The following is a 52,053-nucleotide window of genomic DNA, read 5'->3' as shown; positions in this document are numbered from 1 at the left end:
CGGCACCCGGCACCCGGCACCCGGCACCCGGCACCCGGCACCCGGCACCCGGCACCCGGCACCCGGCACCCGGCACCCGGCACCCGGCACCCGGCACCCGGCACCGCGTCGGGCGCGGGTTCCCCGTGGGGAGGGGGTTCATCCGTGCCGGTTTGGAACGTTACGGGATAGTTATCGTTGGTACGCCCACAAAACTCCCGCCTCAGTTGTCACACATAAAGGAGAAAAAGCACATATCCCAGGAGTAGCCCCCTTGAATCGCGTCCCCCGGATGCTGCCGGTCCTGGTCGCATTGGCCGCCATGACGGCCTGTGCGGCGGAGAACGTCCCCGTTGCGCAAACGCAGCAAGCCTCGGTGGTCCGGGCCGCCGGCGCGGCGAGCGTCACGGCCCCGGATGAGCCGGACAAACCGGCAAAGAAGGTCAAGCTCGATATAGCAGACATCACCCCGATGGGGGAGAAGGCGGAGAAGGTAGGCGTCGGCTTCCCGATCATCGTCACGTTCGACCGCGACGTGAAGGACCGGGCGGCCGTGGAGGCGCTGCTGGAGGTGGAGGCGGAGAAGCCGGTCGACGGCGCCTGGCGCTGGGTGTCGGCGCGCAAGGTCATCTACCGGACGAAGACGTACTGGAAGCCTCACCAGAAGGTCCTCTTCACCGCCCGCCTGTCGCAGCTCCCCGGCAACACCGGTGCCAAGGACGTCTCCCGCCGCTTCGCCGTCGGCACGTCGCAGATCTCCGTGGTCAACACCCGTAACCACCAGATGAAGGTCTACCGCGACGGCAAGCTGACCAAGAAGATCCCGATCAGCGCAGGCAGGGGCGGGCTGATCAAGAACGGCGTGGACGTCTACCTCACCACCAGCGGTGTTCACCTCACCATGGGCAAGAAGGCCGTGGAGACCATGACCTCCTCCTGGATGGGCGTGACGGATCCCAAGGATCCGCGCTACTACAAGGAGGAGATCCCGTGGGCGGTCCGCATCTCCGACAGCGGTGAGTACGTCCACCAGAGCGCCGGCTACTACCAGTTCCTCGGCCGCTCCAACCAGAGCCACGGCTGCGTGCGGGCCACCCCCGCCGGAGCCAAGTGGTTCTACGGCATCGCCCAGCGCGGCGACGTCGTCAAGATCACCGGTACGAAGCGCAAGCTGCAGTGGAACAACGGCTGGAGCTACTGGCAGCTGAACTGGACCCAGTGGAAGAAGGGCAGCGCCCTGAAGGGCTGACCCCGTAAAGACATCAGGGCCGCCCTCCCAAGGCCAGGGAGGGCGGCCCTGCGGCCGTCAGGGGGCCGGTCAGAGCTTGTCGATGGGCGCGTACGCCAGCAGCAGCGTCTTCTCCCCGCCGCTGCCAAAGTCGATCTTGACCTTGGTCTTCTCCGCCACCCCGTCCACGGACACCACCGTGCCCAGCCCGAACGCGTCATGCGTCACCCGGTCGCCGGGCGCCAGCGAAGGCACCTTCCGCCCGCCGGTCTTGGCGGGTGGGCGGGCGGCGGGCTCCTTGCGGGTGGCCGCGCTCCACGCGGACTTCTCCGGATCCGTACGCCAGTCGATGAGCTGCCCCGGCACCTCGTTCACGAACCGCGAGGCCGGGTTGAACGCCGGCGCCCCCCAGGAGCTGCGTACGGCCGCCCGCGTGATGTAGAGCCGCTGCTGCGCTCTGGTGATCCCCACGTACGCCAGCCGCCGCTCCTCCTCCAGCTCCTTGGGCTCCCCGAGCGAGCGGATGTGCGGGAACACCCCGTCCTCCATGGCCGTCAGGAAGACGACGGGGAACTCCAGCCCCTTGGCGGTGTGCAGGGTCATCAGCGTGACGACCCCCTGCCCGCCGTCGGCCTCGGGGATCTGGTCGGCGTCGGCCACGAGCGACACCTGCTCCAGGAACTCCACCAGCGTCCCCTCCGGATTGGCCTCCTCGAACTCGGAGGCGACGGAGATGAGCTCGTTGAGGTTTTCCAGGCGCGACTCGTCCTGCGGGTCCTCCGACGCCTCCAGCTCGGCGCGGTAGCCGGTGGCCACCAGCACCTCCTCGGCCAGCGCCGACGGCGGCATGCCCTCGGCCTTGGCGATCAGCTCCTCGAGCATCGCGACGAACTCGCGTACGGCGTTGAGCGAGCGCGTGGCCATCCCGTACGCCTCGTCGGCCCTGCGCAGCGCGTCCCAGAACGGGATGCGCTCGCGCGACGACAGCGCCTCGACCATCGCCTCGGCGCGGTCGCCGATGCCGCGCTTGGGCACGTTGAGGATGCGGCGCAGCGAGACCACGTCGGCCGGGTTGGCCAGCACGCGCAGGTACGCCAGCAGGTCCTTGACCTCCTTGCGCTCGTAGAAGCGCACGCCCCCGACCACCTTGTACGGAAGCCCGGTGCGGATGAAGATCTCCTCGAACACACGGGAGGCCGCGTTGGTCCGGTAGAAGACGGCCACCTCGCCCGGCTTGACGTCTTCCTCGTCGCTGAGCCGGTCGACCTCCTGGGCCACGAACATGGCCTCGTCGTGCTCGTTGTCGGCGACATATCCCACGATCTTGGGCCCGTCGCCCTGGTCGGACCAGAGGTTCTTGGGCTTGCGCGACTCGTTGCGCGCGATGACCGCGTTGGCGGCGGCCAGGATGTTCTGGGTGGAGCGGTAGTTCTGCTCCAGCAGGATGGTGCGCGCGTCCGGATAGTCGCGCTCGAACTCCAGGATGTTGCGGATCGTCGCGCCGCGGAAGGCGTAGATGGACTGGTCGGCGTCGCCCACCACGCACAGCTCGGACATGTCGGAGCCCGTCCGGACCAGCTCGCCGTCGGTCGTGCGCAGCTCGGGATGCCCGACCAGCTCCCTGATCAGGATGTACTGGGCGTGGTTGGTGTCCTGGTATTCGTCGACCAGCACGTGCCTGAACCGCATCCGGTAGTGCTCGGCCACGTCGGGGAAGAGCTGGAACAACGTCACCGTGTTCATGATGATGTCGTCGAAGTCCATCGCGCCGGCCTCGGTCAGCTTGAGCTGATAGGCCTTGTACGCCTGCGCCAGCGTCTTCTCCAGGTGCGAGCCCGCCTTGTCGAGCGCGGTCTCGTAGTCGATCAGCTCGTTCTTGAAGTTGCTGACCTGGGCCGAGAAGGAGCGCGGCGGGTAACGCTTGGGATCGAGCTCCATCTCCCTGCAGACCATGGCCATGAGCCGCTGCGAGTCGGCCTGGTCGTAGATCGAGAAGCTCGACGGGAACCCCAGCCGCTTGGCCTCCCGCCGCAGGATGCGCATGCAGGCGCTGTGGAACGTCATCACCCACATCGCCCTGGACCGCGGGCCGACCAGCTTGTCGATGCGCTCCTTCATCTCGCGGGCGGCCTTGTTGGTGAAGGTGATCGCCAGGATCTCGCCCGGGTGCACCTCACGCTCGGCCAGCAGGTACGCGATGCGATGCGTGAGCACCCGCGTCTTCCCGGAGCCCGCCCCCGCCACGATGAGCAGCGGACTGCCATGATGGATCACGGCCTCGCGCTGCTGAGGGTTGAGGCCGTCGAGCAGAGGGTGGTCAACAGAGACTTGGGTCGGCACCTACCTAGGTTAAGACGCCCCACCGACAATCGGCGCCCGGAATGCCTTCGGCGGAGGGCCGGTTGTCTTTTCGTAGAACTTCAGAAAGGGGAGTCATGCTGCCGGAAGCCGAGATCAACCGGGTCCTCGTGGTGACCGCCCATCCGGACGACGTCGACTTCGGCGCGGCGGGGAGCGTGGCGCTGTTCGTCGACAAGGGCGTCGAGGTCACGTACCTGCTGGTCACGGATGGCGACGCGGGCGGCAACGAACGTACGTTGGACAACTCCGGCATGGCCGAGCTCCGCAGGACCGAACAGCGGGCCGCCGCCAAGGCGGTCGGCGTCACCGACGTGCGGTTCCTCGGCTACAAGGACGGGCTCGTGGTGCCCTCGATCGAGCTGAGGCGCGACATCTCCCGCGTGATCCGTCAGGTCAGGCCGGACCTGGTCATCACCCACCACCCCGATCGCAACTACCACAATGTCGCCCCCAGCCACCCCGACCACCGCGCGGTGGGCGGCTCCGCCCTGGACGCCGTCTACCCGGACGCCCGCAACCCCTACGCCTTCCCCGAACTGGTGCGGGAGGAGGGCCTGGAGGCGTGGACCGTACGTGAGGTCTGGCTGACGGGCGGCTCGACCCCCAACCACTGGGTGGACGTCACCGAGGCCATGGACCGCAAGCTCGCGGCCCTGCAGTCACATGTGAGCCAGGTCGCCCACGTGGAGGGGTTCGTCGACTTCGTCAAGACCCGCTTCGCCGCCTGGGCCGACCAGGCCGGCTTCGCCTCGGGCCACTACGCGGAGGCCTTCCAGGTCGTCCCCACGGGCTGACCCTCCCTAGGGCACCGACCCTGGGGACACGACCCAGAGCGAGGGCTGGCCGGTGACCTCGGAGATCACGTCGAAGTCCCGGTCGTAATGCAGGATCGTCGCCCCGTGCACCTCGGCACAGGCGGCGATCAGCAGGTCGCTCGGTCCGACGGCCCGGTGGTGCGATTTGCGCGCGAGGATCGCCTGGACGTCCAGCGCCCGGGCGGCCGCCTCCTTCTCATGGATCGACAGGAGGCGGAAGCCCTCGCGCAGGTAGTGGGCGTCGCGCTCGTAGCCCGCCGGGTCACGCGCGCTGAAGAGGACCTCAAGCTGCGTGACCTCGCAGATGGCCAGCATCTTGTCGAGCATGAGCGGCTCGAGTGCCCGGTGGACCGCCGGGTGCGGCATGCGCGCCAGTGCGCTCTTGTCGATGAGGTAGACCACGCCGGTGGCTACCACGCATGCTTCATGATCTCCGGATCCAGAAGATCGGAGTAGTCCCGGGTGCGCCAGTATTCGAACGCTTCGCGACGCTTTGCCCTTTCGGCGATCTCCTCCAGGGCCGCGTTCACCGTCTCCTTCATGGTCGAAGTCCCCAACTCGTGCTGGGCGACCTCCAGCAGCTCCTTGTCGATGTCGATTACCGTACGCATGCAACACCACCTCCGTGCCTCCATCGTATATCAGAACTCATGATCTTGATATACGCATTTCCCGACCTCGGGAAGCGCGCGCTGGAGACGTTAAAGCATCGAGGTGGAGCGTGTATGGAACGCTCCAATCGAAGGTGAAGGATCTTCCCCCTTCAGGTCAGGAATCCTCATCCTCGGCTGATCAAAGATCCACCGGAGTGCCGGAAATGCTCACGTTCCGTCACTTTCGCTTGGCGGCGAGGCGAGCGAAGAGATAGCCGAAGGAATTGGTGGCCAGGTGCAGCATGGCCGGGGTCAGGAGGCCGCCGCGGCGCCGGAGCTCGCAGAACAGCACCCCGGCCGCCGCCGTGGACACCACGCTTCCCGCCACCACCCGCGCCGTGTCCAGGCGGGCCGGGGAGTCGGCCGACGTCAGGGCGCCGAGGGCGGGGTTGGCGTGGGCCATGTCGATGGCCGGGAGGATGTGCCAGAGGCCGAACAGGGACGACGAGATCGCCGTGGCGGCCACCGTGCCGTGATCCTTGCGCAGCATCGCGTACAGGGCGCCCCGGAAACCCACCTCCTCCAGCAGGACCGTGCCCAGCGGGACCTGGAGCAGGGCCTCCTCCAGGACGCGGGCGCGCGAGAGCGACAGGGCACGCTCGTCGTGGAAGAGCTGCCTGGTGCGGGGGTTGGCGATGCCGACGGCGTAAACGGCCGCCACCGCCGCCGCCAGCGCGCCTCCCGCCACGGCGCCGCGCCGGCCGTGCTCGAACCCGAGCTCCTTCCACGACAGGCCGGACCTGCGGGCCGCCGCCACCAGGGCGGCGGTCGCGGCGGCCGAGGTCAGGGGGGCCAGGCGGGGGGCCACCTTGTTGTTCAGGAGGTTGGCTGCGGCGAGGATCGCGATCGAGCGGAGCAACACCCTTGCCAGGCTACGTCGCCCACCTCATCTTCGCCCACGCACTACGCACTCCACCCACCCCGCCGGCTCCGCCCACGCTCACGCGCTCGGCTTCGCCTACGCCGCCGGCTCCGCTCACGCTCACGGGGTCGGCTTCGCCCGCGTCGCCGGCCGATTGGCGTCAGGAGGCGGCTGGGCGGCGCCAGCCTGTGGGGAAGCGGCTGCGGCGGCGCTCCTCCGGGGTGAGGCCGCCCCAGATGCCCTCCGACTCGCCCGAACGTAACGCGTACGCGCGGCACTCCTCGATGACCTGGCAGCGCGCGCAGACCGCTTTGGCGCGGGCCTCCTGCAAGGGGGTGGGGGCGAGGGGGAAGAAGAGGTCAGGGTCGCTGGATCTGCACGCACCCCTTCGCAGCCAGCCGATCTCCTCCAATGGCATGGGTCAACGGTAGAGCGTGGGCATGATCAGATACATCATCCTCTGGGTTGACCCGCGTATACATCCTGGGGTCCGATCCGCGCCCCTCGTGTACGCCCCGGTCAGCATGCGTTCACGCCGTCCCGGTAGCCGGTCGCGAACGACGTCTGGCGCTGCTCGGCCGTCCCGTGAGCCGACGGGTTCAGCCAGTCGTCCGTCGGGTCGCCCGCCGCCTCCAGGCTCGTGAGCAGCTCGTCCTCGTCGCCCGGTTGCGTGTCGAGCACGCCCGAGCGCACGAGCGCCGAGAGGGTCCCGCCCGCATAACAGTCGGCCTGGAGCTCCATTTGTACGTTGAGCTGGAAGTTCGTCTGGAGCTGCGCCTGGATCGCGTGCCCGAACTCGTGGGGAATGATCACATAGACCGACCCGTCGCCCATCTCGTTCCAGAGCGACTCCATCCAGGTCTGGTCAAAGGCGATGAAGTGGCCGATGGGGCAGTAGAAGGCGTTGTTCGGGACGGCGGGCTCGTTGCCGCAGCTGGGTCCGGAGTTCCCGGAGTAGGGGACGAAGTCGGAGATAGGCCGATAAGTCCGCCCGCTCTGCTGGAACTGCCGGGTCCAGAACGCCTCCGTCAGCGTACGGGCTGTGCGCACATCGTCCTCGAACGAGTCGGCCCCCTGGGTGTCCATGGACGGCCGCCTGCCCAGACCGCAGGCGCCGACCAGGAGGACCAGGGCGAGGACCAGGATGCGCTTCACGGGCTTCACTCGTCCCAAGTGTGCACGGGTTCGTTGGTGTGCATCCGCTCGACGTACTCGAGCGTCATGGACCGCAACGCCTCGTGCCGGTCCCCGGAGACTTCTTCGTGCGCGCGCACGCGTTCCACCTGCCAGCTCGCCCCCGTACGGCCGGTCAGGCAGCGCCCCTCGATGATGCCGAGCAGCCGGTCGGCCACGGGACCGTCCACGCCCCACCTGGCCAGCCCCTCGCGCGCCATGGGCAGCAGGCGCCGCAGGATCAGCTCGGCCGCTGGCACCTCACCCATGCCCGGCCAGTACAGCCGCGCGTCCAGCCCGTGCCGCGCCGCCGCGCCGAGGTTGTCCTCCGCCGCCTGGAACGACATCTGGCTCCAGATCGGCCGCTCGGTGTACGGCAGCACGCGCATCAACCCGTAGTAGAACGCCGCGTTCGCCGCGATGTCGGCCACGGTGGGCCCGGCGGGCAGCACGCGGTTCTCCACGCGCAGGTGCGGCACCCCGTCCACCACCGCGTACACCGGCCGGTTCCACCGGTAGATCGTGCCGTTGTGCAGGGTCAGCTCGTGCAGGTGGGGGATGCGGCCCTGTTCGAGCTCGGTACGGGGGTCCTCGTCCTCGCACAGGGGCAGCAGGGCCGGGTAATAGCTGACGTTCTCCTCGAACAGGTCGAAGACGCTCGTGATCCACCGCTCCCCGAACCACACCCTCGGCCGCACGCCCTGCGTCTTCAGCTCGGCCGGCCGCGTGTCCGTGGCCTGCTCGAACAGGGTGATCCTGGTCTCCCGGTGCAACTCCTTGCCGAACAGGTACGGGGAGTTGGCCGCCACCGCCACCTGAGGCCCGGCGATGGCCTGGGCCGCGTTCCAGTGCGAGGCGAACGCGTCGGGGCTGACCTGCAGATGCAGTTGCACGCTCGTGCACGCGGCCTCGGGGGCGACGCTGTCCGCGTGGGTGTCCAGGCGCTCGACGCCCTCGATGGCCAGGTGCAGGTCCTCGCCCCGGGCCGCGAAGATCTGCTCGTTGAGCAGGCGGTAGCGGGGGTTCGCGGAGAGCGTGCCCTCGCCGATGTCCTGCTCGCGCAGCGTGGGCAGGATGCCGATCAGTACGAGGTGACCGTCCTGGGAGCGGGCGCGTTCCTCGGCGTGGTTGAGCCGTGTCCTGACGTCGTCCTCCAGGCGGAGCGCGCCGTCGCCGCCCAGCTCCTGCGGCTCGATGTTGATCTCGATGTTGAACTGTCCCAGCTCCGTGGCCCAGTCCGGCTGCTCGATCGCGGCCAGCACCTGGGCGTTGCGCATGGCCGCCTCGCCGTACGCGTCCACGATGTTGAGCTCGATCTCCAGGCCGGCGAGGGGGCGCTCGACCTCAAAGCGGGACTCGCGCAACATCTGGGCGAAGACGTCGAGGCATCGATACACCTTTTCCCGATATTTCCGTCGGTCGTCCCGGCTGAAGACGACGCTTGGCACGTCTCTTCCCATATCAGGAAATGTCGCACGCCAACCCAGGACCAACAAGCCCAGACGATGTGGTCGAGGTGCGGTGGCGAGTTCGGCTGTGACGCCGGGGCGTGTCTGCGCTGATGGCGGTGGGGCTCCTGCGGCGCGGTGGCGAGGTCGGTTATAGGAGCGGTCCGGGGGGTTGGGGCGTAGTTCTGGCTTGGCTGTGAGGGGCGGAGTCGCGCCGAGTGCGGTTCGGGGTACGGCGTGATGGGGGGAGGAGCGGAGGCGCAAGTGAGCCGGACCCAGCCGGACAAGCTGATCAAGGGGTGCAGGGCTGTTCGTGTTTGAGCGTGCATGACATGGGTCTGGTCACGTCATCGCCGGAGTGCGGATTCGACGGCACGTGTGCACGCAGGGGTAGTCCTCGCTCGGCGTATCGCTGTCGCACCGGGTCCGCTCTGCTCGGGTTCCGGCTTGGTCAGTGGGGCTGCGTTGTGCATCTGCCGAGGCTAATCGCGCACATGTTCTACCCGGCAGCGCAAACGCTTGGTATCTTTGTGATCACACAACGTGAAAACCGGGAGAGTGAGTGCCAGTCATGTCGGCGTGCCCGTTCGACCGCGATCCGCAGGTGCCGACCGTGTGGTGCCCTCGTCGGTCGGCTATGGACCACGACGGCATCACGGCGGAGGTCGGCGAGCATGGCTGAGCTGCGCCTGATCGCCCCCGCCTTCGTCGTGTCCGGCCCATCCGGTGTGGCCGTCCGCGACCGGCTCAAGCGCCTCACGCCTGAGGACGACAGAGTGTTGCGGCTGGTCGGCGCGCATCTGGGCACGCTGGCCTCCGCCGATCTGAAAACCAGGTGCGCCGACGGGCTGGGGCACTCCTCTGACACCTGGGCGGCGCGCAAGCGCGAGTTGACCGTGCAGTCGTCGGCGCGCTGGGCCGGGGCCATCACCAAAGCGTCCCACGATCAGTGGGCGCTGGCCCGCCGCTGCCAGACCGACCACATCCGCGACCTCTCCGCCGCCATAGTCACGATCACCCGTCGGCTGTCCCAGCCCGTCGGGAAGAAGGGCACCCGCAAGGAGCCGGGCGGCTACCGCTCGACGCAGGAGTGGTTCGCCAAGTCCCGCCGCCTGCACCTCCTGCAAGACCGGCTCGCCCGCCAGCGGGCCGACCGCCAAGCCGGGCGGGTGCGTGTGGTGCGAGGCGGTAAACAGCTCGCCCGCGCCCGGCACAACCTCGCCCAGGCACAGCTCGCCGAACCGGAGTGGCGGCAGCGGTGGGAGGCCGAGCGCTGGTTCCTGGCCGCCGACGGCGAGTCCGGCAAACGCTTCGGTAACGAGACCATCCGCATCACCCCCGACGGCCAGGTGTCAATCAAGATGCCCGCGCCGCTGGCGCAGCACGCGAACGCGCCGCACGGCCGCTACGTGCTCGCCGCCCGGGTGCGTTTCGCCCATCGCGGCACCGAGTGGGCGGATCGGATCGAGGCCAACCGGGCCGTGGCCTACCGCATCCACCTGGACGCGGCGCGCGGACGCTGGTACATCACCGCCTCCTGGCAGCGACCTGCTTTCCCAGCCATCCCCATGGCTGCCGCGCTCGCCCACGGGGTGATCGGCGTGGACACCAACGCCGACCACCTGGCCGCCTGGCGCCTGGACGCCCACGGCAACCCCATCGGCAACCCCCGCCGCTTCGCCTACGACCTGTCCGGGTCGGCAGACCATCGTGACGCCCAGGTCCGCCACGCCCTGACTCAGCTGCTGCACTGGGCACGCACCTGCGGCGTGAACGCCATCGCCATCGAGGACCTCGACTTCCGCGCGGAGAAAACTCGGGAGAAACACGGCCGCCGCAAACGCTTCCGCAAGCTCATCTCCGACATGCCCACGAGCAAGCTCCGGGCCCGGCTCACCTCGATGGCTGACCAGACGGGTATCGCGATCATCGCCGCCGACCCGGCCTACACCTCCAAGTGGGGCGCCCAGCACTGGCAAAAGCCCCTCACCACCACAGAACGCACGACCACCCGCCACGACGCAGCCGCCGTGGCGATCGGCAGACGCGCCCAAGGGCACCCGATCCGGCGACGGACGGCACCGCCCCCTGCTCACCGGAGCGATGGACAGGGGCATCGGACCGTCCAGGCCGGACCGGACGTCCGCGGGCGTGAGGGACCCCGCCCCCGCATCCCCGGACCACGGACACGATCCGTGCCGCCCGGACGCGGCGCGTACGCGGGCGACCAGAACGCTCAACACCGTTCGGAGCGTTCGGCTGAGCATATACAACTCATGCTCAGTCTCTAGGTACGGTGCTGGGATGCGTGTATTGATTACTGGCGGGGCGGGATATATCGGGAGCACGGTCGCGTCGGCGTGCCTCGATGCCGGGATCGAGCCCGTCATTCTCGACAACCTCATCACGGGCAGGCGCGAGTTCGCGAAGGGGCGGGCGTTCTATGAAGGGGATATCAGCGACGGCCCGCTGATTGACAAGATATTCGCCGAATATCCGGATATTGAGGCCGTAGTCCACTGTGCCGCGCTCATTGTGGTCCCCGACTCCGTCGCCGACCCCATCGGCTACTACCGCGCGAACGTCACCAAGAGCCTCGAGTTCGTCGATCACCTGATCCGCAACGGCTGCACCCGGATGATCTTCAGCTCCTCCGCGTCCATCTACCGCACGGGCGACGACCACACGGTGAACGAGGACTCCCCCCTCGACCCCCAGAGCCCGTACGCGCGGACCAAGGCGGTCTGCGAGGCCATGTTCGCCGACATCGCCGCAGGCCGCCCGATCAGGATCCTCTCCCTGCGCTACTTCAACCCGATCGGCGCCGACCCCGAGATGCGCACCGGTCTGCAACTGCGGCGGCCCAGCCACGCCCTCGGCAAGATGATCGAGGCGTACGAGGACGGCATCCCCTTCCGGATCACCGGCACCGGCTACCCGACCAGGGACGGCACGGGCATCCGCGACTACGTCCACGTCTGGGACCTGGCGACGGCGCACGTGGCGGCGCTGCGGCGGTTCGACGAGCTGGACGTCGACGTGATCAACCTGGGCACCGGCGCCGGCACCACCGTCCGTGAGCTGGCCGAGGCGTTCAACCGCGTCGTCGACCGTCCGATCGAGGTCGTCGAGACCGACCCGCGCCCCGGCGACGTGGCCGGCGCCTACACCCGCAGCGACCGCGCCCGCAGCCTGCTGGACTGGCAGGCCCGCTACTCCGTCGAGGAGGGCATCAGGCATTCGCTCGAATGGGCGGGCCTGCGGGAGTCCCGGCTCGAGTAGACCCCGGTCCTGAGGCGGAGTACAGTTCGTACACGAATAGTTCGTACACGAAAGAAGTGATGGAAGAAGCGGAGGCGGCCCGCGAGGTCGCGCGGCTCTACCCTGCGATCTACCGGCGGTTCAAGGCGTCCAAGCGACCGGTCGCGGCCGGGCTGACCGCCAGGATGCACGCCGTGCTCGGCCACCTGCAGGCCGCCGGGCCGCTCACCCTGAGCGAGCTGGCCGAGCACCTGCAACTGTCCAAGGCCGCGACGACCGAGCTGGTCAACCGGGTCGAGGAACGCGGCCTGGTGGGCAGGATCAGGGACGAGCGCGACCGGCGGCGGGTGTTCGTGTGGGTCACGGACGAAGGGCGGGCGGCCTTCGCGGCGGCCGCGCCGCGGGTGCTCGAGGACGACCTGCTGGCGCGGGCCGTACGTCAGATGACGTCCCAGGAGCGCGAAGGGCTCGTCACGGGGCTCCGGGCGCTCCTCAGGGGCGAAGACCCAGGAGAGGACGAGCCGTGAACTGTCAGAGCTGCGGGATGCCCATGCGGACCGCCGACGACCACGCCCCCGGTCACCCGGACAGCACGTGGTGCCGGATGTGCGCCAAGCCGGACGGGACGCTGCAGGACTTCGACGAGCGGTTCGAGCGCATGGTGCAGTGGCAGACCCAGCGCACCGGCCAGGCCAGGGCCGAGGCCGAGGAGGCCACCAGGGCCTACATGCGCTCGATGCCCGCCTGGCGCGGCCACCCGAGGCTCGCGTCATGAGGATCCTCGGCGTCGACAACATCCTGGTCGGGGTCGCGGACCTGGCGCGGGCCCGGGAGTTCTACGGGGGTGTGCTGGGGTTGGAGGAGAAGTTCGCGACGGGGGAGCTGGCGCTGTTCGCGATCGGGGAGGAGACCCCTGGGCTGCTGGTACGGGTCCAGGAGGGCGGGCCGGGCTCCATGCGCGTATGGCTGGAGGTGCCCGATGCCCGCGCGGCGGCCGATGAGCTGGGGATCGAGCCGTTCGAGGTGTTCACGGGGTGGACGGTCGAGGTCGCCGACCCCTGGGGGAACATCATCGGCCTGACCGACTACACGAAACAGCCTCACTTGGCCCGCGCGGGCTGAGGACCGCCTGTCGGGAGGAGAGCGCCTCGTTCGGGAGGATCCGCAGTTCCTGCAGCATCTCGTCAATGAGCACTTCCGAGCTGGTCACCAGCTTCTCGGGCGGGGCTTCGTCACCTTGTGGCCCCGCCCAGGCACGAACCGGCTCTTCAGCGCCTTCACCGGATCAGAGGTCGGGTGCGGCGGTGACCAGCGCCGTGGCGGCCACCGCCGCCGCCAGAACTCGCCTATGCGCAGGAGAAAGCCTCCTCCCACCCGGCGGGCGGAAGGAGGCGGAGAGGGCTACTCAGTTGGTGAGCGAGTTCAGGGAGTTGTTCGGGATCTCCAGCGGAACGTCGCTGTCCTCACCGAGGTCGTCCACGTCGACCCACAGGTCCTTGGCCGGAGCCTTGATCTTGACCTTGGATCCCCACCCGAGGTACCGGGTCTCGGTCTCGGAGCGGGTCTTGCCCAGGACGCCGAAGTCCAGGCTCCAGCCCGAGGTGAGCGCGGTGACCAGGCCCTTGGAGTTGACCTTCAGCGCGTAGTCAATCTTGATCTTGCCGATCGTGCCGGACAGCTTCTGGCCGTAGGCCTTGGCCAGTTCGCTGTACGTGAGGGCGCCCTTGTACGTGCCGCCCTTGAAGCTCTTGGCACGCGACACCAGCGTCTTCAGCACCTTCGGCTCGAAGATGTCGAGGATCTGGTTGTAGGTGCCGCCGGTCGCCTCGCCACCGCCGTAGCGAACCCACTTCTTGCCCTCGGGCAGGTCCTCGGTGAACAGCCCGCCCTGAACATAGCTGTAGCCGCCGACCGTGATGATGCGCGGCGGGGCGAGCGCGGCCGCAAGGCTCTTGTCCTTGCTGGGCCTGCGGGTCCGGACATCGCTCGCGACGATTCCGGACTTGCCGAACTCGAAAGAGCCGAGCGTCGTGCTGACCCCGATGCTCTTGCCGTCCATGGACATCCGGGTCTTCTCGGAGATCCGTACACCGTGCCCCGCGACGAACTGCTTCTTGAGCGCCTTCACCGGGTCCACCGGCGCGGCCTGCGCGGCAGGTGTGGCGGTAACGAGCGCTGCGGCCGTGGTTAACGCCAAGCCCGCGAGAATTCGCTTCATACGATTTCCCCGTTCGATTCAAAAGGAGAGGGAGCAGAAGCCTGCCAATAGAAGATCACGACCATATATCGACAGCCCGGGCACGCGATGCCAAAACGGTGCATTTTTCGTGCAGGGTCGGTCTGGAGAAGTGAGATGACCGTCACAGAGCGGAAGAACCATGCCCCCATGACCTGTGCAGGTCAAGCTTCGGGCTAGGCTTTACCGGCGGAAACGCCCGGCACGCACGGGTTGCCCGGGGCGTCGAACATCAGTCGGAAAAGCAGGGCGCGAACCCGACAGAGGGCGAGCGACCAAACGGAAGAGGACGGACCCTCGTGGACCTGTTCGAACATCAGGCGAAGGAACTCTTCGCCGACTACGGCATCCCGGTGCCACGCGGCATCGTCGCACACAACGTGGAGGAGGCGCGGTCGGCCGCCGAGGAGCTGACCGGCCGCGTTGTCGTCAAGGCCCAGGTCAAGACCGGTGGCCGAGGCAAAGCCGGAGGCGTCAAGGTGGCCGACGACGCGGCCGACGCCGTGACGAAGGCCGAAGCCATCCTCGGCATGGACATCAAGGGCCACACGGTCCACAAGGTCCTCGTCGAGGAGGCCAGCGCGATCGCGGAGGAGTACTACTTCTCCTTCCTGCTCGACCGCGCGAACCGTACCTTCCTCGCCATCTGCTCCGCCGCGGGCGGTATGGACATCGAAGAGGTCGCCCACACCGCGCCCGAGAAGGTCGCCAAGGTGCCGGTCTCGGCGCTGACCGGCATCGACCGCGCGAAGGCCCGCGAGATCGCGGTGGCCGGCGGCCTGCCGGAGAAGGCGCTCGACGGCGCCGCCGACCTCATCGAGAAGCTCTGGTGCTGCTTCGTCGACGAGGACGCCACGCTCGTCGAGGTCAACCCCATGATCCTGTCGGCCGACGGCCAGGTCAAGGCCCTCGACGGCAAGGTCACGCTCGACGACAACGCCGGCTTCCGCCAGACCGACCACGAGGCGCTCGCCGACAAGGCGGCCGAGGACCCGCTCGAGGCCAAGGCCAAGGAGAAGGACCTCAACTACGTCAAGCTCGACGGTGACGTCGGCATCATCGGCAACGGCGCGGGCCTGGTCATGTCCACGCTCGACGTGGTGGCCTACGCGGGCGAGCAGTTCCCCGGCAAGCCGTCCCCCGCGAACTTCCTCGACATCGGCGGCGGCGCCTCGGCCGAGGTCATGGCCGCGGGCCTGGAGATCATCCTCTCTGACCCGAGCGTCAAGTCGATCTTCGTGAACGTCTTCGGCGGCATCACCGCCTGCGACGCCGTCGCCAACGGCATCGTCTCGGCGTTCAAGCTGCTGGAGAGCCGCGGCGAGGCTGTGACCCACCCGCTCGTGGTCCGCCTCGACGGCAACAACGCCCAGCTCGGGCGGCAGATCCTGGCCGACGCCGCGCTCCCGCGGGTCGAGCTGGTAGACACGATGGACGACGCGGCCAAGCGTGCCGCCGAGCTCGCTGCGGTAGGTGCGTGACCCATGGCCATCTGGTTGACTGAGAACAGCAAGATCATCGTTCAGGGCATGACCGGTGGTGAGGGCACCAAGCACACCCGCCGCATGCTCGCCTCCGGCGCCCGCGTCGTCGGCGGCGTGAACGCCCGCAAGGCCGGCATCACGCACGAGGGCCTGCCGGTGTTCGGGACGGTCAAGGACGCCATGGAGAAGACCGGCGCCGACGTGTCGGTCGTGTTCGTGCCGCCGGCGTTCACCAAGGACGCGGTCATCGAGGCCATCGACGCCGAGATCCCGCTGTGCGTGGTGATCACCGAGGGCGTCCCGGTCCACGACAGCACCGCGTTCTGGGCGTACGCCGTCTCCAAGGGCAACAAGACCCGCATCATCGGCCCCAACTGCCCCGGCATCGCCTCCCCCGGTGCCTCCAACGCGGGCATCATCCCGGCCGACATCACCACCGCGGGCCGCATCGGCCTGGTCTCGAAGTCGGGCACGCTGACGTACCAGCTGATGTACGAGCTGCGTGACTTCGGCTTCTCGACCGCTGTGGGCATCGGTGGCGACCCCGTCATCGGCACGACCCACATCGACGCGCTCCAGGCGTTCCAGGAGGACCCGGGCACCGACGCGATCGTCATGATCGGCGAGATCGGCGGTGACGCCGAGGAGCGGGCGGCCGCCTACATCGAGCAGCACGTCACCAAGCCGGTCGTGGCCTACGTCGCGGGCTTCACCGCCCCCGAGGGCAAGACCATGGGCCACGCCGGCGCCATCGTGTCGGGCTCCGCGGGCACCGCCCAGGCCAAGAAGGAGGCCCTGGAGAAGGTCGGCGTCCGCGTCGGCAAGACCCCCTCCGAGACCGCCCGCCTCATGCGCGAGATCATGCAGGCACGCTGATCACCGGGTTTCCGTTTTCCGAAAGCCCCGTGCGGTTCGCACCGCACGGGGCTTTCCCCTCCCCATCTTTTACGCTTGCGGCGGGCAACCCACCCGCCGCACGTGGCCGGCCCCTGTCCAGGGAGACGGTCACGAGGTGCGCGGGGCCGGCCGCCGTTACGCCGCCCCGTGGGCCGTCTCCGTGGCCGGTTCGGGGCCCGGAGGACAAATCGGGTGTAGTTCGACGCCACAAAGTGGGTGGACGGCGGCGCGTCAACCAAGCGCCGGTCGGGAAACCTTGAGAAAATCGCCTACTGTGACGGCGATTCTCGACCAGTTGCGTGCTGCCCCCCGGTCGATGCTAGGCAAGCTCCCCGGGAGCTCGGGCGACGACGACGAGACGAGGCGGCCGCTACCCGTGTCCGGGATGCTGGCCGCCGCCGCCACGCTGGGCGTCGGGCTGGCCGCGCTCACCACGCTCACCCTCGTCGGCTGGATCGCCGCGCCGCGCGGCACGCTGGGCACGGGGCTGCCGGGAGTGTTCCGCACGGCGGCGCAGCTCTGGCTGGCCGCGCACCACGCCGGGTTCGCGATCCAGGGCGGGCGGGTCGGGCTGCTGCCACTGGGGCTGATCGTGCTGCCCGCCGTGCTCCTCTACCGCGCCGGGCGGTGGATGGCCCGCGACGCCGACCTGCGGCTGCGGCTGCCCGCCCGGCTGCCGAAGAACAGCCCCAAGGAGCAGGCCGGAGCCCGTCGCCGCGCCCAGCTCGCCGTGGTCGTCCAGGCGGGGGTGTCGCTGGCGGCGCCGTACGCGCTGCTCGCGGGGTTGATCGCGCTCGCGGCGAGCAACGAGATCACGCAGCCGTTCATCGGCGAGGCGTTGCTCAGCCACTTCGTGCTGGCGTTCCTGGCGGGGTCGCTGGCCACGGCGCGGATGATCGGGCCCTGGCGGGTGATGCTGCGGCTGCTGCCCGAGCGCATACGCGCGCTCACCGTCGGCACGGCGGTCGCCACGGCGTTGCTGCTCGTGGCCGGGCTCGCGCTGGTGCTGGTCGCCATCGTGCTGAACTTCGGGCAGGTCAAGGAGCTGTCCGACGTGCTCTCGCCGGGGCTCGTCGGCGGCGTGCTGCTGTTGCTGCTGCAGCTCCTCTACCTGCTGAACGCCGTCGTCTGGGCCTCGTCCTACATCGCCGGGCCCGGGTTCGCGATCGGCGCCGAGACCCTGGTCGCGCCCACGGGGGTGCAGCTCGGCACGGTGCCGAGCCTGCCGCTGCTGGGGGCGTTGCCGGAGAGCGGGCCCGTGCCGGGGTGGATGATGGCGGTGGTCGCGGTGCCGTTCGCGGCTGGGGCCGTCGCGGGGGTCATGGTGGCCCGGATCTCGCCGTCGCCCTCCTACGAGGCGGCGCCGCTGTGGGGGTTCCTCAGCGGGGTCGTCACCGGGCTCGTGGCGGGACTGCTGGCGGCACTCTCCGGCGGGCCCATCGGCGGCGGGCGGCTGGCCACGATCGGGCCCTCGCCCTGGGAGGTGGCGCTCTCCGTCGCGGTGGAGGTCGGCGTGGCCGCGGGCATCTCCGCCGGCGTGGCCAACCTGCTGCTGCTCAACAAGCGCGCCCGCACGCCGCTCGACAAGGCGGCCGCCCCCGTACGCAAGGCCGGGGCCGCCATCGCCAAGGCGGCGAGCAAGGTCGGCCTGGCCGAGTCGGACCCGCGCCCGCTGCCCGGCCACTGGATGGACGCCACCGAGGCCGACACTCAGGAGATCCCGGTCATCCGGGACGACTGGCAGGACGAGCACGCCTCAGCCGAGGCAGAGACGCTGGCCCAGGCCCGCCCGCGCCTGCCGCAGCCCGACCGCCCGCCCCGCAAGGACATCGTGGACGAGTCGGACGACCGCGGCGGCCACGTCATCTACCTCGACCCGTACGCCTGGGACCGCGACTGACCCGCGTCCGGCTCAGGGCTGCACGGTGCCGAGCAGCTGCAGCACGTCGGCGGGCAGCTTGCGCTGGGCCGCGTCCCTGAACTGCGTGAAGCACTCGCCCTGCGCCGAAACGGTCCCCGCGCCCTTCATGCACTCCTGGTAGGCCGAGTATTCGTCCATCAGGTACAGCTGCATCCCCGTGGCCATGGCCGACAGCGCCAGCGCGATCGAGGAGACCGTGATGCCGCCCACGGCGACGCCTGCGGACCGGCCCGCGGACTTCAGCAGCGGCAGCGCCCGGATCCCCGCCACGAGCGCGAACAGCGCCATGACCAGGCCTGCGAGCGGCAACATGAACGTCATGGCCAGCGCTGCGATGGACAACCAGATCGCTCGGCGACCCGCCGAATCGGCGGGCTGCTGGCCTGCCGGTGCCTGCACCGGTGTCGACACCTGACCTCCTCTGCGTCGCCGGGCGAGGAACCGATATTCTGACACCCCCACCCTGTTTCCTCATTGGAGTGTGCGTGTCAAAGGCTGGGCGGCTCGTCGTCCTCGTCTCCGGCTCTGGAACCAACCTACAGGCCCTGCTGGACGCTTCCGCCGACCCGTCGTACGGGGTTCGCGTGGTCGCGGTCGGTGCGGACAGGGATGGGATCGAAGGGCTGGCCAGGGCAACGAGGGCACAAGTCCCAACTTTCGTTGAAAAATTGGGCGATTATGCGACGCGGGCGGAATGGGATTCCGCCATCGCGGCCAGAATCGCCGCGTACGAGCCTGACCTGGTGGTGTCGGCGGGTTTCATGAAAATTCTGGGGCCGCCGACCCTCGACGCCTTTCCCGTGCTGAACACGCACCCCGCGCTGCTGCCGTCGTTCCCCGGCGCGCACGGCGTGCGGGACGCGCTCGCCCACGGGGTCAAGGTGACCGGCTGCACGGTGATGCTGGCCGACTCCGGCGTCGACACCGGTCCGATCGTCGCCCAGGAGGCGGTGTCCGTACTCCCGGACGACGACGAGGCGGTCCTGCACGAGCGCATCAAGACCGTCGAGCGGCGCCTGCTCGTCGAGATCGTCGGCCGGATGGCTCGCGAGGGCTGGACGGTCAGCGGACGCCAGGTCCGCATCGGCAACCTAACAGGAGGGGAATCCACGTGACACGCATCGCCATCCGGCGCGCGCTGATCGCTGTTTACGACAAGTCCGGGCTCGAGGAGCTGGCCAGAGCCCTCGACGGCGCCGGGGTGGAGATCGTCTCGACCGGTGGCACGGCCGCCGCGATCTCGTCGTTCGGGATCCCGGTGACCAAGGTCGAGCAGCTCACCGGGTTCCCGGAGTGCCTGGACGGGCGGGTCAAGACGCTGCACCCGCGCGTGCACGCCGGCCTGCTGGCCGACGTCACCAAGCCGCACCACGTGTCCCAGCTGGAGGAGCTGGAGATCGACCCGTTCCAGCTGGTCGTGGTCAACCTCTACCCGTTCCAGGAGACGGTGGCCTCCGGCGCGTCCGACGAGGAGTGCGTCGAGCAGATCGACATCGGCGGGCCCGCCATGATCCGCGGCGCCGCCAAGAACCACAACACCTGCGCCGTCGTGGTCGACCCCGGGTTCTACGGCGACGTGCTCAACGCGCTGACCGAGGGCGGCTTCACGCTGGCCGAGCGCAGGGGGCTGGCGGGCATCGCGTACGCGCACACGGCCTCGTACGACGTGGCGGTGGCCAACTGGTTCGCGCGGACGTACGGGGAGGACCGGTTCCCGGCCTTCACAGGGGCGACGTACGAGCGCAAGGCCACGCTGCGCTACGGCGAGAACCCGCACCAGAGCGCCGCCCTCTACACGGCCGGCACGAGCGGGCTGGCCAACGCCGAGCAGCTGCACGGCAAGGAGATGTCGTACAACAACTACCTCGACTCCGACGCCGCCTGGCGGGCCGCCTGGGACTTCAGTGAGCCGTGCGTGGCCATCATCAAGCACCAGAACCCGTGCGGCATCGCCATCGGCGCCGACGTGGCCGAGGCGCACCGCAAGGCGCACGCGTGCGACCCCGTCTCGGCGTACGGCGGCGTGATCGCCGTCAACCGCGAGGTCACGGCCGAGCTGGCCCGGCAGATCGCCGACATCTTCACCGAAGTCGTCATCGCGCCGTCTTACGCGGCGGAGGCGCTGGAGGTCCTGCGGGCCAAGAAGAACCTGCGCCTGCTGGAGTGCCCGGAGGGGCCGTCGCGGCAGGTGGAGCTTCGCGAGATCGACGGCGGCGTCCTGGCGCAGTCCGTGGACAAGGTGGACGCGTCCGGCGACTCGGCCGCGCAGTGGGAGCTCAAGACCGGCACCCCGGCTTCGCCCGAGCAACTGGCGGACCTGGAGTTCGCCTGGCGCGCCTGCCGCTCGGTGAAGTCCAACGCCATCCTGCTGGCCAGCGACGGGGCGACGGTGGGCGTGGGCATGGGCCAGGTCAACCGGGTCGACTCGTGCCGCCTGGCGGTCTCCAGGGCGGGCGAGCGCGCGGAGGGGGCGGTCGCGGCCTCGGACGCGTACTTCCCGTTCCCGGACGGGGCTCAGGTGCTGATCGACGCGGGCGTCCGGTTCATCGTGGAGCCCGGCGGCTCAATCCGGGACGAACTAGTCATCGAGGCCGCCGAAAAGGCCGGCATCACCCTCTACTTCACCGGCACCCGCCACTTCTTCCACTAACCCACCCACGGCAGCCCGCACCCTCACCACCTCAGGGCCAGAACCCGCCTCTGGCCCTCACTCACCTCACCCCGGTGGCCGTGCGAGGACCTCCGTGTCGCTCGGGGGTTCGTAGGGCGAGGCAGGGGACCTCCGTGCCGCCTGGAGCGTTCGCCGGGTACGGCGGACACCATCACCTCGCTCGGAAGGGGTCGTCGTGCACGGAGGGCTCGGGGGCATTCGCTGAGTACGGCGGGGGCCGCTGTGTCGCTCACGGTGGGGATCGCGGTGTTACCCAGGGCGGGACGATCGCCGTGCGAGGGGCACCGGATTTGTCGACGCCCACGAGTCGGCGGTCCCGGCGCTCATTGCGTGATGATCGTCCGATGTCGTCTCAATCGTCCGCTAAAGAGCTGCATTGACGATCATGTTGTCGTTTGGCCGTTTTATGGGCAAGCACGCGCCGGCTGCGGTTACCCTGAGTGCCACCCCTAGCTCGCCCAATCCCACGGAGCCCCTCTTGCTCGAGTTGATCCTGCAGGTCTTCGTCACCATGAACGGCATTGCCACCAGCCCCTTCGTCCTCCTGGTGCTCGCCCTGATCGGGGCCTACCTCGGCAGCCGCGTGGTGGAGATCATCCCGATCACCCGCCGGATCATCGAACGTCGCGAAGCCCAGGCCGCCGAACGCGAGTAACCCACCGCTCCACCCCCACGGGCTGAACGTGATCGGCGCCTCCGCCGGTACGCCATCGATCGATCGCGTACCGACAGGAGGCGCTCAAAGGCCGCCTAACGGGCCATAGACGCCAAACGGGCTGCTCCCGCCAGGGCTGCGTCCACGCCAAGGGTGCTCTGATGGACCTGCACCACCCGGACGAACGCCAGCCCGGCCACGTCATCGAGGATCCGCTCCAGCGGATCGAACAGCACCTTCCCGGCCGCCGACACGCCACCCCCGATGACCACGGTGGTGATCTCGACCGCGGCCGCCGTTGAGGCGATCATTCCGGCCAGCGCCCGCGCGCCGCGTTCGAACGCCGCCACCGCGACCGGATCGCCCGCTGCCGCGTCCCTGGCGAGTGCTCGGGCGTCCGCCTTCTCCTCAGGTCCATCGAGGGCGGGGGACCAGCCGTTGTCCAAGGCCCAGCGGGCGAGGTTGGGTCCGCTGGCGTAGCGCTCGACACAGCCCCGGCCGCCGCACTCGCACCGCTCGCCGTTGGGGTCGATGGACATGTGACCGACATGTCCGGCATTCCCGGTCGGTCCCAGGAGCGGCATGCCGTCGATCACCAATCCGCCGCCGATCCCGGTGGACACGACGATGCCGAGCAGGGACGTACTGTCGCGTCCCGCTCCCAGCCAGTGCTCGCCGAGCGCGAAGCACTGTGCGTCGCCGGCGAGCACGGTGGGCAGCCCTGTCAGCTTCCGCACCTCCTCGCGCAGGGGGAATCCGCGCCAGCTGGGCATGTTCACCGGGCTCACCGTCCCGGCGGTCAGGTCCAGCGGGCCGGCGCATCCGATCCCGACGGCTTCCGGTGGCGGGCCGCCCTCGGTCACTTCCGTGATGAGAGCCGCCAGGGCGGACATGACGTCCGTACGCGGCGTGGGCCGTGTACCGGAACGCAACACGGAACCTTCCTCGTCCACCAGCGCGGCGGCGAGCTTGGTCCCTCCGATGTCGATGGCAAGTACGTAGTTCATCAATGTTTGTGGTGGTTGTCGGGCTGGCGGGGGTCGCCAGGGTGTTCGAGTCCGGGCACGAGTTCGACCTTCTTGGCGCGCATGTTGCTGGCGCCCGCAACACTAAGCCCTTCCAAGATCAATGACAACGATGTCAATGATTACCTGTGGATAACCGGGGCTGGCTACCTGGTTTCTGTGGATAACTTGTGGATACCCCGGCCCAGGATGGGCTCTCGGGGGCAAGGGCGGGTGGCCGCTGTTGGGAGTGGCGTGTTGAGGGCGTGAGGGGACGTGGAAGGATTGCCGCATGAGCGCAGTGAAACTCGACGGCAAGGCGACCGCCGCCAAGATAAAGGCAGACCTCACGACCCGAGTGGCCGCGCTCAAGGAACGCGGCATCACGCCCGGCCTGGGCACCGTTCTCGTGGGTGACGACCCCGGCAGCCAGATCTACGTCGCGGGCAAGCACCGCGACTGCGCCGAGGTGGGCATCGCCTCCATCCGCGTCGACCTCCCGGCGACCGCCACCCAGGCCCAGGTCGAGGCGGCCATCGACGAGCTCAACGCCTCACCCGAGTGCACCGGCTACATCGTCCAGCTCCCTCTCCCCAAGCACCTCGACGCGATGGCCCTGCTCGAGCGCATGGACCCGGCCAAGGACGCCGACGGCCTCCACCCGATCAACCTGGGCCGCCTCGTCCACATGGTCGACGCCCCGCTCCCGTGCACCCCGTACGGCATCGTGCTGCTCCTGCAGGAGTACGGCGTGCCGATCAAGGGCGCCGAGGTGGCCGTGGTCGGGCGCGGCATCACGGTGGGCCGTTCGCTGGGCCTCCTGCTCACCCGCCGCAGCGAGAACGCCACCGTGACCCTCTGCCACACCGGCACCCAGGACCTGGCCGGACACGTTCGCCGGGCGGACATCGTGGTGGCGGCGGCGGGCGTACCCGGTCTGATCACCCGTGACATGGTCAAGCCCGGCGCGGCCGTCCTCGACGTGGGGGTCTCCCGCGTCAACGGCAAGATCGCCGGTGACGTGGCGCTCGACGTGGCGGAGGTCGCGGGGTTCCTGACGCCCAACCCGGGCGGCGTCGGGCCCATGACCCGCGCTCTGCTGCTGTCCAACGTGGTGGAGGCCGCCGAGCGCTCCCTATGAGCTGCTGAACGCTCTCGACGTACGTGCGGCCGGCGCCCCGCGCCGGCCGCACACCCCTAGAACGGGTACGTGGCGATGTCCCCCTGCATGGTGACCCACTGCGTCTCGGTGAAGGCGTCGACGTTCGCCCCGGTGCCGCCGAACCGCGCCCCCGTCCCCGAGGCCCCCACCCCGCCGAACGGCGCCACGGCCTCGTCGTCCACGGTCTGGTCGTTGATGTGCACGATCCCCGTCGGCACCAGGTCGGCCAGCGCCATCCCCTTCATCACGTCCCGCGTGAGGATGCCCAGCGACAGGCCGTACTCCGAGTCCGCGGCCAGCGCCGCAGCCTCCTCCAGCGTGGAGAACGTCGTCACCGGCGCCACCGGCCCGAACACCTCCTCCGCGTACGCCGGCGCGCTCACCGGCACCTCGGCCAGCACGGTCGGCCGGTAGAACAGCCCCTCGTACGTCCCCCCGGCGGCGAGCCGGGCCCCGGCGGAGACGCTCGCGGTGACCAGCTGGTGCACCCGGTCGCGCTGCCCGGCGTCGATCAGGGGCCCGAGCGCGACCTGCCCGGTGGCGGGGTCGCCCACCGGCAGCCCCGTGGCCTTGGCGGCCAGGCGCTCGACGTATTCCTCGGCCACGGCCTCGTGCACGAGGTGCCGTCCCGAGGTCATGCAGATCTGCCCCTGGTGGAAGAACGACGCCCACGCGCCCGCCGACGCGGCGGCCCCGAGGTCGGCGTCGTCGAAGACGACCAGCGCCGAGTTCCCGCCCAGCTCCAGGTGGACCCGCTTGAGCAGGCGCGCCGCCGCCTCCCCGACCTTGCGCCCGGCGGCGGTGGAGCCGGTGAAGGAGATCACGGGGATGTTCGGGTCGGCGACCAGCGCCTGACCGGCCTCGGGACCGCCGGGCAGCACGTGCAGGAGCCCGCTCGGCAGCCCGGCCTCCTCGAAGACCCGCGCGATCGCGAACCCGCCGCACACGGCCGTACGCTGGTCCGGCTTGAACACCACCGCGTTCCCCAGCGCCAGCGCCGGGGCGACCGACCGGATGCCCAGGATCAGCGGGAAGTTGAACGGCGCGATCACCCCCACGACCCCGACCGGCACCCGCCGCGCGAAGCTGAGCCGCTTGCGGGCCGTCGGCAGCACCTCGCCCAGGGGCTGCGAGGCCAGCGCCGCCGCCTCGTAGCACTCCTGCGCCGCCACGTGCGTCTCGAACCCGGCCTTGCCCGGCACGCCGCCGGACTCCCGGACGATCCAGTCCTGGATCTCCTGCGCGTGCTCCTCGAACAGCCGTCCGGCCCGCCGCAGCAGCGCCGCCCGCTCCTCGTACGGCGTGGCGGCCCACGCCCGCTGCTCCGACCGGGCCCGTACGGCGGCAGCGGTCACGTCGTCGGCGCCGGCGGTGCCCGCGCGGCCGAGTTCGTCGCCGGTGGCGGGCTCGGTGACGGGCGCGTCACCGGCGCGCGAGGCCGTCCATCCGCCGTCGAAGATCGATCCCGTCCAGATCTTGGGGTCGAGGAACGTCATGGTGAGCCTCCTAAGGCTGGAAGTCCGGATCCACGGTCACGGTCACGTCGAGCAGCAGGGGCTCCTCGCGGGCCGCGAGCGACGGGAGCACCGCGTCGAGTGCCGCCGTCAGCTCGTCGTACGAGTCCACCCGCCTGGCGGGGCAGCCCAAAGACCTGGCCAGGCCGCCCATGTCCACCTCGGTGAACGGCGGCCACGGCGCCTTGCCGCCCTGCTTGTCGGCCAGCCGGTCCATGATCGCGTACCGGCCGTTGGAGAGCACGACGAACAGCGCGCCCACCCGGTAGTGCGTGGCGCTCCAGAGCCCGTGCACGCCGTAGAGGGCCGACCCGTCGCCCACGACGGCGACCACGGGCCGGTCGGGGAGCGCCATCCGCAGGCCCACCGCGGCGGGCACGGCGAACCCCAGCCCGCCCATGGCCGCCGACAGGAAGCCGAGCGGGGTCCTGGCGGGCACGAGCCGGTGCAGGTCGGGGCGGGACGAGGGGGTCTCCTCGACGAGCACGGTGTCGGCGGGCAGCCGCAGCGCCAGCTCGCGCAGCACGTGCGCCGCCCGCAACGGCCGCCCCGCAGCGGGCAGTTCGGGAACGTCCGCCATGGGAGCCCGTCCCGCGGCCGGTGACGATGAGGGGAGCAGAGCGGCCAGCCGGGCGCAGACGGCCGACGGCGAGGCGAGGTAGGCCAGGTCGGCCGGGCTGCGATGTGCCTCGGCCGGGTCGTCCGTGATCACCGCGACCGACGTCCCCGCCGCCACCAGGGGACCGGGCGCGTACGGATACTGCCGGAAGACGGGAGCCCCCACCGCGAGCACCACGTCGTGCCCCGCCAGCGCCTCCCGCAGCCGAACCCGGTCGGCGGGCAGCACCCCCGCGTACTGCGGATGGTCCTGCGGGAACCCGGCCCGCCCCCCGAACGACTCCTGGAACACGGGACACCCGAGCCGCTCGGCCAGCGTGACCAGCGCCTCCCACCCGGCCCCCGCGCCCGCGACGATCGCCGGCGACCGGGCCCCCGACAGCAGCTCCACCAGCGGCGCGAGGTCATCGTCCGGGATGCCGGCGGGCCGCACCATCCGCGCGGGCGCCGCCACCGTCTCGCCCGAGAAGGGCGCCTCCCAGTCGTCCATCGGCACCACGACCAGCGCGGGCCCGCGGAAGGTCGTCGCCTCGTGAAAGGCCCGGGCCACCGCCCCGGGCACGTCCTGCGCGCGCACCGGCTGGTCCACCCGCACCGGATAGTCCCCGGCCAGCCCGCTCAGGTGCCCGGTCAGGAACGGCTCCAGCGCCAGATGCCGCCGGTCCTGCTGCCCGACCAGGATCACCAGCGGCACCCGGTTCACCCGGGCGGTGGCGATGGCCCCCACCGCGTTCCCCAGCCCGGCCGTGGTGTGCAGCACGGCCAGCGCGGGCGCCTCGTGCCCGATCGCCCACCCCGTGGCCATCCCCACCACGGACCCCTCGTGGAGCGCGAGCACGAAACGCAGGTCGTCCGGGAGCCCGGTCAGCAGGGTCACCTCGGTGGAGCCGGGGTTGCCGAAGATCGTAGTCAGGCCGTACCGCCTGAGCACGTCGAACGTGGCGTCCCGGACGGTCGTCATCGCCGGTCCCTGGCCCGCTGGATCTGCCGGTAGACGTGCCCGCGCAACTCGCCGAACCGGGGCAGCGAGCGGGTCGTCAGCTGGTCGCGTTCGGGCGGCAGATCCACCTTCAGGTCCTCCAGGATCACGGTCGGCGACGAGGACAGCACGATGACGCGTTGCCCCAGGTAGACCGCCTCGTCGATGTCGTGGGTGACGAACAGCGTGGTCACCTCCAGGTCCCGCCACAGCCGCAGGATCAGGTCCTCCAGGTCCGCTCGGGTCTGGGCGTCCACGGCGGCGAACGGCTCGTCCATCAGCAGCACCTGCGGCTGGTACGCCACCGCCCTGGCGATGGCCACCCGCTGCTGCATGCCGCCGGAGAGCTGCCACGGATGGGCGTCGGCGGCGTCGCCGAGACCGACCGCGTTCAAGGAGCCGTGGACCAGCTCGTGCCGCTGCCCGGCGGGCACCTTCTTCTCCTTCAGCGGCAGCTCGACGTTCTCGCGCACGGTCATCCAGGGGAAGAGGCTGCGCCCGTACTCCTGGAACACCACGGCCATCCGCGGCGGCGGCCCGGTCACGGGCACGCCGTCCACCCGCACCTCGCCCCCGCTGGCCGGCAGCAGCCCGGCGACGCACCTCAGCAGCGTGGTCTTGCCGCACCCCGACGGCCCCACCACGCACACCAGCTCGCCGGCGCCGACGCCGAACGTGATCGAGCGGATCGCCTCGACGGTGCGGCCGGGGCTCTCGTAGACCTTGCGCAACGAGGAGATCTCAAGCACGGGCGGCTCCACTGCCGTAGTACCAGGCCAGGACCCACCGCTCCACGCGGCGGAAGAGGACGGACAGGGTCAGGCCGATCAGCCCGAGCAGCAGGATCCCGCTCCACATCTCGGCGATCTGGAACTGCCGCTGGAACACCAGGATCGTGAACCCCAGCCCGCTGGAGCTGGCGAACATCTCGCTGATGACCATGAGGATGATCCCGATGGACAGCGCCTGCCGGAGCCCGGTCATGATCTGCGGGCTGGCGCCGCGCAGCACGAACCGCCGCAATCTGGCGGTTCCGCGTACGCCGTACATGCGGCAGGTGTCGGCGAGCACCTCGTCCAGCGCCCGTACGCCCTCCACGGTGTTCAGGAGAATGGGCCACAGGCAGCCAGAGACGATGACCAGCACCTTCATGGGGGTGTCGATCCCGGCCAGCAACATGATCAGCGGCACCAGCACCGGCGGCGGGATGGCCCTGAAGAACTCCAGCACCGGTTCGAGCGTGGCCCGCAGCCGCGGCGACAGCCCGATCGGCACGCCGAGGCCCACGCCCAGCAGCCCCGCCACCGCGTAGCCCGCCAGCAGCCGCCCCACGCTCGGCAGCACGTCCTCGACCACCCGCTCGGAGAACCAGGTCTCCGCGAACGCCTGCCCGACCAGGCCGGGGCTCGGCAGGTAGAACGAGCTCCCGCTGACCGCCCACCAGACCAGCACCAGCGCCGCCGGCAGGGAGAGCAGCCTGACGACCCGCATCATGCGGCCACCTCCGACCGGACGCTCGGATGCCACGCCAGCACCCGGCGCTCCAGGAGCCGCACGGCAGCGTTCACCCCGATGCCGACCAGCCCGGCCAGCACGATCAGCGCGTACACGGTCGGCACGGCCCCGCTGCTCTGCGCCACCTGGATCTCGGCGCCCAGCCCGGGGCTGCCGATCACGAGCTCGGCCGTCACCGCCAGGATGAAGGCCACCGCCGCCGCCAGCCTGAGCCCGGTCATGACGTACGGCAGCGCCGTCGGCCACACCAGGTGCCTGACCCTGGACCAGGCCGACAGCCCGTACGACCGGGCGGTGTCGAAGGCCACGGAGTCCACGGCCGCGACGCCGTACAGGACCTGGATGAGCACCTGCCAGAACGACGCGTACACCACGAGCAGGAGCGTCGAGCCCAGCGACGGCCCGAACAGCAGCGTCGCCAGCGGCACCAGCGCGACCGACGGGATCGGGCGCAGGAACTCGACGGTGGAGTTCGTCATCGCACGCAGGCCCGGCACGATCCCGATGACCACCCCGGCCGCCACCGCGGCGCAGAACGCCAGTGCCAGCCCCAGCACCCAGCCGAGCATGGTCTCGCCGAGCGCGATCCACAGCCCGGGCGTGGCCAGCTCGGCGGCGAGCGTGCCCAGGATGCGCGAGGCGGGCGGCAGGAACCGCTCGTCGACCAGGCCCAGCCGCGGTACGGCCTCCGCGAGCACCAGCAGCCCGCCGAGGCCGACGAGCCCATGTCCGAGCCTGCTGAGCGAGCCGGTCACGGCACCAGCGCCGAGACGTCGACCTTCTGCTTGAGCACCCCGTCGGCCAGCGCCAGGTCGGCCACGGTCTGCACGGAGGCCTTGTTGACCTCGACGGGCCACTTCGGCAGGTTGATCTTCGCGATCACCTCGGGCGCGATCTTGGTGTACGTCTTCAGCACCTCTCTGACCTCGTCCGGATGCGCGTCCGCGTACTCCAGCGACTTGCGCATCGCCGCCGTGAACCGCCTGGTCAGGTCGGCGTCGGTCCTGCCCGTGGTGAAGTACATGGCGACGGTGAGGTTGGGGGCGGCGTCGGCGAAGTTCCAGGCCACGGGGCGCGCTCCCTGGCTGACGGCCTGGCTGACGAACGGCTCGACCACCCAGATCGCGTCCACCCGGCCGCTCTGCAGCGCGGCGGGCGCGTCCGGGAAGGGCAACTCCACGAACTCGATGCCGGTGGGGTCGCCTCCCGCGTTGCGCACGGAGGCGCGTACGGTCGTGTCGCCGATGTTCTTGAGCTGGTTGACGGAGATCTTCTTGCCCGCCAGGTCCTTGGCCGTCCTGATCGGGCTGTCCTGCTTGACCAGCACCGCGCTGAAGTCCTTGCCCTGCTGACCGGTGGAGGAGACGCCGTTGGCGACCACCTTGACGTCGAGGCCCTGCTGCTTGGCGGTCAGCAGCGAGGTCGTGTTCGCGAACGCGAACTGGAACTGCCCGCTCACCGCCCCCGAGACGGCGGCCGCGCCGCCCTGGACCGGGGTGATGGTGAGATCGATGTTCTGCTCGGTGAAGAAGCCTTTGGCCTTGCCGAGGTGGATCGGAGCGGTGTCGACGATCGCGATCACTCCGGCGTTGACCTTGTCTGCCTGTTTGGCCTGGCCGGGGGAGGTCGAGGGCTGGGTGCCGCCGCAGGCGGCCGTGAACAAGGCGGCGAGGACGATGAGAGCGCGACGCACGGCTGCTCCTATTTGTTCGCGATGCGCACATGTATTCTCTGACCGAACAATCCCGTATCGCGGAACCTACGCTCTTGCCAGCTCATGTCAAGGGGATCACGATGGTTGATCATGTGCAGTCGCTGGCCCGGGGGCTCGCGGTGATCCGGGCGTTCAGCGCCACCGACCCTGAGCTGACGCTCAGCCAGGTGGCCCGCGCGACCGGCCTCAGCAGGGCCGCGGCCAGGCGATTCCTGCTCACGCTCGAGGACCTGGGGTACGTGCGCAGCGACGGGCGGCTGTTCTCGCTCACGCCCCGGGTGCTGGAGCTGGGGTACGCGTACCTGTCGAGCCTGTCGCTGCCCGAGGTCGCCGACCCGCACCTGGAGCGCCTGGCGGCCGAGGTGCACGAGTCGGCCTCGGTGGCGGTGCTGGACGGGGAGGACGTCGTCTACGTGGCGCGGGTGGCGACGGCGCGGATCATGCGGGTGACGATCAGCATCGGGACCCGGTTCCCCGCGTACTGCACGTCGATGGGGCGGGTCCTGCTGGCCGCCCTCCCGCCGGACGAGCTGGAAGCGTATCTGGAGGGGGCCTCGTTGCGCCGCCTCACCTCGCACACGATCGTGCTACCGGCCGCGTTGCGAGCCGAGTTGGGCAAGGTGCGCGGGCGGGGGTGGGCGATGGTGGACCAGGAGCTGGAGGAGGGGCTGCGCTCGATCGCCGCGCCGATCCGCGACCGTTCGGGGCGGACGGTGGCCGCCGTGAACGTCTCGACCCACGCCAGCCGTACGACCCTGCAGGCGGCCCGCCGCGACCTTTTGCCGCCGCTGCTGGCCACGGCCGCCAAGATCGAGGCCGACCTGGCCGCCCTGTCGGTCGCCCGAGCCTGACCCCCGCCCGCGAAGGCGGCGGTCGTTTGGCCGCCCCCTCGACGGGGTCCCTCCCAAGGGACAGCAACCGACGTCGGCGGTCGCGCCGGAGTCGGTGCATCGTGGGCACGGCCATGGGCCGTGTGCGACGTCGGGGTCAGCGGTTGCGGTAGCGGTCCGTGGCGTCCCGGGTGGCCCGGATGGCCGCGTCGGCCGTGTCGTACGTCCGCTGCGCCAGCCCCACGAAGATGCAGTCCACGATCAACAACTGGCTGATCCGACTGGCCAGCGCCCCAGGCCGGAAGGCCGTCTCCCGCCCCGCCGACACCAGCGTGTGATCGGCCAGCTCCGCCAGCGACGACCGGGGGTTGTTGGTGATGCCCACGACCAGCGCCCCGGTGTCGGCCGCGGTGCGGGCGGGCACCAGCACGTCGGGCGTCTCGCCGCTGCAGCTGATCGCCACCACCACGTCGGTCTCCTTGAGCAGCGCCGCGCTGGTCAGAGCCAGGTGCGCGTCGCTGAACGGATGGCTGGACAGCCCGATCCGCAGCAGCTTCTGCGACATGTCCGCCGCCACCAGCCCCGAGGCCCCCACCCCGTACACGTCCACCCGCCGCGCCACCGAGATGGCCTTCACCACGTCGCCCAGCTGGTCGGGGTCGAGCTGCGCGGCGGTGTCGGCCAGCGCCTCCGACTCGGCGCGGGCGACCTTGGCGATCACGTCGGTCAGCGGGTCGTCAGGCCCGAGGTCGCCGGGCACCAGCCGCTCCGGCTCCTTGGCCACCGCCGCCGCCAGGGCGAAGCGCATCTGCGAGTATCCCGCAAACCCGAGGGCCCGGGCCGTGCGCACGATGGTGGCCTCGCTCGTCCCGGAGACCGCGCTGAACTCGGTGATCGTGCTGCGCACCACCAGCCCGGGGTCGTCCAGGATGATGCGGGCGATGGACTGCGCCGCCGGGGTGAGCGAGGGCAGCACGGCGCGTACGGTGGCGACCGGGTTCGCGGGTTCGGCGGTCACTGGGTCAGCCATTCTGCCGCCGCCTGTGCGGACACGCGGGAGATGCCGTGGGTGGCCAGGTGGACGGCCCCGCCGGGCGGCGCCGGCACGCCGGTGTCCACCACGATCACGTCGGGCCGCACCGCCAGCGCCTTGGCCACCGTCGAACGCACCCAGTCGTACCGGGCGGCGTCGTGCACCACCAGCACGATCGGCCGCCCGTCGGCCGCCAGGTCCGGCAGGTCGCCCATGGGTTCGAGCTGCAGCCGGGCCGTGTTCGGCAGGAGAGAGGTGAGGGCGGCCGTGATGCCGGTCGGCGTCGAGGGGTCCACGGCCTTGCTGAAGCGGGTGTTGACCTCGACCACCAGCGGGGCGCGGTCGAGCCGGGCGGTGCCGGAGGTGGTCAGCGCCGCCCTGGCCGCCTCCAGGCCCACGCCCTCGTCCACGTCGCTCCGGGCCTTGTCGCGCAGCGCCGCCTGCGCCCCGTACCACTGGGAGAGCGCGAGCACCCGCGCGGCCGCCTCCGCGAGCCGCTCCTCGGGCAGCTCCCCGGCGCGTACGGCGGCCACGATCGTGTCGCGCATCGCATGCAGGCTCTCCTCGGTGGCCAGCCCCACGCAGATGGCGTCCACGCCCGCGCCCAGGGCCCGCACCGCGATCTCGCCCGGCGTGAACATGGCCGCCACCGCCTGCATCTCGATCGCGTCGGTGACGAGCATCCCGTCGAAGCCGAGCTCGCCCCTCAGGAGCTCGGTCATGGCGGTACGGCTCAGCGTCGCCGGCATCGACGGATCGAGAGCGGGGACGAGCAGGTGGCCCGACATGATCGAGCGCACCCCGGCGGCGATCGCGGCGCGGAATGGCGGCAGGTCGCGCGCGAAGAGCACCTCGCGCGAGGCGTGCACGGTGGGCAGCGCCAGGTGGGAGTCGGTGACGGTGTCCCCGTGGCCGGGGAAGTGCTTGGCGCACGTGGCCACGCCCGCGCCCTGGACGCCGTTCACGTACGCGACCGTGTGCCGGGAGACCAGGTCGGGCGTGGGGCCGAAGGAGCGGATGCCGATGACGGGGTTGGCCGGGTTGGAGTTCACGTCGGCGTCGGGCGCGTAGTCGAGCGTGATGTCCAGCTCGCCGAGCATCCGGCCGATCTGGCGGCCCACGCGCTCGGTGAGCGTCACGTCGTCCACCACGCCCAGGGCCCGGTTGCCGGGGAAGGAGCTGCCGGCCTGGACCTCCAGCCGGGTGACCGCGCCGCCCTCCTCGTCGATCGCGACGACGGTGTCCGGGTTCTCGGCTCGCAAATGCCGTACGAGCTGCGCATCTATGACGTTGCGGGCGAACAGGACAACCCCGCCCAGACCCTCGCCCAGCGCGCGGCGCAGCCAGTCGGGGACCGAGGTCCCCTCGTACCCTGGGTGCAACACTGTCATCGCCAGTCTGGACAGGTCACCGCTCATCGGCACTTTCCTTCACGGTTGTTGATCTGAAGGTAATTTTCTGTCATCGTCGCCTTCGATACAACCACTTTCCGAGAGGCCACCCCCCATGCCGAGCAGACGGACTCTCTTGAAGGGCCTCGCCCTCGCTGCAGCCGCCACCGCCGTTCCGATGCCTGCCTTGGCGCAGGACTACGTGCCGCCGTTGCGTCAGATGCGCGGTATGTGGATCGCCTCGGTGGTCAACATCAACTGGCCGTCGAAGCCAGGGCTGACCGCCGACGAGCAGAAGGCCGAGTTCGTCGCCTGGCTGGACGTGGCCGTGCAGCGCAAGCTCAACTCGGTGTTCGTGCAGATCAGGCCGACCGCGGACGCGTTCTGGCCGTCACCGTTCGAGCCCTGGTCACAGTATCTGACCGGAACCCAAGGTCAGGACCCTGGCTATGATCCGCTCGGCTTCGCCGTGGAGGAGACGCACAAGCGCGGCCTGGCCTTCCACGCCTGGTTCAACCCGTACCGCGTCTCGATGCAGACCGACCCCGCCAAGCTGCACCCCGACCACCCCGGGCGCAAGCACCCCGACTGGATCCTGCCGTTCGGCGGCAAGCTGTACTACAACCCGGGCCTGCCGGAGGTACGGAAGTTCTGCCAGGACGCGATGATGGACGCGATCACCCGCTACGACATCGACGGCCTGCACTTCGACGACTACTTCTACCCCACGAACACCACGGCTTTCGACGACAGCGCCACGTTCGCCAAGTACGGCGCCGGCTTCCCCGACCTGGCCACCTGGCGGCGCAACAACGTCGACCTGATGGTCCAGGAGATGCAGCAGCGCGTCCTGGCGGCCAAGCCGGAGATCGCGTGGGGGATCAGCCCGTCCGGCATCTGGCGCAACAAGGCCTCCGACCCGCTCGGCTCGGACACCAACGGCGGCCAGTCGTACGACAGCCTGCACGCCGACACCCGCGGCTGGGTCAAGAAGGGCTGGCTCGACTACATCGCGCCGCAGCTCTACTGGTACATGGGGCAGCCGCCGGCCGACTACTCCAAGCTCGTGCCCTGGTGGTCCGACGTGGCGAGCGGCACCAACACGCTGCTGTGGATCGGCCAGGCCGCCTACAAGGCGGGCGACCCGGCCCAGGCGGCCCAGTGGCAGGCCCCCGGCGAGCTGTCCGCCCACCTGACGCTCAACCGGGACCACCCCGAGATCAGCGGCGACATCTGGTACAACGCCAACGACGTCAAGGTCGACCGGATCGGCTCCATCACGACCGCCGTCAACGACCACTATCAGCGGCCCGCGCTGGCTCCCGTGCTGCCCCGGCTGGCCAACGGCGAGCCGCCGCACAGGCCGGTCCTGGCGTACGCGCTGCGCAAGCCCGGCGGGGTCGAGGTGCGCGCGGTGGCCACCGGCAGGGACGAGCCGTTCCAGTTCGCGATCTTCCGCTTCGGCGGGAACGCGTCCTCGCGCGACTTCGCCGACGCCCGCAACCTGGTCGCGGTCGTGCCCGGCGACCGGAAGGTCCGCTGGACGGACGCCGACGGGAAGCGCGGCGACCACTACTACGTGGTCGCGGTGGACCGGGCCAACCGGACCAGCAAGCCGAGCAACGGCTTCAGAGTGATCTGAGCGCATGCTTCGCCGATGAGCGTCGCTGGCCGGTTTCCTGGCCGGCGACGTGCCCGTTTCCCGTGGGTCGCGGGCACGCTGACGCTCAGGTTCCGACGCTGCCGGAACCCCTCGCCGAAGCCCCGGTCGCGATCAGGCCCCAAGAACCGTCGTCAAGAAGCCCTTCGCCCAGCCGCCGACGGCTGCTCGGCGGGGGTGCCCGTCGACCGCTGTGGTGGCACCACGGGGGTCGGACGGACCAGACCGAGCGCGACGACCTCATTGGCCAGGCGCGTGCGCCGGTTGGTGCCCTCGGGGATCCTGAACTTCTGGTAGAGCCGCAGCAGATGCTGCTTGACCGCGGCCTCGGTCACGACCAGGTCGTCGGCGATCTCGCGCGCGGTCGCCGGGGCGACGAACGCCTCGTCCGACAGCGCCGGCCTGCAGAGCGAGGTCAGCACGTCGACCTCGCGCCTGGTCAGCTCGGGCGCCGCCGCCCTGCGCAGCTCGACCTCCGGGGTGAAGTCCTCTCGGGGGACTCCACCGATGCGACCCCGCGCCGCGCCGAAGGAGACCACGTCGCCGTCGTCAAGGACCCTCCGGGCGATCGGCCTGCCGTTCACCCGCGTGCCGTTCCTGGACAGCCCCAGGTCGACGACGTACAGGTAGGGTCCTCGTCTGACGAACTCGGCATGGAGTCGAGACACACTGGGATCGGTGAGCCGGATGTCGACCCCCCGGCCTCTCCCGACCGTCGTGATCTCGGGGCGCAACGGGACCACCTCGCCAGTGTCCTCGATGCGTATGAACGGCCCCTCCACTGGCGGTTCCTCCCCTTGTGAGGCAGCGTATGAACGGCACGCCTCCACCTGGGCACGGCAGTTCCTCCCCAGGTAGCCCGCCGTAACTATTACTACAGCTCCGGCTTACCCAAACGAGGGGATGCGGAATCGCCTTTGCCGAAAGGAGAATCCGGCGTGAAATTGGTCTGGACCTTTGAGGCCGGTTTTGCCTGCTCACGGGTAGACTTCGGACGAAGATAAGCGGAGGAAACACTCATGGCGGACAAGCCCACGAAAGGCCTGGCCGATGTCGTTGCCGCGTCCACAGCGCTGAGCGACATTGACGGAAAGGCCGGCCGGCTCTTCTACCGTGGATACGACATCCACGACCTGGCCGGTCGCGCGACGTTCGAGGAGACCGCACACCTGCTTCAGCGTGGCAAGCTGCCCAACCGGTCCGAGCTCGACGCGTACGTCGACGAGCTGGCGCAGGGCCGGGAGCTGGGCGCCCTGGCTTCCGCGAACATCGCCGAGATCGCCGAGAAGCAGAAACCGATGGAGGCGCTGCGCAGCCTGGTCTCGCTGGCCGGCGCCGACGACGCGGACAAGGACTCCATCTCCCCCGACGCCAACCTGCGCAAGGCGGCCCGGCTGACCGCGCAGCAACCGCTGCTGGTCGCCCGCTACCACGCCGCCCGCACCGGCGGGAGCGTTCCCGAGCCCGACCCGTCGCTCAGCATCGCCGCGAACTTCCTGCACGAGGTCACCGGCCGCGTCCCCGATCCCCGGGCGGTCGAGATCTTCGACGAGTGCCTGGTGCTGCACGCCGACCACACCATGAACGCCTCCACGTTCGCCGCCCGCGTCTGCGCCGCGACCCTCTCGGACATGCACTCCGCGATCGTCGCCGCCATCGGCACCCTCAAGGGCCCGCTGCACGGCGGGGCGAACGAGCAGGTCATGAAGCTGCTGGAGTCGATCCCTCCGGGCCAGGTGGCCCAGGTCGTACGTGACAAGCTGGCGGCCCACGAGAAGATCATGGGCTTCGGGCACCGCGTCTACAAGACCGAGGACCCGCGCGCGACTCATCTGCGCAAGATGTCCGCCGAACTGGCCGAGGCCGGCGGCGACGACACCTACTACCGGATGTCCAAGGAGATGGAGGAGGTCGTCTTCGAGACGAAGGGCCTCTACCCCAACGTCGACTTCTACGCGGCTTCGGTCTACCACTATCTCGGGATCCCTACGGACCTTTTCACGCCGGTCTTCTCGATCAGCCGGATGTCTGGCTGGACTGCCCATGTCATAGAGCAGCACGCAGACAATAGGCTGATCCGGCCCGACAGTGAGTACATCGGTGAGACCGATCAGAAGTGGAAGCCTCTAGAGGAACGTTGAGCCACGGGACCAAGCGTGAGAGCTGGGGGCCGTACCCGCTGATTCTGGCGGGTGCGGTCATCGGCGTACTCGTGATCTTTTTCGTGAACCCGCGCTGGGGCGGGTTCACGCTGGGCGCCGTCATCATGATCGCCGCCGCCCTCCGCTTCGCCGGTTACGGTGGGCAGCTGTCCATCCGCAGCAAGAAGGTTGACGTCATCACGCTGGCCGGGTTCGGGTTCGTGCTGGTCCTGACCTCGCTCCTGCTCTACAACAACGAGCTCAAAGCGTTGATACTGTCCCTTTTCGCCTGATGACCGGACGGTCCGATAGCCTCAACGCATCAAAACATTGAAGGGGAACCATTCGCATGCCCAAGATCAAGGTGGAGGGTCCTGTCGTCGAGCTTGACGGCGACGAGATGACCCGGATCATCTGGCAGTTCATCAAGGACCAGCTGATCCTTCCCTACCTCGACGTCGACCTGAAGTACTACGACCTCGGCATCCAGTACCGGGACGAGACGGACGACCAGGTCACCATCGACGCCGCGAACGCCATCAAGAAGTACGGCGTCGGTGTGAAATGCGCCACCATCACCCCGGACGAGGCGCGGGTCGAGGAGTTCGGTCTCAAGAAGATGTGGAAGTCCCCCAACGGGACCATCCGCAACATCCTCGGCGGCGTGATCTTCCGCGAGCCGATCATCATGTCGAACGTGCCGCGCCTCGTCCCCGGCTGGACCAAGCCGATCGTCGTCGGCCGTCACGCCTTCGGTGACCAGTACCGCGCCACCGACCTGAAGATCCCCGGCGAGGGCACGCTGACCCTGACGTACACGCCGAAGGACGGCTCCGAGCCGATCGAGCTCGACGTGTACGACTTCCCCGGCAGCGGCGTCGCGCTGGCGATGTACAACCTGGACGAGTCGATCCGCGACTTCGCCCGCGCCTCGATGCGCTACGGCCTGGCCCGCAACTACCCGGTCTACCTGTCGACGAAGAACACGATCCTCAAGGCGTACGACGGCCGCTTCAAGGACATCTTCGCCGAGGTCTACGAGAGCGAGTTCAAGGCCGACTTCGAGAAGGCCGGTCTCACGTACGAGCACCGCCTCATCGACGACATGGTCGCCGCGGCGATGAAGTGGGAAGGCGGCTACGTCTGGGCCGCGAAGAACTACGACGGCGACGTGCAGTCCGACACTGTGGCGCAGGGCTTCGGCTCCCTCGGCCTGATGACCTCGGTCCTGATGACCCCCGACGGCAGGACCGTCGAGGCCGAGGCCGCGCACGGCACCGTGACTCGCCACTACCGCGAGCACCAGAAGGGCAACCCCACCTCCACCAACCCCATCGCCTCGATCTTCGCGTGGACGCGCGGCCTGGCCCACCGGGGCAAGCTCGACAACACCCCCGCCGTGACCGACTTCGCCAACAAGCTGGAAGAGGTCTGCGTCGAGACCGTCGAGGGCGGCCAGATGACCAAGGACCTGGCGCTCCTGGTCGGCGGCGACGCCAAGTGGCTCACCACCCAGGACTTCCTGAGCGCACTGGACGAGAACCTCAAGAAGAAGATGGCCTGATCGTTCTTTTCGGGAGGGCCGCCCACGTGGCGGCCCTTTCGCTTGTCCGCTTCCCAGACCATCTCTTGACAGTGGCGCGGCGTGGCGCAGTTGATCAGCTGGGTAAGAGCCACCTCGTAACAGTCGTACGCGTCTCGGGGGGTTCGGATGCGACTGCGTATTTTCAGTGGAGTGGGGCTGTTGGCCGCCGCCGCCCTCCTGAGCGGCTGCGACTCGCAGCCCACCACCGTCAAGATGGCCGACACCAAGGTCGACGCCGCCGCCAAGCTCAAGGCGACCCAGGCCGCCAAGGCCAAGCGCGCCGCCGAGGTCAAGGCGAACGAGCTGGGGCAGATCCCGGTGCTGATGTTCCACCGGGTGATCGACAAACCGGGCTCGACGGACGACAGGACGCCGCAGCAGTTCCGCGCGGATCTGGAGCGGCTGGCCAGGGAGGGGTACGTGCCGATCACCGCCGCCGAGATGGTGGCCGGGAAGATCGACATTCCGGCGGGCAAGCACCCGGTGGTGCTGACCTTCGACGACTCGTCGCCGTCGCAGCTGACGCTCAACGAGGTAGGCGTCCCCGCCCCGAACACCGCCGTCGCCATCCTCAAGGACGTGGCGGCCAAGAACCCGGGCTTCCCGGCGAAGGCCACCTTCTACGTGACCCGCGACATGTTCGGCAAGACCATACGCGAGGAGCAGGCCCAGATGCTGGGCTGGCTCAAGGACAACGGCTTCGAGATCGGCAACCACACCCGCGACCACATCAACCTGCGCGGACGCTCGCACCAGGAGGTCGACGAGCAGATCAGCACGATCGCCCAGCAGATCGCCTCCCTCTCCGGCGTCCACCCCACCACGATCGCCCTGCCGTACGGCAACCAGCCGAGCACCAAGGAGTGGGCCATGCACGGCAAGGCCTACAACCACCTGGGCGCGTTCCTGGCCGGTTACACGCCCGCGCCGGCGCCGTTCAGCAAGGCGTTCGAACCGCCGGGGATCCCGCGGATCAAGGTCATGGAGAAGAAGGGCGACTGCAAGCAGTTCTGCTCGGAGGCGTGGCTGGACTGGCTCAAGAACAACCCGGACATGCGCTACACCTCGGACGGGGACGTGCGGACCGTGGCGTATCCGAAGTTCAAGAACCCGTACCTGCGCAAGACCTTCTCCAAGTGGGGGCTGCCCTACTGACGGACCTTCCCGAGGGCCACTCCCAGTTCGGCGGGCTGCAGGAAGAGGTCGGCCACGTCACTCATGCGAACGTCGAGTCGCCGCGCCGCCCCGGTGGCGAGGTCCACGACGTGGTAGGCCATCTCGGCACGAGGTCCGGAGGTCTGCACGACGACGGCGTCCTCGCCGTCCCAGCGCAGGACGCTCGTGGCCTGCCGGCCCGCCGGCAGTCGCGGCGCGACGGTCCGCGCCGGCCTGCCGGTTGACGTGTCGGTGAGCACGATGCCGTGCCCGACGAGGCCGTCCGGCGTGATCTCGCGGGCGAGTGTGGCCGTCGTGCGCCCGGACGGCGACGGCATGGCGCCCGCCGCCAGGTTGCCGGGCAGCGTGAAGCGTCCGACCACCTTGCCCTTGGGCGACCAGACGGTGAACGAGGCCGACGTGGTGTGCCCGGGCAGGCTGTTCGTGCGACGGGTCGTCTTGGTCATGAGCCCCGCGGACGTCCAGCCGACGACCTGCCCGACGGCGGGCAGGTGACGGACGGCGCCGGTGCCGAGGTCCACGATCATCGGGTTCTCCAGCACGGTCTCGTCGTCCTTGTCCAGGTGGTCGCGCTGGATGAGCAGGTGGCGGCCGTCGAGGGAGAACAGCGGGATCTGGGCTCCGAACATCTCGCCGACCGTGCCGCCCTTCTGACGCACGGGGAGCGCCTTGACCGCTCCGGTGCGCAGGTCGGCCACGACGTACGTGTCGTCGCTCGTCCGCAGGTAGGCCGCATGTGTGCCGTCCGGGCTGAGGGAGAGCGAGTCCGCGGCGTCGGTGCCGGGCAGCCGGCCTCGCTCGCCGCCCCACGCGACAAGGACCCAGTGGCTGCACGGGGCCGAGTCGTTCTCGCAGGCCGGGCTGTACGCATACCGGATGGGGGAGGCGTACCTGCTGCGTTCTTCCGGGGCGGCAGTGACCGTGCGGGTCGGCTCGGGGCGGGCGAACTGGACCGGCGGTTGCTCGCCGGTCGGGCCGATCACCCACGCGGTGGCCACGGCCAGCGCTGCCGCGGCGAAGGCGTACCACCACCGGCTCACTGGATCCTCCCGAACACCGCGCCGTCGAGGTTCGCCGGCAGGTCCCGCATCGGGCTCGCCTCGCCGGTGCCCGGATCGACCAGCTGGAACTCCTTCTCGGCATCCGCGTCGATCTTGATGAGGAGCCGTCCGTCCCGCGCCCAGGCGAGTGCCTTCGGCGTGCCGGCTTGCTCGGGCACGCTCAGCTTGGCGTGCCCGCGGATCTCGGCCGTGCGGGGATCCATGGTCAGCACCTCCTCCTCGGTGAGGACGACCAGCGCGCGGGCGTCGGGGGAGGAGATCACCTCGAGCGTCGGATCGAAGGGTGCCCGGGTCCGCACCGTGCCGTCGTACCCGATCGTGAGGAGTTCGGTGTCGGGGGAGCCCGCCGGCGCACGGCGGCCGGTGGTCGCCATGACGCCGTCGGGGCCGAAGCCGAGCACGCGGCCGACGCCCGGCAGGCGGGTGCGGGCTCCGGTGCGGTTGTCGATCACTTCCGGGCCGACGCTCACGTACCGGCCGTCCTGGGACAGCACCACCTCGGGGAGGGGCCTGCCGGTCAGCGGCCCGGTCAGGTCGCGCCGCGCGCCCGGCCCCGACAGGTCCTGCTGCACGAGGCGGCGAGTGGCTTCGTCCACGTAGACGAGGTGCAGGCCGTCGCCGCTGAGCACGAAGGCATCGCCGGACAACCGCGTGCTCGCCTGGCCCACCTCCTGCTGCTGCCCTTCGCTCCGCAGCGTCCACGTGCCGGACCCCGGATCCATCAGCGCGTACTGGAAGGGTCCGGCGAGGATCTCGGGAGCGGCGGCGTCCGGCGTCTCCTGCCACGCGGACCGGCCCAGGGCCAGTCCCACGCCGGCCAGTGCCACACCCGCGGTGACCCAGAGCCAGGTCGTCCTCCGGCCCGAGGCGCCGGCCCGCCAGGCGTTCGAGGCCAGGGCCAACGCCAGGATCGGCAGGCCGACGAGGGCCGGCACGCCTATGTCGTTGAACTGCTGTACGGGCAGGGCGATCACCGACGTCCAGAGGGCCGCGGACGCGCCCACCCCGAGCAGCCGGCGGGCGGCATGGGACCGCGTGGCCAGTTCCCCGCCCACGAGGTCAGCCGGCCCCGGGAGCAGCGCCCGCCGGTGCAGGCCGCTGACCATGAACTGGACGCCGGCCACCACGGCGAGCGCGGCCGCGGCGCCGAGTCGACGGCCGACGGTGGTCTCCGCGGAGAGGGACCGTTCGACCGTGCTGAAGGCGACCCCGCAGGAGAAGGCGGCGCAGATCAGCCAGGTCGCGGTGAGCTGCGGCGGGACGAGTCGTATTCCCGGCGCGCGCCGAATTGGGCCCCGCGGACGGCCGAATGCGATTTCACCGGTCATGACTCCCAGGAGCCAGCCGATCAGCACGAAGTAAGGAGCCAGAAACATTGAGCCGGATGTTGCGCTGAAAACTCCTGTGGCCAGTCCCGCGCTGGTGCCCATCCACCGGAATCGCCGCGTCACCTGGAGATATCGCAGTATGTGAGGGCCGTTGAACGCGGTGATGTCCACCATTTGGCGGTGTCCGAATCGGTCCGCCTCAACGCGGTGCAGGGGTGAGTTGGCGGCCGCGGCGGCCATCGGTATCACCAATAACAGGAAGACCAGAAAGCCGGTCAGCAACAAGAGTCGTCTTTCGCCACGCCCGGAAAAGTAGCAGAATGCGGAATCGCCAAAAAGGGGGCTCGAGTGATTTCCGATGAAGTCTGGGTGCGCCTGGACCCAAGGACGGGCATGGTGCGCCGGTTCGCCTACGGACGCTGGGTCCTGGCCGCGATCGCGGTGCTCGTCGCCGGGGTCACCTGGATGAGCGGAGCGATCGTCCCCCGCCTGTCGCACGACGCGAGCGGTGGCACCGGCACGACGTCCCAGGATGAGGCGGGTCGGCGGCGCGTCGAGGTGCAGATCGTCCTGCAGGTCGTCAACGAAGGCTGGCTGCCCACGACGGTCACGGCGGTGGGCGTGCGCTCGGCCGGTCTCGCGCTCCGATCGGTGACCCTCGACGGTGGCGGCGCCTTTCCCCGCTCGATCCCGCCCCGCACGCGGATGACGCTGACCCTCGTCCTCGGTGTCACCGACTGCCGGGCCGCCCTGTCGGAAGACGTCCCCCTCGTGGTGGAGACGGAGCAGTGGTGGGGCCGCACCACTGCCGAGCCCCTGGCCGAGGAACCCTGGCACGCCCTCTCGATCGAGTCCGCCTGCCGCCTCAACGCTTCCTGACGAAGGAGATGTCCGCCGCGCGCAGGCGGTCGATGAGCGGCCGGCCCATGGCCGAGGCCGTCGTGAGCTGGCCGGCGCGGTCCGGGAGGTCGTCGAAGGCGAGGCAGAGGGCCGACTCCGCGAACATCCTGGCCGTTGCGCCGTAGCCCGGGTCCCCGCCCGCGACCTCCGTGACCACGCGCTCGCCCCCGCCCTCGCCCAGGAACGTGACCTTGAACCAGTTCCGGGCGCGGCGCTCGGCCGACGGGCCCTCGCCGGGCTTCAGCCGGTCCTGGATCCAGCCGCGTACGGGCGGGATCTGGGCGAGTGCGGCGAAGGCGCCGGCGGCCGTCACGGTGGCCAGGGCCTCGGGGAGGGTGCGGACGGCGTAGTGCTGGCGGTAGGTGAAGTCGGGGCCGTAGCGGTCGAGGAGGCGGGCCGAGTAGCCGACCACGAACGGGTCGAGGCTCGGCATCGGGAGCGCCCAGCCGCCCACGTAGCGGACGCCGCCGGGCAGCGAGCTCACCCTGCGGCCGCTGGGCCGGGGCTCGGCGGAGCGGCGCTGCGTGCCCTGCTGGACCGTCTGGCGGGCGCGGCCGAGGATGGACATCATCGTGGCCAGGGTGCCGCCCGACGGGGCCATCCTCGCCCGCAGGAAGCCGCTCACCCTGAGCGGGACGCCCTCGGGGAGGTGGGTGACGGTGTGGAGCACGCCCAGGTCGTACGGGATGGAGTCGAAGCCGCAGGCGTGCACGAGCTTGGCGCCGCTCCTGGCCGCCCGGTCGTGGTAGCGCACGTAGACCAGGTCCACGAACTCGGGCTCGCCCGTCAGATCCAGGTAATGGGTGCCGGCGTCGGCGCACGCGGCCACCAGCGGCTCTCCGTACGCCACATAAGGGCCGACCGTCGTGGCCAGGACGCGCGTCTGACGGGCGAGCGCGGCCACCGAGGCGGGGTCCGTGGCGTCGGCGAGCAGGATCGGTACGTCGAGCCCCAGCCGCTCCAGCTTGGCGCGGTCGCGCCCGGCCAGCGCCCACCGCGTGCCGGGTCCGGCGGCCTGCGCGAGGTAGGCGGCCGTGAGCGCGCCGGTGAAGCCGCTCGCTCCGAAAAGTACGATGTCGTAGGGGCGCTCCATGATCCAGAGCCTCCCCTCGACGGCCCGCGCGCGCAACTCCACGCCGGTAAAACCGTGACGTCACGAACGCTTAACGGATCCCTGAGGAGTTGCTGAACGTCGTAAAGTTTGCGTCGTTGGGGTTAGCACACGTGGGGATGACGAATGCCGCAAATCTCGCCGCTGGTCGCCGGCGATCCCACACAGCTGGGGTCCTTCCGGCTGTCCGGACGGATCGGGGAAGGCGGTCAGGGCATCGTTTACCTGGGCGTCAACGACAACGGGGAGCAGGCGGCCATCAAGCTGCTGCACGTCAAGTTCACCGGTGACACGATCGCCAGGTCGCGCTTCGCCAGGGAGCTGAAGGCGGCCAAGCGGGTGGCGTCGTTCTGCACGGCCAGGGTGATGGAGGCCGATCTCGACGGCAACACGCCGTACATCGCCAGCGAGTACATCGACGGCCGGGCGCTCAGGGACATCATCGAGACCGACGGGCCGCTCACCGGCACGGTGCTCGACCGGCTGGCCATCGGCACGGCGACCGCGCTCACCGCGATCCACCACGCCTCGATCGTCCACCGGGACTTCAAGCCCGACAACGTGCTGATCGCCGCCGACGGGCCGCGCGTGGTGGACTTCGGCATCGCCCGGATCATCGACTCCACCGGCACGATCACCAGCCGGGCCATCGGCACCCCCGCCTACATGGCGCCCGAGCAGATCGCGGGCGACGACGTCGGGCCCTACACGGACGTGTTCTCCTGGGGCGCCACCATCGCGTTCGCGGCCACGGGGACGCCCGCGTTCGAGGGCAAGTCCATCGCCGTGGTGCTCAACCGGATCCTCAACCACGAGGTCGACGTCGGCATGATGCCGGAGCCGCTGCGCGGCGTGGTGAGCTCCGCGCTGTCCAAGTCCCCGGCCGACCGGCCGTCCGCCGACCAGATCCTGCTGCGGCTGCTCGGGCAGCCGTCCACGGTGGGGGCGTCCACGGCGGTGCTCACCCGGGGCGTGCAGGTGGCCAGCGACGACACGACGCCGTTCAACAGGGTGTCGGCGGGGTCGATCACGGACCTGCCCCGGCCGCAACCCACGACGGCCCCGTCCGCGACGGCACCGCCTCCCGCCACGACGGTGTCTCCCACGACGGCGCCGCCCGCGACGGCGCCGCCCACGGCTGCGTCACCCGCGACGGTGCCGCCGGAGGGGGGCGGGCTGCCGTACCCGGTGACCGAGCCCTCCCTCCCAGGGCGGTCGCGCCGCGCGAGGGTGTGGATCGCGGTGGGCACCGCCGTCGTCCTGCTCGCCGCCGCCGCCATCGCGCTCGCGATGAACGGTGGCTGGTCGCTCGCGTTCCGCGAGGGGCCCGTGCCCACGGAGACGGTCGAGCAGAAGACTCCCTCGACCGCGTTCGCCACCGTGGTCGACAAAGTGGCGCAGACCGGGAAGATCGTGATCGGCGTCAAGGGCGACCTGCCCGGCGTCGCGCTGCAGGACGGCGACGACTTCCAGGGCTTCGACGTCGAGGTCGCCAAGCGCATCGCCGCCGAATTAGGAGCGAAGGACACCGCGCTCGTCAAGGTCAGCAGGGGCGACCGGGCCGACGCGCTGGCTGAAGGCAGCGTCGACCTGGTCGTGGCCACCTACTCCGTCGACCGGTCCGAGACTCAGTTCGCGGGGCCGTACTACGTGGCGCACCACGACGTCCTCGTCCGCGCGGGCAGCGGCATCGACTCCGTGGACGACCTGGAGGGCAAGAAGCTCTGCGCGCCCGACAGCCCGTCCGTCGGCGAGGTGCAGCAGAAGGTGAAGGTCGAGCCGGTCTCGGCCGGCGACTACGCCGTCTGCATGCAGCTGCTCCGCGACGGCAAGGTGGACGCGATCCCCGGCGACGACCTGATCCTGGCCGGGTTCGCCGCTCGCGAGAACATGCGCTACAAGATCGTCGGCGCCAAGCTCAACAACGAGCGGTACGCCGTCGGCATCAAGAACGGCGACCTGAAGACCTGCAAGGCGGTGAAGGCGGTCATCGCCGACCTCTATCGCACGGGCTTCATGAAGCAGCTTCTGAGCAAGTACTTCGCCAAGGTCGAATTCGATCCGGAGCTGAAGGTGCCCGCGATGGAAACCTGCGGATGACGAGCAGGTAGCATCCCAAAGTCAACGAATATCCTGCGAGTGAGGGGAAGGCCATGGCGTCGTCAGCCAACGGGCCCGTCAAGGTAACCGTCACCGGAGCCGCCGGTCAGATCGGTTACGCACTGCTGTTCCGCATCGCGTCGGGGCAGCTGCTCGGCGCCGACGTCCCGGTCAAGCTCAGCCTGCTGGAGATCCCGCAGGCGGTGAAGGCCGCTGAGGGCACCGCCATGGAGCTCGACGACTGCGCGTTCCCGCTGCTGTCCGGCATCGAGATCACCGATGACCCCAACGTCGCCTTCGCCGGGGCCAACGTCGCGCTGCTGGTCGGCGCCATGCCGCGCAAGGCCGGCATGGAGCGCGGCGACCTGCTCGGCGCCAACGGCGGCATTTTCGGCCCCCAGGGCAAGGCGATCAACGACCACGCCGCCGACGACATCAAGGTCCTGGTCGTGGGCAACCCGGCCAACACCAACGCGCTCATCGCCCAGCAGAACGCGCCCGACGTGCCCGCCGACCGCTTCACCGCGATGACCCGGCTCGACCACAACCGCGCGCTGTCCCAGCTGGCCGCCAAGCTCCAGGTGCCGGTCGCCGAGATCAAGAAGATGACGATCTGGGGCAACCACTCCGCGACGCAGTATCCCGACCTGTTCCACGCCGAGGTGGGCGGCAAGATCGCGGCCGAGCAGGTCGACGGCGAGTGGCTGCGCGAGACGTTCATCCCGACGGTGGCCAAGCGCGGCGCCGCCATCATCGAGGCCCGCGGCGCCTCCTCGGCCGCCTCGGCCGCCAACGCGGCGATCGACCATGTCTACGACTGGGTCAACGGCACCGAGTGGACCTCCGCGGCCGTCGTCTCCGACGGCTCCTACGGCGTGCCCGAGGGGCTCATCTCGTCGTTCCCCGTGCGTGCGGCGAACGGCAAGTTCGAGATCATCCAGGGGCTCGAGATCGACGCGTTCTCCCGCGACCGGATCGACGCCAGCGTGCGCGAGCTGGTGGAGGAGCGCGACGCGGTCAAGGAGCTCGGCCTCATCTGACGACCGGCCCGGCCCCCCGCGCGAGGCGGGGGGCTTCAGGGCGGACAGGACACGGGCTGCACGGCGGGAACGGCCGGCGGGGTCGCGAAGATCACGCCCGCGGCGGCCAGGAGACTACCTGTCACGATGAGGACACCGAAGAGCAGCTTCGTGACCCTTGGTGAAAAGTTCCTCACATTTCGGTATCACAGCACATTTTGCGGTGCGGCATCACGCATTTGCGGAAAGCGCGTCCCACGCGTCAGAAACGATGTCACGCAGCGCGGGTCGTTCGGCCTTCCAGCCGAGCTCCCGCTGGATCCTGGCGGACGAGGCGACCAGCACGGCGGGATCGCCGGGGCGCCGGTCCGCGACCACGGCCGGGATCTCGTGCCCGGTGACCTCGCGGCAGACCGAGATCACCTCCTGGACGGTGAAGCCGGTGCCGCTGCCCAGGTTGTAGATCTTGTGCTCGCCCGGCGTGATGGCGTCCAGCGCCAGCAGATGCGCCCGCGACAGGTCGGACACGTGAACGTAGTCGCGCACGCAGGTGCCGTCGGGCGTCGGGTAGTCGGTGCCGAAGACGCTCACGGACTCGCGCTCGCCGGTCGCGACCTTCAGGACGTTCGGGATGAGGTGGGTCTCGATCGTGTGCCGCTCGCGGTAGCGGCCGTAGGCGCCGGCCACGTTGAAGTACCGCAGGCTCACCGCTCCCAGCCCGCGGATCGCCGCGAACGCGCTCAGCGCGGTGTCGACGGCCAGCTTGGAGGCGCCGTAGGGGTTGGTCGGGCGCGTGGGGTCGTCCTCCTCGATGGGGGAGCGCTCGGGCTCCCCGTACGTGGCCGCGGTCGAGGAGAACACGATCCTGCTCACCCCCTTGTCCCGCATGGCGTCGAGCAGGGCCAGCGTGCCGCCGAGGTTGTGCGCCCAGTAGAGGCCCGGCTTCTCCACCGACTCGCCCACCAGCGACTTGGCCGCGAAGTGCAGCACCGCGTCCATGCCGTCGAGCACGTCATGTGCCTCGGTGATGCTTTTTTGGACAAATCGGGCACCTTCCGGCACCGCGTCCTGATGCCCGGTTGACAGGTCGTCGAGTACGGTCACCTCGTGCCCTGCCTCGATGAGCTGCGCCGCCACGACACTGCCGACGTATCCGGCACCCCCGGTGACCAATAGCCTCATGTGTACTCCTGTTCAAATATGTTGGATTTTGTACGGCTCGCCGCCCAGCATACGCGCGAAGGCCGCCGAGTACGCTGCCAACCACCATGTTTGACACCCTCGCGGCCAACATCGCCCTGGTTCTGGTGTTCATCCTGATCGGGGGGTTCTTCGCCGCCGCCGAAATCGCCATGGTCTCCCTCCGGGAAAGCCAGGTCCGCAAGCTCTCCCAGCGGGGCCGCCGCGGCGAGCGGGTGGCCAAACTCGCCCATGACCCCAACCGCTTCCTGTCCGCCGTCCAGATCGGCGTCACCGTCGCCACCATGTTGTCGGCCGCGTTCGGCGCCGACCGGCTGGCCGCGCAGCTCGTGCCCGTGCTGGAGCAGTGGCAGGTGCCCAAGGCCGTGGCCCCCGTGCTCGGCCTCGTGCTGGTGACGCTGGCGATCTCGTACGTGTCGCTCGTGCTCGGCGAGCTGGCGCCCAAGCGCCTGGCGCTGCAGCGGGCCGAGGGGCTGTCGTTGTACGTGGCGCCGTTCCTCGACCGGATCGCGTCCCTGTCGCGGCCGATCATCTGGATGTTGTCGAAGTCCACCGACCTCGTGGTCCGGCTGCTCGGGGGCAATCCGGAGGCCGACCGCGAAGAGGTCACCACCGAGGAGCTGCGTGACATGGTGGTCGGGCACACCGACCTCACCGCCGACGAGCGCAAGCTGATCGCCGAGGTGTTCGCGGCCGGGAAACGGCAGCTCAGGGAGGTGATGCTGCCGCGTACCGAGGTCGAGTTCATGGACGCCGAGACGCCGCTGGACGAGGCGGCCCGCCTCGCGGCGGGGCTGCCGCACTCGCGCTTCCCCGTCTATCGGGAGACGTACGACGAGGTCATCGGGTTCGTACACGTACGGGACCTGCTGGACCCCGAGCTCACCGGGCGGACCGAGCCGATCAGCGCGGTGGTGCCGATCCGCGCGGCCAAGTTCGTGCCTGCCTCGAAGCGGCTGCTCAGCACGTTGAACGAGATGCGCGACGAGGGCCAGCACCTGGCGATCGTGGTGGACGAGTACGGCGGCACGGCGGGCATCGTGACCATGGAGGACCTGGTCGAGGAGCTGATCGGGGACATCAGGGACGAGTACGACGAGGAGCAGGACGTCGTGGTCCTGCCCGCCGGTGAGATCGAGATCGACGGCCTCACGAACCTCAACGACTTCGCCACCGAGACCGGCATCCGATTGCCGGACGGCCCTTATGAGACGCTTGCCGGATTTGTCATGGCGATGCTGGGGCATGTGCCGGTCGTGGGGGAAAAGGTGGAAATATCGGGTTTTGAGATGACTGTCACAGAGCTGGACGGGCGCCGTATCGCCAGGGTGAGAGTGAAACGCGGCCCGGCGGTCGAGTCGCCGCCCGAGCAAGATTCCTGACACAATTACGTGCTATGGCCAGACCTCGTGTACTCTCCGGCATCCAGCCCACAGCGGACTCCTTCCACCTGGGCAACTACCTGGGTGCCGTCCGTCAGTGGGTTGCTCTGCAGGAGACCCACGACGCCTTCTACTGCGTGGTCGATCTCCACGCGATCACCGTGCCGACCGAGCCCGCCGCGCTGCGCCGCCGCACTCGCGTCGCCGCCGCCCAGCTCTTCGCCGCGGGCCTCGACCCGGAGCAGTCCACGGTCTTCGTGCAGTCGCACGTACGTGAGCACACCGAGCTCGCCTGGATCCTGATCTGCCTCACCGGCATGGGCGAGGCGGGCCGGATGACCCAGTTCAAGGACAAGTCGGCCAAGTTCGGGGAGAGCGCGGCCAGCGTCGGCCTCTTCACCTACCCGATCCTGCAGGCCGCCGACATCCTGCTCTACCAGGCCAACCGGGTCCCGGTGGGCGCCGACCAGAAGCAGCACCTGGAGCTCACCCGCGATCTGGGCCAGCGCTTCAACCACCGCTTCGGCGACACGTTCACGCTGCCCGAGCCGTACATCCTCAAGGAGGTCGAGAAGATCACCGACCTCCAGGACCCCACGGCGAAGATGTCGAAGTCCTCCTCGAGCCCCGCCGGCATCCTCGACGTCCTGGAGCAGCCCGGCCCGCTGCGCAAGAAGGTCATGCGGGCGGTCACGGACACGGGCTCGGAGGTGCTGTTCGACGAGGAGAACAAGCCGGGCATCTCCAACCTGCTCCGCATCCAGTCGGCCCTGACCGGCACCCCCATCCCCGACCTCGTGGCCCGCTACGAGGGGCAGGGGTACGGCACGTTCAAGAAGGACGTGGCGGAGGCGGTGGCGGACACGTTCACGCCCATCAGGGAGCGCACGGAGAAGCTGCTGTCGGACGAGGCCGAGCTCGACCGCCTGCTCGCCATCGGCGCCGAGCGCGCCGCGGCGGTGGCCAAGCAGACCATGGCCGAAGTTCGTGACAAGGTCGGCTTCCTGCCCACGCTGTAGGTCGCGCGGCTCCACCCACCCGTTGCCCGGTTACCGGGTGGGCCTCCTGGAGCCCACCCCGAGCGGTCCTCGCTGTCGCTCGGGCTGCCTTCCTCGGGGCGGCCTTCGGCCGCGCTATCTCCCGAGCGCGGTTCGTCGACCATGGGGGCACGGGCACCTCTATGAGCTTCGTACCACCAGGCCGCTGACCAACAGCGCTCAGCCGCCGCCGGCCGTTCCACATCGGCGTTCCCTGCTCTGCGTGACAGTCGACAGAGGGGTGGCTCGTACGCGCACGAGCCACCCCTCATCACGAGATCACCCGAAGATCAGTTGAAAAGGCCGGAAGACATCCAGCCAGGCGTTCCGGGCAGCGGGGAGACGGGCTCCCTGAACGTCTGGACCTCGGCAGGTGGGACAGCCGGGCAACGGGTCCCCGGCGCCGGGAGGGTCCGCGAGATCAGGTAGGTGTCGACGGCCCCCGTGGTGCAGGCTCCACGCCCGTAGGCGATGTGACCCCAACCCTCGTACGTGAGCAGCCGGCCCGACCGGCCCAGCTGCTGGGTCGTGCTGAGCGCCCACGGATAGACGGTAGCCGGGTCGTGCAGGGAGTTGAGGACCAGCAGCGGCGTGTTCGTCCGCACCTTCAGGCGGTGCTGCGGGTTGGGGATCGGGTCCGGCTGGCCGAGGCACGAGATGACCGGACCGATCGCCAGCGGGCTGTAACGCATGTCGGGCGCGATCTTCGCCAGGCGGCGCAGGTGCTTGCCGAACTCCCGGTAGTCGCGTACGGGCAGCCGGAAGTCCAGGCAGAAGACCTGGAACGGGTTGGGGCTGACCTCCTGCGTCCGGTCGATCGCCAAGGGGAGCGCGCCCGGGCGCGGGGTCTCGCCGGCCTCCAGATCGGCGAGCAGCTGGGAGAGCGGCTGCCAGTTGGCCGGATCGTAGAAGGCGCCCAGGGCCTCGCGGATCAGCATGAACGCGGTCA

49 protein-coding genes (1 of these 49 only partly in view) are annotated in these 52,053 nt (G+C 69.8%); 25 read left to right on the top strand and 24 right to left on the bottom strand.

What is annotated here, in order from left to right:
* Positions 1-253: 253 nt before the first annotated feature.
* On the top strand, positions 254-1,228 hold the full coding sequence (locus ACWDRB_RS16185) for a L,D-transpeptidase (protein ID WP_449894462.1): 975 nt from the start codon (positions 254-256) through the stop codon (positions 1,226-1,228).
* A 69-nt stretch (positions 1,229-1,297) separates the two neighbouring features.
* Here the strand turns inward: ACWDRB_RS16185 and pcrA are convergent, their stop codons facing one another.
* Entirely contained in the window at positions 1,298-3,547 is a 2,250-nt protein-coding gene (pcrA, locus tag ACWDRB_RS16180) for a DNA helicase PcrA (RefSeq protein WP_449894460.1), read from the bottom strand.
* A 95-nt stretch (positions 3,548-3,642) separates the two neighbouring features.
* Here pcrA and ACWDRB_RS16175 point away from each other — a divergent pair, with 95 nt between their 5' ends.
* Positions 3,643-4,362: a PIG-L deacetylase family protein gene (locus ACWDRB_RS16175; RefSeq protein ID WP_350731177.1), complete on the top strand. Its 720-nt coding sequence runs from the start codon at positions 3,643-3,645 to the stop codon at positions 4,360-4,362.
* Positions 4,363-4,368: 6 nt separating this feature from the next.
* On the opposite strand, the gene ACWDRB_RS16170 is transcribed toward ACWDRB_RS16175, so the two are convergent.
* From ACWDRB_RS16170 to ACWDRB_RS16145, 6 genes are all read right to left on the bottom strand, one after another.
* Positions 4,369-4,800 carry a PIN domain nuclease gene (locus ACWDRB_RS16170; protein ID WP_350731179.1) on the bottom strand — a complete coding sequence of 144 codons (432 nt, stop codon included), beginning with the start codon at positions 4,798-4,800 and terminating at the stop codon, positions 4,369-4,371.
* Positions 4,794-4,994 carry a type II toxin-antitoxin system VapB family antitoxin gene (locus ACWDRB_RS16165; RefSeq protein WP_364243537.1) on the bottom strand — a complete coding sequence of 67 codons (201 nt, stop codon included), beginning with the start codon at positions 4,992-4,994 and terminating at the stop codon, positions 4,794-4,796. Before ACWDRB_RS16165 ends, ACWDRB_RS16170 begins: the two co-directional genes overlap by 7 nt.
* Positions 4,995-5,214: 220 nt before the next feature.
* A complete protein-coding gene (locus tag ACWDRB_RS16160; RefSeq protein WP_449894457.1) occupies positions 5,215-5,898 on the bottom strand; it encodes a CPBP family intramembrane glutamic endopeptidase in 684 nt (227 codons plus the stop codon).
* A gap of 160 nt (positions 5,899-6,058) precedes the next feature.
* Positions 6,059-6,316: a WhiB family transcriptional regulator gene (locus tag ACWDRB_RS16155; RefSeq protein WP_192790004.1), complete on the bottom strand. Its 258-nt coding sequence runs from the start codon at positions 6,314-6,316 to the stop codon at positions 6,059-6,061.
* Positions 6,317-6,417: 101 nt separating this feature from the next.
* Positions 6,418-7,062: a neutral zinc metallopeptidase gene (locus ACWDRB_RS16150; RefSeq protein WP_449894455.1), complete on the bottom strand. Its 645-nt coding sequence runs from the start codon at positions 7,060-7,062 to the stop codon at positions 6,418-6,420.
* Positions 7,059-8,519, bottom strand: a complete 1,461-nt coding sequence (locus tag ACWDRB_RS16145; protein WP_449894453.1) for a glutamate--cysteine ligase — start codon at positions 8,517-8,519, stop codon at positions 7,059-7,061. Before ACWDRB_RS16145 ends, ACWDRB_RS16150 begins: the two co-directional genes overlap by 4 nt.
* Positions 8,520-9,193: 674 nt before the next feature.
* Here ACWDRB_RS16145 and ACWDRB_RS16140 point away from each other — a divergent pair.
* Genes ACWDRB_RS16140 through ACWDRB_RS16120 form a run of 5 tightly spaced genes read left to right on the top strand, consistent with a single transcriptional unit; the run spans position 9,194 to position 12,902 of the window.
* Entirely contained in the window at positions 9,194-10,810 is a 1,617-nt protein-coding gene (locus tag ACWDRB_RS16140) for an IS200/IS605 family accessory protein TnpB-related protein (RefSeq protein WP_449894451.1), read from the top strand.
* 13 nt (positions 10,811-10,823) lie between these two features.
* Positions 10,824-11,801 (top strand): UDP-glucose 4-epimerase GalE, encoded by a 978-nt coding sequence (gene galE, locus ACWDRB_RS16135; protein ID WP_449894449.1) that lies wholly within the window; start codon positions 10,824-10,826, stop codon positions 11,799-11,801.
* 59 nt (positions 11,802-11,860) lie between these two features.
* On the top strand, positions 11,861-12,307 hold the full coding sequence (locus ACWDRB_RS16130; protein ID WP_449894447.1) for a MarR family winged helix-turn-helix transcriptional regulator: 447 nt from the start codon (positions 11,861-11,863) through the stop codon (positions 12,305-12,307).
* Entirely contained in the window at positions 12,304-12,555 is a 252-nt protein-coding gene (locus tag ACWDRB_RS16125; protein ID WP_449894445.1) for a zinc ribbon domain-containing protein, read from the top strand. The genes ACWDRB_RS16130 and ACWDRB_RS16125 overlap by 4 nt, the downstream gene beginning before the upstream one ends.
* Positions 12,552-12,902: a VOC family protein gene (locus ACWDRB_RS16120; protein WP_449894443.1), complete on the top strand. Its 351-nt coding sequence runs from the start codon at positions 12,552-12,554 to the stop codon at positions 12,900-12,902. Before ACWDRB_RS16125 ends, ACWDRB_RS16120 begins: the two co-directional genes overlap by 4 nt.
* Positions 12,903-13,185: 283 nt before the next feature.
* On the opposite strand, the gene ACWDRB_RS16115 is transcribed toward ACWDRB_RS16120, so the two are convergent.
* The gene (locus ACWDRB_RS16115) at positions 13,186-13,998 is read right to left on the bottom strand and encodes a hypothetical protein (protein WP_449894440.1); all 813 of its coding nucleotides are present in this window, start codon (positions 13,996-13,998) and stop codon (positions 13,186-13,188) included.
* A 317-nt stretch (positions 13,999-14,315) separates the two neighbouring features.
* On the opposite strand from ACWDRB_RS16115, the gene sucC reads away from it, so the two are divergent.
* From sucC to ACWDRB_RS16100, 3 genes are all read left to right on the top strand, one after another.
* Positions 14,316-15,497 carry an ADP-forming succinate--CoA ligase subunit beta gene (gene sucC, locus ACWDRB_RS16110; RefSeq protein ID WP_363962282.1) on the top strand — a complete coding sequence of 394 codons (1,182 nt, stop codon included), beginning with the start codon at positions 14,316-14,318 and terminating at the stop codon, positions 15,495-15,497.
* A gap of 3 nt (positions 15,498-15,500) precedes the next feature.
* On the top strand, positions 15,501-16,376 hold the full coding sequence (gene sucD / locus ACWDRB_RS16105) for a succinate--CoA ligase subunit alpha (protein WP_350731199.1): 876 nt from the start codon (positions 15,501-15,503) through the stop codon (positions 16,374-16,376).
* 295 nt (positions 16,377-16,671) lie between these two features.
* The gene (locus ACWDRB_RS16100; protein ID WP_355190411.1) at positions 16,672-18,297 is read left to right on the top strand and encodes a cell division protein PerM; all 1,626 of its coding nucleotides are present in this window, start codon (positions 16,672-16,674) and stop codon (positions 18,295-18,297) included.
* Between the two features lie 12 nt (positions 18,298-18,309).
* On the opposite strand, the gene ACWDRB_RS16095 is transcribed toward ACWDRB_RS16100, so the two are convergent.
* The gene (locus ACWDRB_RS16095) at positions 18,310-18,729 is read right to left on the bottom strand and encodes a hypothetical protein (RefSeq protein ID WP_449894438.1); all 420 of its coding nucleotides are present in this window, start codon (positions 18,727-18,729) and stop codon (positions 18,310-18,312) included.
* Between the two features lie 74 nt (positions 18,730-18,803).
* Here ACWDRB_RS16095 and purN point away from each other — a divergent pair, with 74 nt between their 5' ends.
* The 3 genes from purN (at position 18,804) to ACWDRB_RS16080 (ending at position 21,644) form a co-directional block, all read left to right on the top strand.
* Entirely contained in the window at positions 18,804-19,433 is a 630-nt protein-coding gene (purN, locus tag ACWDRB_RS16090; protein ID WP_350731205.1) for a phosphoribosylglycinamide formyltransferase, read from the top strand.
* Entirely contained in the window at positions 19,430-20,968 is a 1,539-nt protein-coding gene (gene purH, locus ACWDRB_RS16085) for a bifunctional phosphoribosylaminoimidazolecarboxamide formyltransferase/IMP cyclohydrolase (protein ID WP_449894437.1), read from the top strand. Before purN ends, purH begins: the two co-directional genes overlap by 4 nt.
* A 397-nt stretch (positions 20,969-21,365) precedes the next feature.
* Positions 21,366-21,644 carry a hypothetical protein gene (locus tag ACWDRB_RS16080; protein ID WP_449894436.1) on the top strand — a complete coding sequence of 93 codons (279 nt, stop codon included), beginning with the start codon at positions 21,366-21,368 and terminating at the stop codon, positions 21,642-21,644.
* Between the two features lie 95 nt (positions 21,645-21,739).
* Here the strand turns inward: ACWDRB_RS16080 and ACWDRB_RS16075 are convergent, their stop codons facing one another.
* Entirely contained in the window at positions 21,740-22,651 is a 912-nt protein-coding gene (locus tag ACWDRB_RS16075; protein ID WP_449894434.1) for an ROK family protein, read from the bottom strand.
* 289 nt (positions 22,652-22,940) lie between these two features.
* On the opposite strand from ACWDRB_RS16075, the gene ACWDRB_RS16070 reads away from it, so the two are divergent.
* On the top strand, positions 22,941-23,789 hold the full coding sequence (locus tag ACWDRB_RS16070; RefSeq protein ID WP_350731213.1) for a bifunctional methylenetetrahydrofolate dehydrogenase/methenyltetrahydrofolate cyclohydrolase: 849 nt from the start codon (positions 22,941-22,943) through the stop codon (positions 23,787-23,789).
* Positions 23,790-23,845: 56 nt separating this feature from the next.
* Here ACWDRB_RS16070 and ACWDRB_RS16065 read toward each other — a convergent pair whose 3' ends face one another.
* From ACWDRB_RS16065 to ACWDRB_RS16040, 6 genes are read right to left on the bottom strand one after another with little or no spacing between them, the layout of a single operon-like run.
* Positions 23,846-25,306, bottom strand: a complete 1,461-nt coding sequence (locus ACWDRB_RS16065; protein ID WP_449894430.1) for a benzaldehyde dehydrogenase — start codon at positions 25,304-25,306, stop codon at positions 23,846-23,848.
* Positions 25,307-25,316: 10 nt separating this feature from the next.
* Positions 25,317-26,903, bottom strand: a complete 1,587-nt coding sequence (locus tag ACWDRB_RS16060; RefSeq protein ID WP_449894428.1) for a thiamine pyrophosphate-dependent enzyme — start codon at positions 26,901-26,903, stop codon at positions 25,317-25,319.
* Positions 26,900-27,670, bottom strand: coding sequence for an ABC transporter ATP-binding protein (locus ACWDRB_RS16055; RefSeq protein ID WP_449894426.1), 771 nt, complete (start codon positions 27,668-27,670; stop codon positions 26,900-26,902). Before ACWDRB_RS16055 ends, ACWDRB_RS16060 begins: the two co-directional genes overlap by 4 nt.
* On the bottom strand, positions 27,663-28,415 hold the full coding sequence (locus ACWDRB_RS16050; RefSeq protein ID WP_449894423.1) for an ABC transporter permease: 753 nt from the start codon (positions 28,413-28,415) through the stop codon (positions 27,663-27,665). The genes ACWDRB_RS16055 and ACWDRB_RS16050 overlap by 8 nt, the downstream gene beginning before the upstream one ends.
* Entirely contained in the window at positions 28,412-29,191 is a 780-nt protein-coding gene (locus ACWDRB_RS16045) for an ABC transporter permease (RefSeq protein WP_449894421.1), read from the bottom strand. The genes ACWDRB_RS16050 and ACWDRB_RS16045 overlap by 4 nt, the downstream gene beginning before the upstream one ends.
* On the bottom strand, positions 29,188-30,129 hold the full coding sequence (locus tag ACWDRB_RS16040) for an ABC transporter substrate-binding protein (RefSeq protein WP_449894419.1): 942 nt from the start codon (positions 30,127-30,129) through the stop codon (positions 29,188-29,190). Before ACWDRB_RS16040 ends, ACWDRB_RS16045 begins: the two co-directional genes overlap by 4 nt.
* A gap of 101 nt (positions 30,130-30,230) precedes the next feature.
* On the opposite strand from ACWDRB_RS16040, the gene ACWDRB_RS16035 reads away from it, so the two are divergent.
* Complete coding sequence (locus tag ACWDRB_RS16035) at positions 30,231-31,001, top strand: IclR family transcriptional regulator (RefSeq protein WP_449894417.1); 771 nt, start codon at positions 30,231-30,233, stop codon at positions 30,999-31,001.
* A gap of 136 nt (positions 31,002-31,137) precedes the next feature.
* Here ACWDRB_RS16035 and ACWDRB_RS16030 read toward each other — a convergent pair whose 3' ends face one another.
* Together ACWDRB_RS16030 and ACWDRB_RS16025 are read right to left on the bottom strand one after the other, a co-directional pair.
* Positions 31,138-32,010 carry a MurR/RpiR family transcriptional regulator gene (locus ACWDRB_RS16030; protein WP_449894415.1) on the bottom strand — a complete coding sequence of 291 codons (873 nt, stop codon included), beginning with the start codon at positions 32,008-32,010 and terminating at the stop codon, positions 31,138-31,140.
* Positions 31,995-33,431, bottom strand: a complete 1,437-nt coding sequence (locus tag ACWDRB_RS16025) for a glycoside hydrolase family 3 protein (protein ID WP_449894413.1) — start codon at positions 33,429-33,431, stop codon at positions 31,995-31,997. The genes ACWDRB_RS16030 and ACWDRB_RS16025 overlap by 16 nt, the downstream gene beginning before the upstream one ends.
* Positions 33,432-33,582: 151 nt before the next feature.
* Here ACWDRB_RS16025 and ACWDRB_RS16020 point away from each other — a divergent pair, with 151 nt between their 5' ends.
* The gene (locus ACWDRB_RS16020) at positions 33,583-35,046 is read left to right on the top strand and encodes a glycoside hydrolase family 10 protein (RefSeq protein ID WP_449894411.1); all 1,464 of its coding nucleotides are present in this window, start codon (positions 33,583-33,585) and stop codon (positions 35,044-35,046) included.
* Positions 35,047-35,198: 152 nt separating this feature from the next.
* Here the strand turns inward: ACWDRB_RS16020 and ACWDRB_RS16015 are convergent, their stop codons facing one another.
* Positions 35,199-35,846, bottom strand: coding sequence for an FHA domain-containing protein (locus ACWDRB_RS16015; protein WP_192790024.1), 648 nt, complete (start codon positions 35,844-35,846; stop codon positions 35,199-35,201).
* 237 nt (positions 35,847-36,083) lie between these two features.
* Here ACWDRB_RS16015 and ACWDRB_RS16010 point away from each other — a divergent pair, with 237 nt between their 5' ends.
* The 4 genes from ACWDRB_RS16010 (at position 36,084) to ACWDRB_RS15995 (ending at position 39,945) form a co-directional block, all read left to right on the top strand.
* Positions 36,084-37,205 carry a citrate/2-methylcitrate synthase gene (locus ACWDRB_RS16010; RefSeq protein ID WP_363962298.1) on the top strand — a complete coding sequence of 374 codons (1,122 nt, stop codon included), beginning with the start codon at positions 36,084-36,086 and terminating at the stop codon, positions 37,203-37,205.
* Positions 37,202-37,498 carry a DUF3017 domain-containing protein gene (locus tag ACWDRB_RS16005; protein ID WP_387571334.1) on the top strand — a complete coding sequence of 99 codons (297 nt, stop codon included), beginning with the start codon at positions 37,202-37,204 and terminating at the stop codon, positions 37,496-37,498. Before ACWDRB_RS16010 ends, ACWDRB_RS16005 begins: the two co-directional genes overlap by 4 nt.
* A 56-nt stretch (positions 37,499-37,554) precedes the next feature.
* Entirely contained in the window at positions 37,555-38,769 is a 1,215-nt protein-coding gene (locus tag ACWDRB_RS16000; RefSeq protein ID WP_449894406.1) for an NADP-dependent isocitrate dehydrogenase, read from the top strand.
* A gap of 171 nt (positions 38,770-38,940) precedes the next feature.
* On the top strand, positions 38,941-39,945 hold the full coding sequence (locus ACWDRB_RS15995; RefSeq protein ID WP_449894404.1) for a polysaccharide deacetylase family protein: 1,005 nt from the start codon (positions 38,941-38,943) through the stop codon (positions 39,943-39,945).
* On the opposite strand, the gene ACWDRB_RS15990 is transcribed toward ACWDRB_RS15995, so the two are convergent.
* Together ACWDRB_RS15990 and ACWDRB_RS15985 are read right to left on the bottom strand one after the other, a co-directional pair.
* Complete coding sequence (locus ACWDRB_RS15990) at positions 39,939-41,006, bottom strand: hypothetical protein (RefSeq protein WP_449894402.1); 1,068 nt, start codon at positions 41,004-41,006, stop codon at positions 39,939-39,941. The two genes, ACWDRB_RS15995 and ACWDRB_RS15990, sit on opposite strands and share 7 nt — an antisense overlap.
* The gene (locus ACWDRB_RS15985; protein WP_449894400.1) at positions 41,003-42,403 is read right to left on the bottom strand and encodes a hypothetical protein; all 1,401 of its coding nucleotides are present in this window, start codon (positions 42,401-42,403) and stop codon (positions 41,003-41,005) included. The genes ACWDRB_RS15990 and ACWDRB_RS15985 overlap by 4 nt, the downstream gene beginning before the upstream one ends.
* Positions 42,404-42,703: 300 nt before the next feature.
* Here ACWDRB_RS15985 and ACWDRB_RS15980 point away from each other — a divergent pair, with 300 nt between their 5' ends.
* Positions 42,704-43,234, top strand: coding sequence for a hypothetical protein (locus ACWDRB_RS15980; RefSeq protein WP_449894398.1), 531 nt, complete (start codon positions 42,704-42,706; stop codon positions 43,232-43,234).
* On the opposite strand, the gene ACWDRB_RS15975 is transcribed toward ACWDRB_RS15980, so the two are convergent.
* Positions 43,221-44,348 carry a saccharopine dehydrogenase family protein gene (locus ACWDRB_RS15975; RefSeq protein WP_363963089.1) on the bottom strand — a complete coding sequence of 376 codons (1,128 nt, stop codon included), beginning with the start codon at positions 44,346-44,348 and terminating at the stop codon, positions 43,221-43,223. The two genes, ACWDRB_RS15980 and ACWDRB_RS15975, sit on opposite strands and share 14 nt — an antisense overlap.
* Before the next feature lie 144 nt (positions 44,349-44,492).
* Here ACWDRB_RS15975 and ACWDRB_RS15970 point away from each other — a divergent pair, with 144 nt between their 5' ends.
* Together ACWDRB_RS15970 and ACWDRB_RS15965 are read left to right on the top strand one after the other, a co-directional pair.
* The gene (locus tag ACWDRB_RS15970; RefSeq protein ID WP_449894396.1) at positions 44,493-46,466 is read left to right on the top strand and encodes a serine/threonine-protein kinase; all 1,974 of its coding nucleotides are present in this window, start codon (positions 44,493-44,495) and stop codon (positions 46,464-46,466) included.
* Between the two features lie 53 nt (positions 46,467-46,519).
* On the top strand, positions 46,520-47,506 hold the full coding sequence (locus tag ACWDRB_RS15965; RefSeq protein WP_397375337.1) for a malate dehydrogenase: 987 nt from the start codon (positions 46,520-46,522) through the stop codon (positions 47,504-47,506).
* 210 nt (positions 47,507-47,716) lie between these two features.
* Here ACWDRB_RS15965 and galE (ACWDRB_RS15960) read toward each other — a convergent pair whose 3' ends face one another.
* Positions 47,717-48,667 carry a UDP-glucose 4-epimerase GalE gene (gene galE, locus ACWDRB_RS15960; protein WP_350731252.1) on the bottom strand — a complete coding sequence of 317 codons (951 nt, stop codon included), beginning with the start codon at positions 48,665-48,667 and terminating at the stop codon, positions 47,717-47,719.
* A gap of 86 nt (positions 48,668-48,753) precedes the next feature.
* Between galE (ACWDRB_RS15960) and ACWDRB_RS15955 the strand changes: the two genes are divergently transcribed.
* Positions 48,754-50,067: a hemolysin family protein gene (locus tag ACWDRB_RS15955; RefSeq protein ID WP_449894393.1), complete on the top strand. Its 1,314-nt coding sequence runs from the start codon at positions 48,754-48,756 to the stop codon at positions 50,065-50,067.
* A gap of 14 nt (positions 50,068-50,081) precedes the next feature.
* The gene (gene trpS, locus ACWDRB_RS15950; RefSeq protein WP_350731256.1) at positions 50,082-51,086 is read left to right on the top strand and encodes a tryptophan--tRNA ligase; all 1,005 of its coding nucleotides are present in this window, start codon (positions 50,082-50,084) and stop codon (positions 51,084-51,086) included.
* 308 nt (positions 51,087-51,394) lie between these two features.
* On the opposite strand, the gene ACWDRB_RS15945 is transcribed toward trpS, so the two are convergent.
* Positions 51,395-52,053: the final stretch of an alpha/beta hydrolase gene (locus tag ACWDRB_RS15945; RefSeq protein ID WP_449894390.1), read on the bottom strand. Its footprint extends 886 nt past the window's final position; the window shows 659 of its 1,545 coding nt (coding positions 887-1,545); its start codon lies beyond the right edge, outside the window; it ends in the stop codon at positions 51,395-51,397.

The organism is Nonomuraea sp. NPDC003707 (assembly GCF_053587055.1).
This window is presented reverse-complemented; position numbering and strand designations above follow the sequence as displayed.

Excerpts from the sequence above, each read along its gene's own strand:
- ACWDRB_RS16060 (WP_449894428.1), bottom strand. The coding sequence starts at position 26,903 with ATGACGACCGTCCGGGACGCCACGTTCGACGTGCTCAGGCGGTACGGC.
- ACWDRB_RS16020 (WP_449894411.1), top strand. The coding sequence starts at position 33,583 with ATGCCTGCCTTGGCGCAGGACTACGTGCCGCCGTTGCGTCAGATGCGC.
- trpS (WP_350731256.1), top strand. The coding sequence starts at position 50,082 with ATGGCCAGACCTCGTGTACTCTCCGGCATCCAGCCCACAGCGGACTCC.
- ACWDRB_RS16155 (WP_192790004.1), bottom strand. The coding sequence starts at position 6,316 with ATGCCATTGGAGGAGATCGGCTGGCTGCGAAGGGGTGCGTGCAGATCC.
- ACWDRB_RS16000 (WP_449894406.1), top strand. The coding sequence starts at position 37,555 with ATGCCCAAGATCAAGGTGGAGGGTCCTGTCGTCGAGCTTGACGGCGAC.
- ACWDRB_RS15975 (WP_363963089.1), bottom strand. The coding sequence starts at position 44,348 with ATGGAGCGCCCCTACGACATCGTACTTTTCGGAGCGAGCGGCTTCACC.
- ACWDRB_RS16115 (WP_449894440.1), bottom strand. The coding sequence starts at position 13,998 with ATGAAGCGAATTCTCGCGGGCTTGGCGTTAACCACGGCCGCAGCGCTC.
- ACWDRB_RS16050 (WP_449894423.1), bottom strand. The coding sequence starts at position 28,415 with ATGATGCGGGTCGTCAGGCTGCTCTCCCTGCCGGCGGCGCTGGTGCTG.
- ACWDRB_RS16065 (WP_449894430.1), bottom strand. The coding sequence starts at position 25,306 with ATGACGTTCCTCGACCCCAAGATCTGGACGGGATCGATCTTCGACGGC.
- ACWDRB_RS16165 (WP_364243537.1), bottom strand. The coding sequence starts at position 4,994 with ATGCGTACGGTAATCGACATCGACAAGGAGCTGCTGGAGGTCGCCCAG.
- ACWDRB_RS16025 (WP_449894413.1), bottom strand. The coding sequence starts at position 33,431 with ATGAGCGGTGACCTGTCCAGACTGGCGATGACAGTGTTGCACCCAGGG.
- galE (WP_350731252.1), bottom strand. The coding sequence starts at position 48,667 with ATGAGGCTATTGGTCACCGGGGGTGCCGGATACGTCGGCAGTGTCGTG.
- ACWDRB_RS15965 (WP_397375337.1), top strand. The coding sequence starts at position 46,520 with ATGGCGTCGTCAGCCAACGGGCCCGTCAAGGTAACCGTCACCGGAGCC.
- ACWDRB_RS16175 (WP_350731177.1), top strand. The coding sequence starts at position 3,643 with ATGCTGCCGGAAGCCGAGATCAACCGGGTCCTCGTGGTGACCGCCCAT.
- ACWDRB_RS15955 (WP_449894393.1), top strand. The coding sequence starts at position 48,754 with ATGTTTGACACCCTCGCGGCCAACATCGCCCTGGTTCTGGTGTTCATC.
- sucD (WP_350731199.1), top strand. The coding sequence starts at position 15,501 with ATGGCCATCTGGTTGACTGAGAACAGCAAGATCATCGTTCAGGGCATG.
- ACWDRB_RS16120 (WP_449894443.1), top strand. The coding sequence starts at position 12,552 with ATGAGGATCCTCGGCGTCGACAACATCCTGGTCGGGGTCGCGGACCTG.
- ACWDRB_RS16140 (WP_449894451.1), top strand. The coding sequence starts at position 9,194 with ATGGCTGAGCTGCGCCTGATCGCCCCCGCCTTCGTCGTGTCCGGCCCA.
- ACWDRB_RS16075 (WP_449894434.1), bottom strand. The coding sequence starts at position 22,651 with ATGAACTACGTACTTGCCATCGACATCGGAGGGACCAAGCTCGCCGCC.
- ACWDRB_RS15970 (WP_449894396.1), top strand. The coding sequence starts at position 44,493 with ATGCCGCAAATCTCGCCGCTGGTCGCCGGCGATCCCACACAGCTGGGG.
- ACWDRB_RS15985 (WP_449894400.1), bottom strand. The coding sequence starts at position 42,403 with ATGTTTCTGGCTCCTTACTTCGTGCTGATCGGCTGGCTCCTGGGAGTC.
- galE (WP_449894449.1), top strand. The coding sequence starts at position 10,824 with ATGCGTGTATTGATTACTGGCGGGGCGGGATATATCGGGAGCACGGTC.
- ACWDRB_RS16035 (WP_449894417.1), top strand. The coding sequence starts at position 30,231 with ATGGTTGATCATGTGCAGTCGCTGGCCCGGGGGCTCGCGGTGATCCGG.
- ACWDRB_RS16070 (WP_350731213.1), top strand. The coding sequence starts at position 22,941 with ATGAGCGCAGTGAAACTCGACGGCAAGGCGACCGCCGCCAAGATAAAG.
- ACWDRB_RS16130 (WP_449894447.1), top strand. The coding sequence starts at position 11,861 with ATGGAAGAAGCGGAGGCGGCCCGCGAGGTCGCGCGGCTCTACCCTGCG.
- ACWDRB_RS16030 (WP_449894415.1), bottom strand. The coding sequence starts at position 32,010 with ATGGCTGACCCAGTGACCGCCGAACCCGCGAACCCGGTCGCCACCGTA.
- ACWDRB_RS16010 (WP_363962298.1), top strand. The coding sequence starts at position 36,084 with ATGGCGGACAAGCCCACGAAAGGCCTGGCCGATGTCGTTGCCGCGTCC.